The sequence below is a fragment of the Flavobacterium bizetiae genome, from assembly GCF_024271895.1.
GTDB lineage: Bacteria > Bacteroidota > Bacteroidia > Flavobacteriales > Flavobacteriaceae > Flavobacterium > Flavobacterium bizetiae.
On the sequence record NZ_CP091861.1, the window covers coordinates 2,137,298 to 2,194,968 of the forward strand.

At 34.3% G+C, this 57,671-nt stretch carries 52 protein-coding genes (2 of these 52 running past the window's edge); 22 read left to right on the plus strand and 30 right to left on the minus strand.

The window, feature by feature from the left end:
• The 4 genes from L0669_RS09435 to L0669_RS09450 form a co-directional block, all read right to left on the minus strand.
• On the minus strand, window positions 1–1,498 hold the beginning of the coding sequence (locus L0669_RS09435) for a M4 family metallopeptidase (protein ID WP_263763002.1). The gene continues 4,646 nt to the left of window position 1, outside the view; the window shows 1,498 of its 6,144 coding nt (coding positions 1–1,498); its start codon is at window positions 1,496–1,498; the stop codon falls past the left edge of the window.
• Window positions 1,499–1,905: 407 nt separating this feature from the next.
• Window positions 1,906–3,513, minus strand: coding sequence for a tetratricopeptide repeat protein (locus tag L0669_RS09440; RefSeq protein ID WP_263763003.1), 1,608 nt, complete (start codon window positions 3,511–3,513; stop codon window positions 1,906–1,908).
• Between the two features lie 287 nt (window positions 3,514–3,800).
• Window positions 3,801–4,514 carry an AAA family ATPase gene (locus L0669_RS09445; protein ID WP_263763004.1) on the minus strand — a complete coding sequence of 238 codons (714 nt, stop codon included), beginning with the start codon at window positions 4,512–4,514 and terminating at the stop codon, window positions 3,801–3,803.
• 30 nt (window positions 4,515–4,544) lie between these two features.
• Window positions 4,545–5,276, minus strand: a complete 732-nt coding sequence (locus L0669_RS09450) for a YggS family pyridoxal phosphate-dependent enzyme (protein WP_263763005.1) — start codon at window positions 5,274–5,276, stop codon at window positions 4,545–4,547.
• Between the two features lie 256 nt (window positions 5,277–5,532).
• Between L0669_RS09450 and L0669_RS09455 the strand changes: the two genes are divergently transcribed.
• Window positions 5,533–5,796 (plus strand): DUF2024 family protein, encoded by a 264-nt coding sequence (locus tag L0669_RS09455; protein WP_263763007.1) that lies wholly within the window; start codon window positions 5,533–5,535, stop codon window positions 5,794–5,796.
• A 64-nt stretch (window positions 5,797–5,860) separates the two neighbouring features.
• Here the strand turns inward: L0669_RS09455 and pdxR are convergent, their stop codons facing one another.
• Window positions 5,861–7,273, minus strand: a complete 1,413-nt coding sequence (pdxR, locus tag L0669_RS09460; RefSeq protein WP_263763009.1) for a MocR-like pyridoxine biosynthesis transcription factor PdxR — start codon at window positions 7,271–7,273, stop codon at window positions 5,861–5,863.
• A 96-nt stretch (window positions 7,274–7,369) separates the two neighbouring features.
• Between pdxR and L0669_RS09465 the strand changes: the two genes are divergently transcribed.
• Window positions 7,370–7,831, plus strand: coding sequence for a cupin domain-containing protein (locus L0669_RS09465; protein ID WP_263763011.1), 462 nt, complete (start codon window positions 7,370–7,372; stop codon window positions 7,829–7,831).
• Between the two features lie 18 nt (window positions 7,832–7,849).
• Window positions 7,850–8,731 carry a dihydrodipicolinate synthase family protein gene (locus tag L0669_RS09470; protein WP_263763013.1) on the plus strand — a complete coding sequence of 294 codons (882 nt, stop codon included), beginning with the start codon at window positions 7,850–7,852 and terminating at the stop codon, window positions 8,729–8,731.
• A 339-nt stretch (window positions 8,732–9,070) separates the two neighbouring features.
• Here the strand turns inward: L0669_RS09470 and L0669_RS09475 are convergent, their stop codons facing one another.
• The 8 genes from L0669_RS09475 to L0669_RS09510 form a co-directional block, all read right to left on the minus strand.
• Window positions 9,071–11,275 (minus strand): TonB-dependent receptor, encoded by a 2,205-nt coding sequence (locus L0669_RS09475; RefSeq protein ID WP_263763014.1) that lies wholly within the window; start codon window positions 11,273–11,275, stop codon window positions 9,071–9,073.
• A gap of 129 nt (window positions 11,276–11,404) precedes the next feature.
• Window positions 11,405–12,166 carry a hypothetical protein gene (locus L0669_RS09480; protein ID WP_263763016.1) on the minus strand — a complete coding sequence of 254 codons (762 nt, stop codon included), beginning with the start codon at window positions 12,164–12,166 and terminating at the stop codon, window positions 11,405–11,407.
• 277 nt (window positions 12,167–12,443) lie between these two features.
• Complete coding sequence (locus tag L0669_RS09485) at window positions 12,444–12,878, minus strand: hypothetical protein (protein ID WP_263763017.1); 435 nt, start codon at window positions 12,876–12,878, stop codon at window positions 12,444–12,446.
• 443 nt (window positions 12,879–13,321) lie between these two features.
• On the minus strand, window positions 13,322–14,053 hold the full coding sequence (locus L0669_RS09490) for a hypothetical protein (protein WP_263763019.1): 732 nt from the start codon (window positions 14,051–14,053) through the stop codon (window positions 13,322–13,324).
• 17 nt (window positions 14,054–14,070) lie between these two features.
• Window positions 14,071–14,220: a hypothetical protein gene (locus tag L0669_RS09495; protein ID WP_263763021.1), complete on the minus strand. Its 150-nt coding sequence runs from the start codon at window positions 14,218–14,220 to the stop codon at window positions 14,071–14,073.
• A 12-nt stretch (window positions 14,221–14,232) separates the two neighbouring features.
• The gene (locus tag L0669_RS09500) at window positions 14,233–14,943 is read right to left on the minus strand and encodes an SAM-dependent methyltransferase (protein WP_425250478.1); all 711 of its coding nucleotides are present in this window, start codon (window positions 14,941–14,943) and stop codon (window positions 14,233–14,235) included.
• Window position 14,944: 1 nt separating this feature from the next.
• The gene (locus L0669_RS09505; RefSeq protein ID WP_263763025.1) at window positions 14,945–15,409 is read right to left on the minus strand and encodes an Mpo1 family 2-hydroxy fatty acid dioxygenase; all 465 of its coding nucleotides are present in this window, start codon (window positions 15,407–15,409) and stop codon (window positions 14,945–14,947) included.
• A 1,326-nt stretch (window positions 15,410–16,735) separates the two neighbouring features.
• Window positions 16,736–17,977 (minus strand): TMEM143 family protein, encoded by a 1,242-nt coding sequence (locus tag L0669_RS09510; protein ID WP_263763027.1) that lies wholly within the window; start codon window positions 17,975–17,977, stop codon window positions 16,736–16,738.
• Window positions 17,978–18,240: 263 nt separating this feature from the next.
• On the opposite strand from L0669_RS09510, the gene L0669_RS09515 reads away from it, so the two are divergent.
• The 4 genes from L0669_RS09515 to L0669_RS09530 all read left to right on the plus strand — a co-directional run bounded on the left by L0669_RS09515 (window position 18,241) and on the right by L0669_RS09530 (window position 22,320).
• Window positions 18,241–18,660, plus strand: coding sequence for a DoxX family protein (locus tag L0669_RS09515; RefSeq protein WP_263763029.1), 420 nt, complete (start codon window positions 18,241–18,243; stop codon window positions 18,658–18,660).
• Between the two features lie 521 nt (window positions 18,661–19,181).
• Entirely contained in the window at window positions 19,182–19,787 is a 606-nt protein-coding gene (locus L0669_RS09520; protein ID WP_263763031.1) for a YkgJ family cysteine cluster protein, read from the plus strand.
• A 657-nt stretch (window positions 19,788–20,444) separates the two neighbouring features.
• The gene (locus tag L0669_RS09525) at window positions 20,445–21,986 is read left to right on the plus strand and encodes an arylsulfatase (protein ID WP_263763033.1); all 1,542 of its coding nucleotides are present in this window, start codon (window positions 20,445–20,447) and stop codon (window positions 21,984–21,986) included.
• A 94-nt stretch (window positions 21,987–22,080) separates the two neighbouring features.
• Entirely contained in the window at window positions 22,081–22,320 is a 240-nt protein-coding gene (locus L0669_RS09530) for a hypothetical protein (RefSeq protein ID WP_263763035.1), read from the plus strand.
• Here the strand turns inward: L0669_RS09530 and L0669_RS09535 are convergent, their stop codons facing one another.
• Together L0669_RS09535 and L0669_RS09540 are read right to left on the minus strand one after the other, a co-directional pair.
• Entirely contained in the window at window positions 22,321–22,995 is a 675-nt protein-coding gene (locus L0669_RS09535) for a hypothetical protein (RefSeq protein WP_263763037.1), read from the minus strand.
• A gap of 188 nt (window positions 22,996–23,183) precedes the next feature.
• Window positions 23,184–23,396, minus strand: coding sequence for a hypothetical protein (locus tag L0669_RS09540; protein WP_263763039.1), 213 nt, complete (start codon window positions 23,394–23,396; stop codon window positions 23,184–23,186).
• 91 nt (window positions 23,397–23,487) lie between these two features.
• Here L0669_RS09540 and L0669_RS09545 point away from each other — a divergent pair, with 91 nt between their 5' ends.
• Window positions 23,488–24,186, plus strand: a complete 699-nt coding sequence (locus L0669_RS09545; protein ID WP_263763041.1) for a S24 family peptidase — start codon at window positions 23,488–23,490, stop codon at window positions 24,184–24,186.
• Between the two features lie 299 nt (window positions 24,187–24,485).
• Here the strand turns inward: L0669_RS09545 and L0669_RS09550 are convergent, their stop codons facing one another.
• The 5 genes from L0669_RS09550 to L0669_RS09570 all read right to left on the minus strand — a co-directional run bounded on the left by L0669_RS09550 (window position 24,486) and on the right by L0669_RS09570 (window position 28,591).
• Window positions 24,486–24,953, minus strand: a complete 468-nt coding sequence (locus L0669_RS09550; RefSeq protein WP_263763043.1) for a hypothetical protein — start codon at window positions 24,951–24,953, stop codon at window positions 24,486–24,488.
• Between the two features lie 600 nt (window positions 24,954–25,553).
• Complete coding sequence (locus L0669_RS09555; protein ID WP_173972053.1) at window positions 25,554–25,913, minus strand: hypothetical protein; 360 nt, start codon at window positions 25,911–25,913, stop codon at window positions 25,554–25,556.
• A 197-nt stretch (window positions 25,914–26,110) separates the two neighbouring features.
• Window positions 26,111–26,704, minus strand: coding sequence for a hypothetical protein (locus L0669_RS09560; RefSeq protein WP_263763045.1), 594 nt, complete (start codon window positions 26,702–26,704; stop codon window positions 26,111–26,113).
• A 205-nt stretch (window positions 26,705–26,909) separates the two neighbouring features.
• Window positions 26,910–27,620, minus strand: coding sequence for a LytR/AlgR family response regulator transcription factor (locus tag L0669_RS09565; RefSeq protein ID WP_263763047.1), 711 nt, complete (start codon window positions 27,618–27,620; stop codon window positions 26,910–26,912).
• Window positions 27,590–28,591: a sensor histidine kinase gene (locus tag L0669_RS09570; protein WP_263763049.1), complete on the minus strand. Its 1,002-nt coding sequence runs from the start codon at window positions 28,589–28,591 to the stop codon at window positions 27,590–27,592. The genes L0669_RS09565 and L0669_RS09570 overlap by 31 nt, the downstream gene beginning before the upstream one ends.
• 186 nt (window positions 28,592–28,777) lie before the next feature.
• Between L0669_RS09570 and L0669_RS09575 the strand changes: the two genes are divergently transcribed.
• The 5 genes from L0669_RS09575 (at window position 28,778) to L0669_RS09595 (ending at window position 34,180) form a co-directional block, all read left to right on the plus strand.
• A complete protein-coding gene (locus L0669_RS09575) occupies window positions 28,778–29,758 on the plus strand; it encodes a DUF6268 family outer membrane beta-barrel protein (protein ID WP_263763051.1) in 981 nt (326 codons plus the stop codon).
• Between the two features lie 56 nt (window positions 29,759–29,814).
• Entirely contained in the window at window positions 29,815–30,027 is a 213-nt protein-coding gene (locus tag L0669_RS09580; RefSeq protein WP_065452198.1) for a hypothetical protein, read from the plus strand.
• A gap of 288 nt (window positions 30,028–30,315) precedes the next feature.
• Window positions 30,316–31,845, plus strand: a complete 1,530-nt coding sequence (locus L0669_RS09585) for a SulP family inorganic anion transporter (RefSeq protein ID WP_263763053.1) — start codon at window positions 30,316–30,318, stop codon at window positions 31,843–31,845.
• Window positions 31,846–32,339: 494 nt separating this feature from the next.
• Window positions 32,340–33,248, plus strand: coding sequence for a helix-turn-helix domain-containing protein (locus tag L0669_RS09590; protein WP_263763055.1), 909 nt, complete (start codon window positions 32,340–32,342; stop codon window positions 33,246–33,248).
• 92 nt (window positions 33,249–33,340) lie between these two features.
• Window positions 33,341–34,180 carry an oxidoreductase gene (locus L0669_RS09595; RefSeq protein WP_263763057.1) on the plus strand — a complete coding sequence of 280 codons (840 nt, stop codon included), beginning with the start codon at window positions 33,341–33,343 and terminating at the stop codon, window positions 34,178–34,180.
• Between the two features lie 259 nt (window positions 34,181–34,439).
• Here L0669_RS09595 and L0669_RS09600 read toward each other — a convergent pair whose 3' ends face one another.
• From L0669_RS09600 to miaB, 9 genes are all read right to left on the minus strand, one after another.
• A complete protein-coding gene (locus L0669_RS09600; protein ID WP_263763059.1) occupies window positions 34,440–35,642 on the minus strand; it encodes an alkaline phosphatase family protein in 1,203 nt (400 codons plus the stop codon).
• Between the two features lie 331 nt (window positions 35,643–35,973).
• Window positions 35,974–37,602, minus strand: a complete 1,629-nt coding sequence (groL, locus tag L0669_RS09605; protein WP_056204939.1) for a chaperonin GroEL — start codon at window positions 37,600–37,602, stop codon at window positions 35,974–35,976.
• Between the two features lie 131 nt (window positions 37,603–37,733).
• Window positions 37,734–38,009 carry a co-chaperone GroES gene (locus L0669_RS09610; RefSeq protein WP_012023920.1) on the minus strand — a complete coding sequence of 92 codons (276 nt, stop codon included), beginning with the start codon at window positions 38,007–38,009 and terminating at the stop codon, window positions 37,734–37,736.
• A gap of 149 nt (window positions 38,010–38,158) precedes the next feature.
• On the minus strand, window positions 38,159–38,500 hold the full coding sequence (gene secG / locus L0669_RS09615) for a preprotein translocase subunit SecG (RefSeq protein ID WP_065452204.1): 342 nt from the start codon (window positions 38,498–38,500) through the stop codon (window positions 38,159–38,161).
• A 3-nt stretch (window positions 38,501–38,503) separates the two neighbouring features.
• On the minus strand, window positions 38,504–40,147 hold the full coding sequence (locus L0669_RS09620; protein WP_263763061.1) for a tetratricopeptide repeat protein: 1,644 nt from the start codon (window positions 40,145–40,147) through the stop codon (window positions 38,504–38,506).
• A gap of 90 nt (window positions 40,148–40,237) precedes the next feature.
• Window positions 40,238–40,741: an LptE family protein gene (locus L0669_RS09625; RefSeq protein ID WP_173972042.1), complete on the minus strand. Its 504-nt coding sequence runs from the start codon at window positions 40,739–40,741 to the stop codon at window positions 40,238–40,240.
• A gap of 84 nt (window positions 40,742–40,825) precedes the next feature.
• The gene (locus L0669_RS09630) at window positions 40,826–42,079 is read right to left on the minus strand and encodes a sigma-54 interaction domain-containing protein (protein WP_173972041.1); all 1,254 of its coding nucleotides are present in this window, start codon (window positions 42,077–42,079) and stop codon (window positions 40,826–40,828) included.
• A 59-nt stretch (window positions 42,080–42,138) separates the two neighbouring features.
• Window positions 42,139–42,510, minus strand: a complete 372-nt coding sequence (locus L0669_RS09635; protein ID WP_263763062.1) for a GxxExxY protein — start codon at window positions 42,508–42,510, stop codon at window positions 42,139–42,141.
• A gap of 85 nt (window positions 42,511–42,595) precedes the next feature.
• Complete coding sequence (gene miaB, locus L0669_RS09640) at window positions 42,596–44,041, minus strand: tRNA (N6-isopentenyl adenosine(37)-C2)-methylthiotransferase MiaB (RefSeq protein ID WP_263763064.1); 1,446 nt, start codon at window positions 44,039–44,041, stop codon at window positions 42,596–42,598.
• 640 nt (window positions 44,042–44,681) lie between these two features.
• Between miaB and topA the strand changes: the two genes are divergently transcribed.
• From topA to L0669_RS09680, 8 genes are all read left to right on the plus strand, one after another.
• On the plus strand, window positions 44,682–47,216 hold the full coding sequence (gene topA / locus L0669_RS09645; protein ID WP_263763067.1) for a type I DNA topoisomerase: 2,535 nt from the start codon (window positions 44,682–44,684) through the stop codon (window positions 47,214–47,216).
• Between the two features lie 3 nt (window positions 47,217–47,219).
• A complete protein-coding gene (locus tag L0669_RS09650) occupies window positions 47,220–48,371 on the plus strand; it encodes a formimidoylglutamase (protein ID WP_263763069.1) in 1,152 nt (383 codons plus the stop codon).
• A gap of 263 nt (window positions 48,372–48,634) precedes the next feature.
• The gene (gene porK / locus L0669_RS09655; protein WP_173972037.1) at window positions 48,635–50,035 is read left to right on the plus strand and encodes a T9SS ring complex lipoprotein PorK/GldK; all 1,401 of its coding nucleotides are present in this window, start codon (window positions 48,635–48,637) and stop codon (window positions 50,033–50,035) included.
• Window positions 50,036–50,101: 66 nt separating this feature from the next.
• Window positions 50,102–50,737: a type IX secretion system motor protein PorL/GldL gene (porL, locus tag L0669_RS09660; RefSeq protein WP_263763071.1), complete on the plus strand. Its 636-nt coding sequence runs from the start codon at window positions 50,102–50,104 to the stop codon at window positions 50,735–50,737.
• Window positions 50,738–50,789: 52 nt separating this feature from the next.
• The gene (porM, locus tag L0669_RS09665; RefSeq protein WP_263763073.1) at window positions 50,790–52,331 is read left to right on the plus strand and encodes a type IX secretion system motor protein PorM/GldM; all 1,542 of its coding nucleotides are present in this window, start codon (window positions 50,790–50,792) and stop codon (window positions 52,329–52,331) included.
• Between the two features lie 45 nt (window positions 52,332–52,376).
• The gene (gene porN / locus L0669_RS09670) at window positions 52,377–53,366 is read left to right on the plus strand and encodes a type IX secretion system ring subunit PorN/GldN (RefSeq protein WP_173972034.1); all 990 of its coding nucleotides are present in this window, start codon (window positions 52,377–52,379) and stop codon (window positions 53,364–53,366) included.
• 306 nt (window positions 53,367–53,672) lie between these two features.
• A complete protein-coding gene (porN, locus tag L0669_RS09675; protein WP_263763075.1) occupies window positions 53,673–54,662 on the plus strand; it encodes a type IX secretion system ring subunit PorN/GldN in 990 nt (329 codons plus the stop codon).
• Window positions 54,663–54,737: 75 nt separating this feature from the next.
• Window positions 54,738–55,811: an NAD(P)/FAD-dependent oxidoreductase gene (locus L0669_RS09680; RefSeq protein ID WP_263763077.1), complete on the plus strand. Its 1,074-nt coding sequence runs from the start codon at window positions 54,738–54,740 to the stop codon at window positions 55,809–55,811.
• Here L0669_RS09680 and L0669_RS09685 read toward each other — a convergent pair.
• Window positions 55,792–56,175, minus strand: a complete 384-nt coding sequence (locus tag L0669_RS09685) for a DUF983 domain-containing protein (RefSeq protein WP_194618622.1) — start codon at window positions 56,173–56,175, stop codon at window positions 55,792–55,794. The two genes, L0669_RS09680 and L0669_RS09685, sit on opposite strands and share 20 nt — an antisense overlap.
• 75 nt (window positions 56,176–56,250) lie before the next feature.
• Here L0669_RS09685 and L0669_RS09690 point away from each other — a divergent pair, with 75 nt between their 5' ends.
• Window positions 56,251–57,671, plus strand: partial view of an ABC-F family ATP-binding cassette domain-containing protein gene (locus L0669_RS09690; RefSeq protein ID WP_173972014.1) — the 5' portion only. The gene runs 493 nt beyond the window's last position; only the first 1,421 of its 1,914 coding nucleotides appear in the window; its start codon is at window positions 56,251–56,253; its stop codon lies off the right edge, out of view.

Consider the following 57,671-nt stretch of genomic DNA (forward strand, 5'->3'; position numbering starts at 1 on the left):
TCCAGATGTCTTCTTTTTTGTCTTTTCCAACATAAAATTCAACAGAAACACCAAAAATATCACTAAAAGACTCGTTTAAAGCCCCTGATTCACCTTTATAAATTAAACCTGCGGTGAAACGAGTTACACCATGAGTTAATTCGTGGGCTGTAATTCCTAAACCTACATAAGGACTATCGTAACCATCTCCAAATTGTGCCCATCCACCAGTCCATGAAGCATTTTCAACATTAGTGCCTAAATGCGCAAGACCAATAATCGTCATTCCTTTATCGTCGATACTGTTTCGATTAAATTTTTCGCCATAATATTCGATTGTCTTTTGCATACCCCAATGAATGTCTAAAGCGACCTCATCATTATTTTTGTTATGCAATTCGTTCCAGATATTATCTTCATCAATAAATTCTGTGATTACCTCATCCGAAGCATTATCGGCATGATTCATATTCCAGGTCACCATTGGTACCTTGTATTTTCCTTGTAAGCCTTCTAATCGATATCCGTCAGCGTATTGTTTGGTGTTAAATTCTACTTCTCCGGAATATCTTGATTTACCTCTGCCCAGACTTTGGCCTGTAATAGTAGCATCTCTGCTTAAATCTAATGTTAGAATTGTTTTTCCTGAGTTGGCATCTACATATATGGTATGGCTTGATTGCGGATTGGTCGCATAAATATCAAATTTCCAGGCCAGATAGTATTCTTTTAATTCAGAAGAAAAATTAGGACCAACATAAACCAACTCCCCCTGTGGTTTAGCGCTAATATCGCTACTAACTAAGGCGCCTAATTTTTTACTCTCCCAAATATATTGCTTTGCATTTATGGTTTTAAGTGCATTTTCTAAAGCTGTCGACGCATTTATTTTATAATTACTGCTTACAGCTAATTTTTTGGCTGTAGAACCAAATGCATCAATCTTAGTTTTATTTTCTCTGACTTTATAAATTGCCCCTTCTACAGGAACAGCATTATGCATTTGCTGATAAGTGGCCAATGTTCTGCCATGATTATCAGAAATTGATTTTAATTGCATTTTATCAGATGCAGATAAATCAAAATCGGTTTTTTTAACTTCGAAAATATTCTTTGCTGTCAGGTTGGAAGATTTGGCAAAAGATCGAACTTTTGTACTCACCGAATCCTGCGCATTTGTTTTTTCGATCGTATTGGTTGTATTTTGTCCCGATAATTTAAGACTTTCTTGTACCTGTTTTTGAACTGCTTCGCTTTCTGCTGCAGAAAGTTCTTTGCCTCCTACCTTTTTTTCTTCTTGCTGCGTAAAGAGATTAGCCTCATGGTCATGACCGTAATTAGGATCACGCGTTTTCGTCGAACTTTGTTCTTTTGTCTGGCTCACGACTGAAGGTCCTATTGCGGTTTTTAGATCCTCTTTTGGTTTATTTTGCAAAGGAGACTGAGCCATTCCTACGGAACAGGCAAAGAGACCTAACAAAACAAACAAATACTTGGTTTTGAAGTAAATTTGGTTCATTTTTTTCAATTTAAATTAATATTACAGTTTGCTTAGTTAAATAATCATTATGCCTTTAAGGTTCATAACAAACCATAGAAGCAGTTTCAGGAAATCAATTTTGTGATTGATCTCTAGGTTTTTCTTTTGTTATTTTTTCAAGAATCTTTAAAAGGGTTTTCTTTTTTGTTTTTGCTTCTTCTAAAAGTTGTTCTAAACTTTTGGCAGGGGCATTTTTTTTCCTGGCATTCATTCGGGTTTATTTACATCGATTGGGTAAATGTAGAATGGAGCCATCTGTTTTTGAAAAAAAGGACTATTACAAAAACACTCTCAGGTGAAAAAGTATCACCCAAAAAACACTCATAATGATATAAGTTGAACTAAATCAGTTGATTGATTTTAATTTAAATTGCTGTTAATGCAGACTAAATGGTATTCAGATAAGTGGAAAGATTTACCTTTTCGTTGGTTAAATCAAATTTTTTACGAAGTCTGGTTCGGGCATTTTCAATAGATTTAAAGGATTGCCCGGTAATTTGAGAGATTTCTTTTGTAGTTAAATCCAGATATAGCAGTGCGCATAATCTGCGATCCTTTGGAGTAAGAGAAGGATAGTCGACCGTTAATTTATCAAAGAAAGATTTATGAACCTGCTCAAAGCTTATTTCAAATTCTTTCCAGATATCGGTATTCAGATTTTTTTCAAGACGCTTTAGCACTATATCAATAGCTTGCTGCATCTCTTTATTAACTGTTTTGAGTTTAATTTGTTTAAGATCGGTCAGGATTTCATTAATACTATCTGTGCGATGTATTTCTGCCATTGCTTTTCCTATAAGAACCTTTTTTTTGGCTTCAAGACTTTCGTTTAAAGCCTGCATGCTCGATTTTAATTTCTCTTGTTCGAGTTGATTTTTAATATTCCTGTTTCGGTATTTTATCAATAAAATAATTAGAATTAATATCCCAACAACGAGTATTAATCCAACGACAAAATACTTGAATAGTTTTTTTTGTTCGATAAGGGTTTTTATCTGGGTACGAACTTTATAATCCTGTTCCAGCTTTATTCTTTCAATATTTACTGCTTTTTCTTCGACATGAATACTATCGTTGATCGCATTGTATTTTTGAAAATAGTAAACGGCATTTTTATAATCTTCTTTGCTAACATATACCTGATAGAGTATTTTGTTCAGGTTTAAACCTGAGTAGGTATAGAGATTTTCTTTGCGTAATTCTAATGCCTTTTTTGCATTTACAATTACATCATCGTACTTTTTTTCTTTCAGCTTGTACTCAGAAAACGATTCGTAGACAAAGGCTTTTCCTAAATTATCAACCTGATTGTTTAATAAAGAAAACGCTTCATCAAAATAATGATCAGCATTTGTTTTGTCTTTTTTTAAAGCATAGGCTCTTGCTAAATTGGTACAAACGTTAGCCTTTAAAGCATTGTCTTTTATGACCTTATTTATCGAATAAGCTTTTTGGTAGTAATATAACGAAGAGTCTAAATTTTTATTCAGATATAAAGTACCTATATTGTTTAAGATCTTTACGAGCTTAACCGAATCATTTTTAGATTGTTGGTAGCGATATACATTCAGGAAATATTTTAATGCTTTTTCTTTATTATTTCCTACGGCATAAATAATAGCGAGGTTGTTTTCTAGTTTGGCTATTTCTTCAAGGTTTTCGTTGTTTTTATAAATATCATAGGCTTTCAAATAATATTGTAAAGCGATATCCAAAACGTCTTTTGAGGCATACATTTTACCTGTCGTAATGTAAACATTGGCCAAAGTTACCTCTGATTCTTTTGCTTTTTTTGCTTCAGTTTCGGCTAATTCGATGTATTTTAATGCTCTGTCCCAATCTGTTTTTTGCAGGTCTAAAGCAATTTTTTGACACAATTCGACTTTTTTCTGATGATCGTTGATGCTATTCAGACTATCAATCATTTCCTTCGTTGACTGAGAATAACTGGTAAAAGAAAGGATAAGAAAAAAAATGGAAAATAATCGTGCCATTGTGTTTAAAAAATATAAAGAAGAATTTCAAAATTAAACAAAATAAAAAGGATCAGAATACTGTAAAACGACAAATTTTGGTTTGTGTTGTTTTCTTCTGAATATTATTGAATAAAAACAAAATAGAATGAAAATGGAAAGATGGAACTCAATTTTTAAATATGAGGGAGTTACTATAATAAATTGTTTTTTAGTTTTTTATTGAAAAATCAAGACTTCAAATTAGGCAAAAAAAAAGTCTGCACAATCAATTGATCGTGCAGACTTATAATTTATATATTCGATTTTTACAACAACTTCTGTACTTCCAGCTCTGCAATAATTTGCTTTTTCATGGTAGTATTTACATAATCTTTAGCCTCAGCATAAGAAATTGTATACTTACGTGGAATGTCTTGTAAATGATCAGGAAAGGCAGTTAGTAACTTATCATAATAAAGATCTAATTCGTTTTCATTAGGCATTTCGAATTGTAAGCGCAATTGAAATCTTCTCAATAAAGCAGTATCAATGGTATGATAATGATTGGTCGCACAAATAAGTAAACTATTTGTTGGAAAATAATCAATCAACTGAATGATCGTATTAACAAGACGTCTCATTTCGCCTACGTCTTTATCATCGCTATCACGGCTTTTTCCAATCTGATCAAATTCATCTAAAAACAATACCGATTTTTCTCTGATCGCTTTATCGAATATCGCTTTTACATTTTTTGATGTTTCACCAATTCGCGCATTAATTAAAGTACTCAAATTGATGATCACGATATTTTTGTTCAAAGCAGTTGCAATAGCTTTTGCCGTTGTAGTTTTACCGCAGCCCGAATGTCCGTAAAGTAATATTTTGTTATCTACTTTAAGATTGTACTTCTTTAATTCTTCAAGATATTGATGCTCTTTGATAGTTTGGGTTAAAGCAGCTTTATTTTCTTCACTAAAAAGTAAATCGTTCAAAGCTATTTTTTCGGTATCGTTTACGGTAAGTTCGTATAGATTCATTTCAATTTTTATTTGATGCAAAATTAAAGTTTATTCGACAATATTTTCATTCCAGATCTCTTTTCCTAAAAAGCGGTTTCCAAAGATCGAAGTTCCAATTCTCACCATATTAGATCCTTCGGCAATAGCCAGTTCCAAATCCTGAGACATTCCCATAGAGAGTTTTAATTCACTTATTCCGTCTATTTTTGCATTATAAATTTCATCCCTGATTTCTCTTAATAATCTTAAAGAAGGCTGCATTTTTTCTTTGTCGACATCTAGTAAACCAATCGTCATCAAACCTTTTATTTTTAAGGTTTTGTATTTCTTGATTTTATGAATAAAAGAAACTACCTCATGAGGCGGAAGTCCAAATTTACTTTCTTCAAACGAAGTATTTACTTGTACAAAAACGTCCAGGTTTCTGTTTTCTTTTTGCAATTGTTTGTCCAGTTCCTCGGCAAGATTTAACCTGTCTAAAGACTGAATGCACGTAACATATTTGAGCACATCTTTTATTTTATTGGTTTGAAGATGACCAATAAAATGACGTTCTATATTTAAGCCTTTCAGGTCAGAATCTTTATCCCGCAATTCCTGCATTTTGTTTTCTCCCATCAAAGTTTCTCCGGCATCAATCGCGATTTTGATTTTGTCTGCAGGAACAGTTTTGGTAGCCAATAACAATTGTACCTCTGATGCATTTCTGCCCGAAAGTTTACATGCAGTTTCGATTCTGTTATGAACCTCTTTTAAGTTCGAAATTATCATCTCTTTCATGATGCAAAATTATAAGTTGTCCGGTTTATAATTCTGATCCAGTTTTAAGGTTTTAAAATAGTCCAGTTTCTTTTTTATGGAATAGCAACCAGACCAGTAATTGGGAATAAATCAAAAAACTGGATTATACTCCTTCTGAATAACCGGAGTAATTTTGTTCTATTAAAAAGATCAAAATATGAAACACATAGAAGCTATGTTTCTACGTGTTTAAAATAATTACAATTGGCATTAAAAAAACTAAAAAGAACAATTTATGAAAGTAGCAGTATGGGATACTTATGTAACCCGAAAAGACGGAAAAATTATGCATTTTGACATTCTGGTAGACGAAAATACAAACGATGAAAATGAAATTTTTGAATTTGGAAAAAGTTATCTAAAAACAGTTTCGCAGGAAGGTCAGCCCTTAACTTCAAAAGAATGTAGATTTTGTCATATTGATAAAGCGCCTGCAGAAGTAGAAAACCAAATTAGAGAAAATGGTTTTTCTATTATCGAAATGGAAAACTGTAATTAATGATTGTACCAAAATAGAATTGGAAAGTTTACAGACTGAAAGTGTTTTGCTTTCAGTCTTTTTTTTACAGATATTCTGAGAGAGCAATAATTCCTTCCTCCATTTGTTGTTCTGTCAGCGACGCATAACCTAATCTAAATCCTGATGCCGAATTTGTAAAACTAAAATTTTCAGGGTTCATAATTTTAATGCCTTTGCCTAGTAATTGCTGACAAACAAATGCGATGTCAATTTCAGATTTCGGAACAATCCAAAAAGCCAAACCTCCTTCCGGTTTAGCAAATGTAATTTTATCTTTTAAGTATTGATTACAGAGACTTTCAAAATAATCCCGTTTTGCTTTATAAATAAGATTCGTTTTTTTTAAATGTCTTTTAATGATTCCCTCATTAATAAGATGCAATACGGCTTCCTCCATGATATTATCGCCCTGAACATCGATTATCTTTCTATGTTCGCCTACTTTTTCGATATTTTCTACCGTACTGACCAAATAGCCAATACGCAATGCAGGAGCCACAATCTTACTTAAAGTACCAATGTAAATAAAGTTTTGAGTACTTTCATAACTCGAAATTGGTAAAATAGGGCGCTGGCCAAAATGAAATTCATGATCATAATCGTCCTCAATAATTGTAAATCCGTATTGATTAGAAAGTTCAATAAGCTTTAATCTTTTTTTAAGGCTCATTGTTACCGTGGTCGGAAATTGATGATGTGGTGTAACGTATATCGCTTTTATAGTCTTGTACTTTTTTAAGTATGCTTCGACTTCATCCAGATTTAAACCATCGCTGGAAATATTTACAGGAAGCAAAGTTGCACCGGCGCTTTCAAACGCTTTCCATGCAGGTTTATATCCCGGATTTTCGATCATAACATAATCTCCTTTCGAGAATAAAGAATGCGCTGCAAGATACATCGCCATCTGGCTGCCTCGCGTAATACAAATTTGATCCGGAGAAATATTCATTCCTCTTTTAAAATTAAGCATTTGGGCGATTGCTTTTCTAAATTCAGTGTTACCAAATTCATTACTGTAACCCATGATTTGCCAGCGCGATTTTCTGTTGAAAATTTCTCTGTAAGCGCGCGCCAGATCAGTCATAGGAGCAAGGCGGCTGTCCGGAAGGCCATCGTCAAAAACGAGATGAGACCTGATTTCCTCTTGTTTGGTATTTATTTTCTGTTTTTGTTTTTTTTCAGCAGTAGTTTCGGGTAATATGTCCGCAACAAAAGTTCCTTTTCTGTCCATTGTAATCAGCCAGCCTTCGGCGATCAGTACATCAAGGGCTTCAATTACCGTATTGCGGTTTACATGAAGTAAACCCGCTAATTGTCTGCTTCCGGGCAAAGCATTTCCACTTGTTAATGTACCAGATTTTATGGCATTGATAATGGCATCGGCAATTTGTAGGTACAATGCCGTATTCGATTTTTTGTCTAACTGAATTTCTAATTGCCAAGGTCGCAACATCTGGACTATCTGTTTATGTTAAAACTGTGCTATATCTCCAGACCAAAGTTAAGATAATTTTGTGAAGCAATAATGCAGGAACTTAAATTAAATACCATGGAAACAACAGAAAAAAAATTCTCATCAAAAGATTTTCACCAAACCTTTGCCCGACCAAGCTTTGTAATGCCGGAGAAATTAATTCACAGAAATGTTGAAAATGCCGGAGAACACAATCAATTTTCGACCGAAAGAAAACATCCGGTTTTCTTTGTCGATTTGCCAAGCAAAAATGTAAGCATGACCATTGGCGGATTATTACCGGGACAATTAACCAACCGACACAGACATACGTACGAAACATTATTGTATGTCATTGAAGGTTCAGGATATACCGAAATTGAAGATCAAAAAGTAGAATGGAAAGCGGGCGATGCGGTTTATATTCCTGCATGGACCTGGCACAGACATCAAAACTTAAGCGATTCTGAAAACGCCAAATATATCGCCACAGAAAATGCGCCACAATTGCAAAATTTAGGAGTAGCACTAAGAGAAGAAGAAGGAAGAGATTTATAAAAAAAACAGCAGAAAGAAATGAAAAACGCTCCATTTAAAGGCATCATTGCGTATCCCATTACGCCTTTTGATGCCAACGAAAAAGTCGATATTTTACTTTATAAACAATTAGTAGAAAGATTAATAGTGTCGGGTTCTCACGGTATTGCTCCTTTAGGCAGTACAGGAGTAATGCCTTACCTGAAGGATCAGGAAAAAGAAGCAATTACAGAAGCCACCATAGAACAGGTAAAAGGCAGAGCACCTATTTTAGTGGGAGTGTCAAACCTTACCACCGAAAGAACGATCTACCATGCTAAATTTGCCGAAAAAGCAGGAGCTACAGCGGTAATGATTATCCCGATGAGCTATTGGAAATTGAGCGATGATGAAATTGTAAAACACTACGATGCAGTTGCCAAACAAATTTCGATCCCAATTATGGCGTACAATAATCCGGCTACGGCAGGAGTAGATATGTCGCCAAAATTGTTAAAGAGAATTCTCGAAATCTCTAATGTCACTATGATCAAGGAAAGTACAGGAGATGTTCAGCGAATGCATTATCTCAAGAAAGAATTAGGAGATTCGGTAGCATTTTATAACGGTTCTAATCCGTTGGCGCTTTCGGCTTTTGCGGCAGGAGCGACAGGTTGGTGCACTGCAGCGCCTAATTTAATTCCGGAACTCAACATCGCTTTATACAATGCTATTCAGAATAATGATCTTCAGGAGGCTCAAAAAATATTCTACAAGCAAATCGATTTGTTGCGTTTTATAGTCGAAAAAGGATTGCCAAGAGCCATTAAATCAGGATTGCAGCTTCAGGGAATAGAAGGCGGGCATTTAAGAAAACCTTTGCAGCCGCTTACAGAAAATGAGATAACGGAACTAGATCGCATTCTGAAGTTGGTTAAGTAATTAAAATAAATATTGGATTAAAAAGCATAGTTTGATTACTATGCTTTTTTGTTTGAGATTCAGAGTATAATCTTAAGTTAGGCGTAATTCAACAGAAATGACAAAACCTTTGCGATCTTTCGCTTTAGCGAAAGATTTTTTTGATATAACATTATTGATTTTTTCTACCAATATTTAACTCCTAAAGGAGTAGCCTATTACAAAGATTTTGATCTGTGAAGTAAAATTAAAGATCAGCATATTTAATTTAAAAGAATATCTCGTAGAGATTAAATATTGGTAGAAAAAAATAAAGGCAAGGCAGAATTTGTCCCGTAGGGACTAAATAAAACACCTTGATTACCAGCTATATTTCAGAATTAATCGTGCATTAAAAGGAGTTCCGGCAGTAAAATGTATTTCGTCTACAGGTTCCGTTTCATTGGCTAATCTTGTTTCGGTTAAGAATTGGGTTTCTTTCCATTTAGTATCAAAAATATTATCGATGTTAATACCAATCGAAACTTTCTTAATCTGATAATTTACAGAGAAATCAGTAATGCAATACCCTTTTGCAACTACAGAGTTATCTTCATTAGCAGGACGATCGCCTAAAAAACGGGTTCTTAGACTTCCTGAGAATCCTTTTAAATTCTTCACCGAAAGTCCGCTTGTTAACGTATGAACAGGCGCAAGAGGCAAATAATCCTGTCCTTTTGGTTCATCTATAGAACGGGCGTGTGTGTAGGTATAATCAGTATTCCAGAATAACCAATTGGTAAATTGATATCTTAAACCAAAATCAAAACCTTTACGGGCAGTTTTTCCGCTTGGTTCTACAACGGCTTCATCTCCTACATATACAAATTCCTGTGCCAGATATAAATACCAAAGTGCCGAATTGATGATCATTCTCGGAAATGGTTTCCAGTTAATTCCCAAATCTCCTCCATAAGTTTCAGGAAGGATTTTTTGACCTTTTTGAGCGACAACCACACGGGCATCATTACTATGAAACCCTTTTCCTAATTTTAAAAAATATTGTAAAGTGTTATCCTGAGTATATAAAAAGTTCAGTTTAGGGCTTACAATTGCTTTTGTCTGAGTTTGATTGCTATACGTTGGTGCCAATTGATCTTCGTAACCAAATTTAAAATAGTCTAAACGCAATCCCGTATTGATAAGCCATTTTCCTGTTGTAAAATCAGCACTGGCATAAGAGAAAAGATTGGTCTGGTTTACATCTCCAAGACTTAAATACTCTAAAACAGTTTTGCGGTTTACGGTATGCGATAATTCAAGACCTTTGTTGTTGTCATTTCGTAATCCTGCCCCAATTTTAAAACTCCATTGATCATCGATTTTACGATCGTATTCAGACTGGAAACCTACAATTGTTCTATTATCTCTTTGTCTGATCTGATCTCCGTTTACAGGATCATTCAGGAAAAAAGTAAAATTCGAGAACAATTCAAAATCGTATTTGCTTATGTAAGCCGTGTTTTTAATTTGAGAATAATCATCAATTTTCGAATCGTATTGAAGGTTGATATTAGATCTTGAAGTATTTCCTCCTTCATTAGAATCAATGGCACCGAAATGGGAAATCATACCGCTATTTACCGCACGATCCGGAATTTGTCCGCTCGCATCCCATTGACTTTTAAAATGCGATACAGAAATGGCAAGCTGATCTCCGTTATTAATTTTAGCAGAATATTTTCCAAATAAATTAATACGGTTAAAGTTTTGCGGAGCATCAAAATAACCATCTGTCATCATGTATTCTCCGGCAAAATAAGCCGATTGATTTTCAGTATTTAATAAATTGAATAAAGCAACAGTTCTGTAGGTATCAAACTGTCCCAATTCAAAAGATACGGAGCTGTTTTTTAAGGCTTTTTTAGTGTTGAAAGCAATATAACCCGCAGTAGTAAAATCGCCTTTATCTGCAAAGTAAGCACCTTTGTCAAAATCGATATTGTCAACAGTTTCCGGAATCACAAAATGCAGATCGGCATATCCCTGACCATGGCCATGAGAAACCATGTTTACGGGCATTCCGTCTACAGATACGCTAATATTTGTTCCGTGGTCACAGTCAAATCCTCTTAGGAAAATTTGTTCTGCTTTTCCTCCTCCGGCATGCTGGCCAATAAAAAGCCCTGGAACTTTACGCATTAAATCCTGCGAATTAGAGATAGGCTGAATTTCTAAATCTATTTTAGAAATCGTATTAAGGTATTTCAGGTTATTGGTAATCTTGACCTCTTCAAGTAAAAAGGGTTTTTCTTCGAGAGAAATTGTAAGTAAATCGTTGGTCAGGATTTTAATATTTTCAGTAATAAAACCTTGTTTAGTGATTTGTAAACTGTCTTCGGGTTTACTGTTTTCGATAGTAAATTTTCCGTTACTATCGCTGTGAGCATGTGTTTTCGAAAAAAGATTGTGAATTAAAACCTCTTCGAGAGGCTTTCCGTTGGTATCTGTAATAACGCCCTTTACAGACTGTGCATTTACGGAAAAGGATAAAATAAAAATTCCAAGAACAAATAATAATCTCATGAGAACGGGGGGCTAAACTTTTACTAGTATTTTTAAAAATGCAAAAGTAACCTAACAAGCAGAGAATTTAAAATAAAATTTGTTAAATGTAAGAAAAAGTTTATTTTTAATTTAATGGTTTAAAAGTCTTTATTCTTCTAATATTTTTTCAGTATCAATTTTGTTCTTTTCCTGATAAAGCATTTCGCCCGTTATACCGCTATCTCCCAATGTACGACCTTTTATTAACCAGGCAATCCCAAAAGCAAAAAGAGACAATGCCTCGAGAACCAAAGTAGAATACTCAAACCGATCTAATTTCTCTGATATTGGCACCAAAACAACAAATAGTATGATGGCATAACCACAAGTTCTGTAAATATTATTTTCGTTTAAGATGCTTTTGGGACTTCTGGTCTCGTTTTTTTGCCCTATCGTAAAAACATTTATGGCCAGTAAAGCCATTATCAGGAATAAAAGAGCAGCAAAACCATAATGAAGCCAGCGGAGCCATTCCTGAGTAGACGGAATTAGTGTGTAAATTCTGGTTTCTATTTTATTTTCTTCAGGAATGGGAGTAGTGGGAAAGAAGGCAACGCCCAAAGCCATGATTCCGGCAATATTGGTGAGTAAATTATCATTTTTCCAGATCGAAGCATTTCCATGACCTTTATACCGAATTAAAAATAAACCAACAGCACACAAAGTTCCGGTAAAAAACTCTCTAAGATGCGTATAATAATAATGACTGATAGAATGCTGAACGGGAGTTTGAAAATAAGAAATGAATGAAAGCCCAACCAAAAGTATAGGAAGACTTATACCCAGATATCCAATAGCACGTCTGATTCTTCTGTAGGTGAAAACGTCATAACTCTCAATTTTAATTTCATCGTTTATATCTATTTTCATATCGCCAGTGTATTGGTTTGATAATGATAAAGTTAATGTAAAATTTTAAAGAAATTAAATATGTTTTTTTGTTTTGATTGTTATGATAAAGCATTTTTTCAGGAGCTAATCCCGCTATCCGTTTCAATCTTTTGTGGCGAACACCGCCACAAAAGGATTTCCACTTCTATCGGGGCTAGGGCACTCGTTTTCATAACAAGATTGCGCAAAAAAACATTCTAAACATTGTCAGACTGAGCGAAGTCGAAGTCTCTCGTTACGAAGATTTTTACTTTTATCAAGGATATTTTTTGATTGTTGTTTTTCTTTTTACAAATACAATTGTATCCGTATTTCTCGGATTATCCCATCCTATATTATTCTTAAAATTCACTTCTTCCAATATAATCATTATCGAGTCATTAAGTTTTCTCAGATAAAGTTCTTTATATTTTATTTGGTTAGTTGATCCTCCAAATTGATTTGTAGAATCGAGTGCTTTAAAATTAAAAGGAACATTTTCTTTGTGTGTACTAGTAAAATAGATTGTAAAATTCAGGTCTTTCTCTACAGTGTTTTTATCACTATAATAGTCAATATCCGAAATTGCGGAATCAATTTTTAGTGTTGAATTGTCTAGCAAAGTTTTATTATCCTGAGTAGGTAAATAAGTGTAGGTTTTAGTATGCGTAAGATACTTATCATATGCGTCTCGCGGAAAATAATTGATCAAGATATAAACTAAAGAAACAAAATACAGGAACACAATTAATACTTTATATCTTTTTAAAAATGGCTCTTTAGTGTTTTTGTAAAAATATTTTAAAATAAAAAATGCCTGAATTAGAAATAGAATTAAGAAAAATAAAACGTAAAAAACTTTCTCGATTAAGTCATTTTTTCGACTGAAACTTACAATGTAAAAGTGCAAATTAAAGCCAATTATATATACGCCAATTAATGTCCCAAATAGCGATAAATTTGATTTTAGCACTTTTGAGAAACTAATAACATTCCATTTTCTGGCAATAGTTATTGCTAGAATAGAAATAGCTACTGATATAATAAAGAGAATTGTAATTTCGAGAAATAAACTTAGTTTGGTCTCGATATGGGGTTCACCGTATAACAATTTGAATTATTATTTAGTTGTTGATTTTTTTCTTTTCGTAATTCCTACTCAGTCAAAGGATTATAATTTTTATATCGTGTATAAACTTCCAGATTCTTTACAATTTCGTTTTTTACCGTTTTGCGTTTTCCTTTTTTATCGATAATATAAATTTCTCTGTTATCATTATCTAGCGAAACTCCGGCAAACTCTCTTAAGCTATCTTTTTCTATTTTTAGAAATACGGTCGAACTTCCGCCGTAAACCAGCCAGGCATCTACACAATTTAAAAGTTCGTTATATTGTAGATTAGGATAATTATCGGAGTTTTTCATTAAAACAAATTCCTTTTTGGAGGGATTAAAAATGAGCAATTTTCTAATTTCGTTGGCGCCTCTTGCCGCAACCGAAGATTTAAAGGTAAGATCATTGAATCCGTCGTTATTGAAATCGTTTAGTTCAGGTTCGCAATTGGTTACGCCATCTTTTAGATACTCTAAATTTTGTTGAGTAATCCATTTGTTGTTTCTTTTTTCAAACAGATTAATTTCGACATACGTGCTGTCATCCGTTCTAAATTGGTTGACGGTTAATTTAAATTTTCCTTTCGTTCCAACCTGAGTACTATCTGTAAAAGCTTCTTCTAAAATAGTTTTTGTGGTATCTGTTTTAGTTTCAGGTTTGATGATCTCTTTTTTTGTGATGACTTTTTTAGGCAGAGATACGCTTTGTTCTTTGCTTTTTTGGGAGCAGCTTATTATCGAAAATAATAAAACGAGAAGTATCGATTTTGTCATGTTATAAAGGTAGCTGATTATTGTTTTATTCCTAAGGCAGTTCTATAAAACTCGTAGCCCTTTTCGCTTCGATTAGGCAGGTATTTTTCACGATATTCAGTTGCACCTAAATCTTCGATGAGCTTGATATTAAATTGATTTAGATAATTCGATAATTCATTCGGCATAAAACCAAAAGTCTAGTGTTCTTCAAGTTTATCAAGATCTGTAAGAAGTTTTTCGCCGCCTACAAATGATTTTGGATTTTCTATTATTTCTTTGTGTACATATGTGAAGATAATGTGACTGTTTTGGGCAAATTTTGAAATAAAAGAAAAAGTATTCTGAATAGCTTCTTTGGTTAAATAATTGGTAACCCCTTCCCAAATTATGGCAGTAGGTTTGGTAAAATCTAAATTATGCTGCGCTGCTAATTGCTCAAGATCCTGTTTATTAAAATCAATTTGAAGAAAACTAACATTTTCCGGAACTTTACCAATCCTTTTTTTATAAGTTTCGATTTTATAATTTGAAGTGTTGGGATGATCAATTTCTATAACCGGAATTGATTTTAAGAAATCAAGTCTTAGTGCCCTTGTGTCAAAACCTGCTCCCAGAATTATTACTTGTTGTACACCATCTAAAACAGCAGTTTGCAGCAATTCATCAATATATTTCGTTCTGGCAAGTCCTGAAGAAAAAGCGCCCGGAATCTTTTTTTGTATCGTATTCTGAATGTATTTTCTAATTGAAGGATACTTAGACATGCGGGTAGCGAATCTTAATTTTGGATCCAGAAAATGTATTGCATAAGGATCTGAAAATAAGCGATCTTTTTTATTTAGTTTTGTTTCCAAGGCTCTAAATAGTGCCATATATTGGGCAGTTCGGCTAGTTTTATCTGCTTTCATGTTACTTCTTAGAAAACAAATTTTCTACAACCCATGCAGGACCAATCATCAGGAACTGAAGATCTTTTAAGAAAGAGGGTTTTTTGCCTTCGATATTATGACCGTAAAATTGCCCGATCCAGGCGATGACAAAAACGCCAATAGAGAAAATCCATAACGGAACAAATTGACCGATATAATAATTTACAATCAGACAAATCGCTGAGAAAATCGCAATTTTAATGGCCATTGCCACGGATAACCTGATATAAAAAATGAGCACAAAAATCAGGACTACAACGGCCCAGTTTTCGATAATAGGTGCATTTAATTGTAGCGTATTGGCAATAAAACCACTTGGGATGCTCATTAATAATCCTACGATAGAAAAGAAAATTGCAGGAACACATACATAATGTATCGCTTTGTTTTTTGGGTTTTGATGACTTACGGCATATTCATCAAACCATTGTTCTAATGTTCTCATTGTTTTGGTTTTGAGGTTAGTTGCGTAAATCTAATCAAATTTCTTTTTCGTTGATCGATTTATGAATTTGACTTAAAATTAATTGAAAAAATTATATGGAAATGGGGTTTAAATTGTACGCGGATGAGACGGATTCGCTATGCGAAAACGCGGATTTATACGGATTTTTGCATACTATATTTGAATGACAAACTGGGGGGTAATACTGATGAGGTGCTTAAGTATTAGTGATAAAATTAATATTTATCAAAAAATAAAGAGCAAACATAATCCAAGCTAAAAATGGAATTAATCCTAATAGAATCCACAGGAATTTATATTTGATATTTAAATTGAGATCTTTTTTAAGAAGGCAAATTAAGAAGATAAAGGATGAAATTAAAGCTGTAAAATGAAAAATATAGCAGGAAATCCAGCCAAAATGATAAATCCATCTGAGATGTTCTATATATCTAAATTGTTGTGTAAACCTGGCAACCAGAAAGCCTGATACGAATATTGTTGTTATAAAAATTGAAAAAGTTTTTACATTATTCATTTTTGCTTGATATTGTAACCATTTGATAAAGATAGAAAAACTATAAAATGTAAAAACAGAAATATACACAATCTTGTTATCCCGAGGAACGAGGGATCTTCACAAGAAACTAACATAAAGTATATGTAGATTGTCGAGCTACTAACGGAGATCCCTCGTTCCTCGGGATGACAAAAATGCGTTGCCCCATGTTAAACATGATCTTGTCGTATTAATTGTCAGGCTGAGCGGAGTCGAAGCCCTCGTTCTAATTGGATCGCCCTTCGACTTCGCTCAGGGTGACAATCTTATAGTTGATTTATATCGCATGCTTTACGTTCAATATAACCCCAAAGTATTTGCCATTCTGACGCAGGAAGGATCACCCAAGAAGCTCGACAAAGATTGCGGAATTACTAGTGTGATCCCTCGTTCCTCGGGATGACAAAAATGCGTTGACCCATGTTGAACATGATTTTGTCGTATTAATTGTCAGGCTGAGCGGAGTCGAAGCCCTCATTTTAATTGGATTGCCCTTCGACTTCGTTCAGGGTGACAATCTTATAGTTGATTTGTGTCGCATGCTTTACGTTCAATATAACCCCAAAGTATTTGTCATCCTGACACAGGAAGGATCACACAAGAAGCTCGACAAAGATTGCGGAATTACTAGTGTGATCCCTCGTTCCTCGGGATGACAAGATTGCGGGAATTTCTCATGAAAACAATTGCCTAGCCCTGATAGAAGCGGTATCCTTTTATGGTGGGGTTCACCATAAAAGATACAAGTGGATAGCAGGAAACAGCTCCTAAATATTTACAGTTGTATTGGCATAATCAAAAACATTATCCCATAATTCATCAATGGTTACGAGGGCTTTGTTTAGCGAAATAACTTCCCATTTTCCGTTGGTTTCTATCCCAAAGCCAATGTTTTTTAGTTTGGTTAAAGCGTCTTTTACATTAAAATCAAGATCGGTGTTGAGCTTTGTCCTGAACCAGGATTCTATTTGGTCATCGAGTTCTTGTGCGGTTAGGGGTTTTTCACTTTGGTGTAAAAAAGTATAGGCCAAAATGGTTTCTTTAAGTACTTCTTCTTCGGATGAATTTAGGAGCGAGTAAAAGGCGCCGCTGTTGTTTCCGAGGTTCTTAAAATAAAGACTGTCTGAAAGTATTTTAGAATATTTGATTTTCTTGTTGACAAAATTGCTGTATTGACGAAAAAGGTACAACGACAAAACACCAAGGGCAATTAGGCCTTGATTTAGAGAGGCTTTGCTGTTTAATAAATCGATAGTTTCGCCAGACTGATACGCGGCATACATACCTATCAGAGCCGGAATTACGGTGGTACTCAACAACGAGATTCCACCGCCAATACCGGGAACCCAAAAGAATAATTTGTCTCGTGTTGACATTCTTGGTATGGCATTAGGAAAAATGGTTTCGAGATCGTTTTTAGGTACACGCTTAAAGATTTTTAAGGCAATTGTTCCCGGATCAATTGGCATTTTGCCCAGTTTGACTTTGTTTTCGCTCAGGTATTCTTTTTCGTTATAGTTGAGGTAAATCAGGACGCGATCATAGTATTCGATGTCGATTTCTTTTTTCCAGAAAATATATTTCTTTACTTTTTCTTTTGCCTGATGATGCCCGCGAACGTACAATTCGTAATCTTTGAAAGCATTAAAATCTATAGAAAGATTCAGGCCAATTAAGTCTGAATCCTCAAATGCTTTGTCGAGAGTTTCCTGATCGACACGGCGATAATTGCCCTGATCTAAAACTTTTAGAAGGGTTTCTTTAAAGACAGCAAAATCGCTTTTGCCCAAAAATGCCTGACGTTCTTTGAGACTTAAATCCGGATCGAATAAGGCATAATTTTGCTTTAAGTTTCGGTTCAGATTAAAGGCTTCGTAATGAAAATAGTGTTCGATGATATCAAATAATTTTTTGAAATCTTCGACCTTTTTTTGATCATCAGAGAAAGTGGCAATTTGTTGTTCGAGTAAGAATTCCTTGTTAAAGGGAATGTAATGTTCTCGCTTCATACATTTTTGGGGCTTAAATTTAGTGGTATTTCTAAAACGCAAAAATACCATTGGAAATTTGATTTCTGAACTGATTTTGTATTAAAGTTTAGTTATTTTCTTTTAAAGCTCAGAGCGTGTAATAACATGGAGATCAAACAACATTTCCGGTAGAATTTTGCAAATAACGTACTACATATTATCGTAAATTTGAAAGAATGTGACTTAAAATAAAACTCACTTTTAAACTGAAAATTAAAACTTTACGATAATTGATACCCGATATGGAAAATATACATACCTCTAAAACTCAAAATTTTGTTCGAATTCTTTTAGGAATTTTTATGATCACGGCGGCCATTGGTCATTTCACTTTTCAGCGGGACGATTTTCAGGCGCAGGTTCCTAATTGGGTGCCGCTTGATAAAGATCTTGTAGTCATACTCTCCGGAATCGTAGAAATCGCATTGGGATTGAGCATGATTTTTTTAACCCGATACAAAGTTCAGGTGGGCATCGCGCTGGCCGTATTTTATGTTTTGGTTTTTCCGGGCAATATTGCTCAATATCTTAATGGAACCAGCGCTTTTGGCCTTGATACTGATAATGCCCGTTTAATGCGATTGTTTTTTCAGCCCGTTTTGATTTTCCTGACGCTGTGGTCTACTGGAGCGATTGGTTTTTTTAAGAGACTAAGGGACTAAGTTGCTGAGTTGTTTTTAGGAAAGGGACAAAGGAGCAAAGGTTCAAAGAAACAAAGTTTGAAATTTAAGACTTTTGTGAAAGTCTAAATTTCTTCTTTAAACATTGCCCGTGGTTCAACCACGGGAACACAATACGAGCGTGATAATTAATAATATCGTACCCCGTGGTTGAAACCACGGGCAATGTCTAACAAAGTTTATTAAACGTACAACACTTTAAAATTTGTAATTTACGACTTCGTCTTTGCGAGGAACGAAGCAATCTCATTAAGCACGTTCTTTTTTTAGTGTGGTTGCTTCGTTCCTCGCAATGACTCTGCGTGTGCGCTAACTTTGTCAAAGTTTTAAACTTTGACAAAGTTTACTAAGTATAACACTTTGGACTTTGGAATTTATTTTTTAGAATTTGATATCTACTCCAGTTTGGAATTTGGAATTTTTTAATTGGAATTTATTTTTTCCCAATACTATCATCATTATAGCCAGAGCCATTTCTATTAGTCTACCTTACCAAAAAAAGGATGGCGATAGAAGATAAGGTTAGGCAGGTTGAAGCATTATTTGATCGTCTTGAAATTGAAATTACTGCTTTTCAGTCAGAGACGCATTTGTTTTGCAATGCGGGCTGTGGTAAATGCTGTACTACGCCCAATATCGATGCCTCGCCTTTAGAATTTTTACCGTGGGCATTTCATTTGTTTTTGAATGGCAAAGCCGAGGAAACCTTAAAACTCCTGAACCAGACTTATACTCATAATTGCCTCATATACCGTCCGCTTTCTGTTTTAGAACACAAAGGAAGCTGCAGTAATTATCGTTATCGCGGACTAATTTGCCGACTTTTTGGCTATGCTGCCAATACAGACAAATACGGAAAACTACGCCTCGCAACCTGCAAAATCATCAAAGAACAACAACAAGAAAATTTCATCGCAGCCGAAGAGGCTATTAACAACGGTAAATACGTCCCTGTTTTTACCGATTATTATATGCGACTGGCCCAAATAGACCTTAGAATGGGTGTTATTTTAGTTCCCATAAACGAGGCGCTCAAAATTGCTATCGAAGAAGTGTTGCATTACTACGCCTACAGGCCACTTCCGGACGGACTTGGAAATATTGCTTAATTTTTTTTGAGGTTCTGAGTGGCTAAGGTTCTGAGGGACTTAGGTTTTAAAGCTTTAAAACTATAAAAATTATTTTTTTTAGGAGCTAATCCCGCACCCGAGCCTGAAAGTGCGAACTGGCGAAGCAATTCGTTGCAATCTTTTGTGCCTCCCGATAGCTATCGGGACGGGCACAAAAGGATTTCCACTTCTATCGTGGCTAGGGCAGTCGTTTTCATAAGTTGTCATTTAGAGGAGCGACTATATTATACTCTTTACAGGTTTCAGGAACTTTGTCAAAGTTTAAAACTTTGACAAAGTTGGCTAGCTGAGTAAGATTTGGAATTTCCCTTTAGTTTGGAATTTAGATTTTTTTATTTTGAAATTTAAGAAACCACAATCATTATAATTCATTGCGATAAACCCGACAGGTTTTTAAAACCTGTCGGGTTTAGAATATACACCATCTTTTGCGATATCCCACTATCACTGTGCTTGTTATCGTTGCATAATTAAAGCTCGTTTCATTTTATAACTTGGAACAGAGTTTACTCCTAAAAATTCATTTTTATGCTTTTGACCTTATAATTTTATACTACTTTATTTCTCATTGAATTATGATAATTAAAGAAGAGTAGCAGATGTAAAAAAGGGTTTAATAATTTAATTATTTAAAAGATGAAAATTAAGTTCAAATTTGTCAAGGCATCTTTACTTTGTGTATTTATAGCCTCAGTATCTACCGTGAATGCGCAAAAAAAGCCCAACATTTTAATTATTTTTGGGGATGATGTAGGAGTTACCAATGTTAGTGCCTATAGCCGCGGATTAATGGGATTTACCACTCCCAATATCGACAAAATAGGTAATGAAGGAGCTGTATTTGTACAGTACTATGCGCAGCAAAGCTGTACTGCAGGTCGTGCAGCACTTATTACAGGACAATCGCCTTATCGTACAGGATTAACAAAAGTAGGATTGCCCGGTTCTCCGGTAGGCTTACAAAAAGAAGATCCTACGATTGCAGAGTTCCTGAAACCTTTAGGGTATATGTGCGGTCAGTTTGGTAAAAATCACCTGGGCGATCAGGATAAGTATTTACCAACAGCGCACGGATTTGATGAGTTTTTTGGTAATCTGTATCATTTAAATGCAGAAGAAGAACCAGAGAATCCGGATTATCCAAAAGGCGAAGAATTTAAAAAAGCATTTGGCCCTCGTGGCGTACTAAAAGCTACAGCGGGAGGAAAAGTGGAAGATACAGGACCTCTTACCAAAAAAAGAATGGAAACTGTTGATGAAGAATTTTTGGCAGCAGCCAAAGATTTTATTACAAAATCAGCGAAAGCGGGCAAACCTTCTTTTACCTGGTTTAATAGTACCCGAATGCACGTTTTTACACATCTTAAACCTTCTTCTTTAGGCAAAACAGGTTTAGGAACTCAGGCTGACGGAATGGTAGAACATGATGCCATGGTAGGCGAACTTTTAAAACTCTTAGACGATCTTAAAATTGCCGACAATACCATCGTTATTTGGTCTACAGATAATGGTGCCATGAAAAACCAATGGCCTGACGGAGGTTCTTCGCCGTTTCGATCAGAAAAAGATACCAACTGGGAGGGAGCTTATCGCGCTCCGGCAGTAGTGCGCTGGCCGGGAGTGATAAAGCCCGGAAGCAATTTAACCGGATTATTTTCGGCAGAAGATTGGTTGCCAACATTGGTTGCAGCAGCCGGGGGAGATCAAAACCTGGTTCAGAGTGCGCAGAATGGAGTACAGGAAGGCGGTAAAAACTTTAAAGTACATCTTGACGGATACAATCAGTTATCTTATCTAAAAGGTCAAACGGGCAGTAACCGCCATGACTTTGTTTATTTTGATGATGATGGTAATCTTGTAGCGTATCGTGATGATCGTTTTAAATATATTTTTGAGGCACAATATGCAAAAGGAATGGAGATATGGCGGAATCCTATGGTAAAATTAAGAGCTCCTTTGACAATAGATTTATTGGCAGATCCTTTTGAGTATGCTGTAGATGGTTCTATTGGTTATGAAAAATGGTTGATAGACCGTGCATTTTTGATTTTGCCTGCTGTTGCAAAAGTCTCAAACTACCTTGAAACGTATCGTAAATTTCCACCACGTCAGGCTCCGGCAACATTTTCTATAGATGATGTAATTGCTAAATTGCCTAAACCTCAAATAGAACGATAGTTTTTACTTGGATTATAGCATATAAAATACTGTCAATTTTTAGATTGGCAGTGTTTTTTTATGACCATGATTATTTAATTTAAAAAATCATTTTATGTCCCTCCCAAACGAATTGTACAATGCAAAATTTGCTGAATATATAGATTCTATAAAAATCATGTATTTGGTAGACGACAGGTTTAAAATGATTTGTGATGATTATTGCATTAGTAAAATAAATGCCGAAAAATTCAGGCAGAAAATAGAGCGGGACTTTCAGCATCAGCTCAAACACGAAAACTTATCTAAAGAGTTAGAAGAGGAGATATTAATTTATATCATGAAAAATATATAATTAGATTTTGTCATCAATCTCTACCAGATAGGACTCAAGCAATTGTTGCGTTTCGGGATCGAGTTTCCATAAGGCACGTCTGTTGTTTTTAGGGCCAAGACGTCTGAAATTTTTAGGATCTAACTTAAAAGGAAGTGCTTTATATAAGTAGGTAATTAGCAGAAAAACCTTTTTCTCGTCTGCAGAATAGGGTAGAATCATATAGAGATTAACAAACAATTTACCGTAATCGATAATATAGGTTATTTGCGCGTTCTCGGTTATTGTGGTGCCGTAATGATAAAATTGAATCATGGTAAAATGCAATATCGGCAGTACATTATTTTGATGTATGTTGATAAACTCTAAAATGTCGAAAATGTTTTTAGAGGCACTTTCCCAGCGTATAGAACTCTTAAAGTATTCGTCTCCAGAGTTCTCCCATTTATGAATGGGTAAACCTAAGAAAGTATTGAGTTTTGAAACCGTTTGCTGTGCAAGCTCCAGTTCATGCTCATATTCTTTGTTGTAGAAAATTTCAACCTGTATATTTCCTGATTGGTATCCTTCAAACCCTTTTTCGAAAGCATTGATCACTTTTGAAAGGCCACGGCTTAGGTTTTTATCTTTTACGTAATGCCCGTGCGAATTTGATTTTGGACGTGTATAAACAAAAAATGATGCATTTGTATTCATTTTTCAGGATTAAAAAATTGGGTTGACTAAAACGAAAAATTAAAAAAATCACCGCAAGCAGCGTAGAGATTGAGGAAGCACTTAGCGTGCTTTTATTGCGGTGAATAAGTAATTAAAAATATATAAATCAAATAGTAACTTTTATAGCTTTTTTTCTGTTTTTCTATAATTGTTGTTCAGTTCATTTTTTAGGGTTTGTTATTAAAAATCAAAAGCATGGCTTTTAGTTTTTTTTCTAATTCTTTGTAATCCGCCTTTATGGCATCGGCTGTAAGACTGTTAGATTTAGGGCTTAAACACTGACGAATGTAAAATGACGTATACCCGTATTTCTCAACCAAAGCCTTAATCAGGCTAGGATCGTAAGTATATTTTGTATTTTTTTTCGTACGTTTGTCCATTGCTTAATTTGTTTCTTATTACAAAACAAATATAGTAGGATATTTCTTAATTAACTAATAAATGTAAGATTTTTTCTAAATTTAACACTTTATGGCAGAAAATACTATACAAAGAATTAAACACTTTATTGATTATAAAGGCGTTAAAGTAAGCGCATTAGAAAAGGAAGTAGGCATGTCTAATGGTTCTTTTGCCAGTCAACTAAAAAATAATAAAACGATAGGACTTGATAAGTTAGAAAATATCTTAAAAAAGTACCCTGATGTTAATATAGAATGGCTTTTGACCGGAGTGGGAAATATGCTGAAATTCGATGTTTTAGAAGAAAAACATTCTCCGCTCTATAAGAAGACAGACAAAAATGCTAAAAACCAGCATATTCCGCTTTACGATATTCAATCGACTTCAGGAATTATTGATTTGTTTGGCAACAACGACCATCAAAAACCTGTAGATTATATTACCATTCCTAAAATTTCTGAGTGCGACGGTGCTTTATACGTTATCGGCGATAGCATGTATCCATTGCTAAAAAGTGGCGATATTGTAGTATATAAAAATGTATACCATCACGAGAAAAATATTATTTGGGGCGAGATGTATCTTGTTTACGTAAACAATGATGGCAATGAATTCTTTTTTACCCGTTTTTTAAAACAATCCCAGCAGGAATCATTTGTGCAATTGGTGGCGCAAAATCCGGATCATCAAACGATAGAATTTCCTCTAAGCAGTATCAAAGCCCTGGCTTTGGTAAAAGCTTCGATTAGGGTCAATGCTCAGTTTTAAGTTGTTGAGGTACTGTGTTTCTTGAAAAATTTATTAAAAAAGAAATATAAAAAAAGTGGGACTTTTAATCGTTGGCGTCGATTAGAAATCCCACTTTATGGTTCCAAAAAAAAAGTGACAACATTTAATATTTTCCTTGACGGTAAATGGCAAATCTTGAGTAAAAATTATTTACCGCAATTTTACCACTAAAATAGAATTGTAACAATAGGTATTTATACCTGTTTTTTTTATTTGTTTTGCTTGCTTAGGTTTGCCACAAAGGCACAAAGAAGCTAAGTTTTTTCTTTGGTTTTGTATTAATTGAGTTCTGATGTTTTTAGCTCGATTATTTTTGCAAAGTATTGTATCAGGTATTTTCGTTCTACGGCAAACAAAGCGTTTTCGTCTTCGGTTTTTAAGTATAAATCGGCGATGCTTTCAGCGTCCATTTTGTTATTTAGGTATTGATGTTCGCCATATTTTATTAGGTTGTCTAGAAAAACTTCGCGCATTTTACCTTTTTTGAGGGTTGCTTCGTCGCCTTCTTTTATTTTTTCCATTTCAGATTCCGTTAAATCTATAGTAAGATATGTATAGTCTACAGGAACTTTTGCCAGCATTTCTTTGTCTACTTTTCCGGAGCCGTAGCAATAGGCGCAGGGGGCAGGCGTCCATTTTAGTTCCTTATTCAGGCGTCGAATGTCCTCCCAGTCCACAAAAGCTTTCCCCTGGCATCTGGGACATTCTATACTTGATTTTCTAAATAGGAAATTAAAAATGGTCATTTTTTCTATAATTATTTAGCGATTAGTGGCATCGCGAATATAATTATTTATGTAAGAAAAATTGGTTCACCAAAGCATTTTTTTTAAGGAAACGATTTATGAGTCCTGAGAATTAAAGGATTTCTATACGTAAAACACGATTGCCGATTTTTAGAATCGAAGTTTTTGGGTTTGTATTTTTGTTGTTATTAGCCCGAATTGCAAATATGCATTATGGAACTTTTTGAAATTAAGCTTCCGCCCTTACAGGGCTTAAAATTACAATCGTTTTTCATTCATTCATTCATTCATAGTGCTTCGCACCATGCTATTGCTAATGCTCTTTCAGAGCAACAGGTTTTGAATATTTATAATGGTAAACGTGAGTATGCAAAACTTTTAAAAATAGGCTGAAAGCCCTAAAAGCAATAGCGTGGTGCAACGCACTACGAATTAAATCAAGATTGGAAATTGCCCTGAAAGGTCAAAAGAAAATTGATAATAAAGATGCAAAGAATCATTTTTTCATTCCTAGTGCTTAGCACCATGCTATTACTAATGCTCTTTCAGAGCAAGTTTTGAACATTTGTAATGGCAAATCTGCGCTATAGTTATGCATAGCTATTTTGACTTTTTTTTCATCAAATAATAAAAAACATTTTGCCCTCCCTCGACTAAAATATTCGATTGTACAAATTCATATCCGTAACCAGCCATAAAATTTAAAGCATCGATAATCGAATTAAATACTAAAACTTCTCCGTTTTTATCTTTCAAACGCGCTGTATCATTATTACTCGACATCAATTTTGTTCTTTGCCCAATGTCTATCGAAATCTTAACTTTAGAAGACATATATACTGAACTTCCAATAATCTGAAGATATTCTACATCCAGATTCTGAATAGGGATTCCGTTTATCGTTTGTGCAAAACCCGCAAAGCTGAATAATAACGTAAGGGTAAGTAGTAGTTTTTTCATGTGATACTTGAGGTTATCGGTTAGTGGTTTAGTTAGATAATTGCAATGTGAGATTTGCAATTTTTTAGTTTAGAGCTTTGGTACAGTCTCTTTTAAGCGATATCAAGATTTATACCATAAAATGAAAAAAGCTGCAAGTTTTGGGCTTGCAGCTTTTTTTTTAGTTTTGGTGTTGTAGAGTAAGTTATTAAGATAATTTAATCCTTATCATCTTTTTCCTTTGGCTTAATCAGTTCAGCAATTGGGGATAATTTTAATTCTTTTATTATTCCGGAAATTGATTGAATTTTCTTTTCGCGAAAATCTCTTGCGCTTGTTGTGATCTCTCTAATTTCAGTTATTATTCCTACTATTGCTGTTATAAGTTCAGCTGATAGGGTTCCGCCATCTTTATAGCTTCGTATTAAAAGCGCTTGCAGTTGACCATCAATTTGTTCTAGTAATACTTGATATTGCGAGAATTTTTCTGGTACTGGTTTTTGATTTTTTAAATATTTGTTAAGACTACGATAAAGCTTTAGTTTGTTTTTATCTATTAAATCTGCACTCAATTGATTAATTAATTGATCAGTTAGTAATTTTAAAAGAGTATAATCTGAATTGAATTTAAATGCTTTGTCTGGTTCTTTAATATACCTCTCGTCCTTTATTAAAATTGTCATTTTAGCTTCGGATATTGTTTTAACGTATGTTAAATGTGCAACCAATCCAAGTTTTTTTCCGTCTGGAATTTCTTGACCAATTGAATTTAAGCTAATTAATAGCAGCAATAAAAGTAATTTTGTTTTCATATTTTAAGATTTTAGGGTTAAGCATTATAAAGAATAAGTTTATTTAATTGTTAGTCAGTTATTTAAATTTTTATTTTAACTTTTTAAAACAAGATTACTACTATTTAATAAAATACCATCACGTATTTATACGGTTTTTTAGTACAAAAAAATCCTCAACTAATTTAAGTTGAGGATTTTGTGAATTTTATTAAACAAAAAAAGACTACTTTAGAAAACCATCAAGAAGAATTTGATATTTCCTCCCAACAGGAATAATTTCACCATTAAACATCGTAAGAGTTTTAAAAGTTACGGCTTTAATTTTAGCCACATTTACAATAAAAGAGCGATGCACCTGAACAAAATTAGTACTGTCAATTTCTGCGGCAATGCTTGAGAGCGAACCGTAAATAATCATGGGCGATTTTAGTTTGGTGCTGTACAATTTCATGTAGTTGCCCAGACTTTCGATATAAATAATATCGGTTAGTAGTGTTTCAGTCATTTGTCCGTTTACGCGGTGCGAAAGGACTTTAGTATCTGTAGTAGTTTCCTTTTTTGTGGTAGCGCCAGAGAAATAAATCTTGGCTTTTTCGATGGCTTTAGAGAATTTTTCGAACGAAATGGGTTTGAGTAAATAATCTATAGCATCGTTTTGGTACGCCGAAAGAGCAAAGTCAGAATAGGCTGTGGTGACAATTGTAAGCGGTCTTTTGGGTTGTAATTCCATCAATTCGACACCTGAAATTACGGGCATATTAATATCCAGAAAAATAATATCGTAGGTGTTTTCGTTGAGCATTTTTACAGCTTCCATACCACTAAAAGCACTTCCGGAATGTTCCAGATCGTCAAATTTAGAGATGTGCGATGCGAGCGCTTTATGTGCCGGCGATTCATCGTCTATGATAAGACAGCGGTAGGTAAGTGCCATATTTTTAATTTTACTATAAAGATATTCTTTTCTTTCTTGCAGTTGAGTTCGTGTCGTAAACCGTAAACTTCAAGACGTCTTTTTAGATTTTCGATTCCAATTCCCGTGCTCGAAAGTCGTGATCCCGATTCGAGATAATTGTTTTTTAAAGTAAAAGACAATTGGTTGCATTTTACCTTTAAATCTACATTTATAAAAGGTTTTGGAGTTTCGGCCGAGAATTTAACGGCATTTTCAACCAATGGTAAAAAGAACAAAGGCGGAATATCGATACTGTCGTAATCACCTTCAAAATGCTGGGTAACTTCAAGGCGTTCGTTCTGAAAAGTATAATACTCGATGTATTTTTTTATAAAGGCAATTTCTTCTTCCAGAAAAACATAATCTTTTTTGGTGGCTTCAATCTGATAACGCAACATGTCTGAAAGATTCAGGATTCGGTCCGGCAATTTATCAGGATCAGACAGTGATTCTCCGTATAAATTATTCATCGCATTCAGTAAAAAATGCGGATTGAGTTGTTGTTTCAAAAACGAAAGTTCTGATTTGAAATTCATAATATCCTTATCGGCATCCATGATTTTTTTAGTGATGACAACATGTATAAAATAGAAAAACATTCCGTTGATGATCAGCGATAATATTTGAAGCGTTTTGAAATTTCCCAAACCAACGAGTGGAAAAAACCAATTCATGAAAAAGTAAAACGAAGTCCAGTAAAGGGCAAAAAGTATAAAAAATACTTTAAGTCTTTTTTTAAATAAAAAGGGCCTAATAATAAAAACGTTAAAGATCGTTACCCAGATAATACAAGGTAAATATCCAACGGCTATTTTGCTCATGATATAACCCCAATCGTGACCGTCTAGTTTTATTTCGTCATAAACGCAGGCCAGAATAACCAAAATTATAAAGGTGTTTACGATGAGGTTTCTAAGAAAAAAGTTCTGATAAATTTTAAGAATCTTCATAACGGCAAAAATAGGCTAATATTATAGTTTGTAACGCTTTGTAATGTATAAATTATACAAACGCCATTCGTATAAATGATACGCCATTGGTATAAAAATGCTGTTATAATAGAGGCCTCGCCATTACTTTTGCCCCGGGTTTTAATCCTTTTTTCAATAAACGAAACTTTAATTTTATACCAATTTATGAAAACAAAAATCATTTGTGTTTTATTCATTTGTGCATCGATACGAACTATAGCTCAGGAAAAAGAAGCGCCTATGCAAACGGTGGTAAAAGCGGTAACAGATAAATTTCCGACTACGCGAATTTTAGACGTGCAATACGAACAATTGGGACCCACAAATTTTGATTCGAAACTTTTTGGAGATCGTTATGAAAGAGGCCGAATCGACCAGCACGACAGATTAAAAGTAGCCATCAATGTGCCATTTTTTGCTACAGCATCAAAACGTTTTGTGGTAACAGGATCTTTGCGTTACAAATACGAAACCTATGATTTTGGTAATGTTTATAATTATGCTACAGGTTCGAATTACACAAAAGAAAAAGAAGAGTTTCATTATTTTGCAGGAGCTGTGAGCGCGACTTACATGACAAAGCTTTTTAATAAGCCTGTTATTTACAACGCAACCGCCACTGTCGACGGAAATCAGGATAATGTACAACGTGTAAAAGGATTTGTAACCGCCAATATTGTGATTAAAAGAACCGCTAATACTACGATTACCGTTGGAGCTTTGGCCATGCTCGATCCGTCGTCTATCATTCCTGTTACGCCACTTTTTACGCTGAATCACAAATTCGAAGATTCAAAATGGGATTTGGATTTCATTCTTCCTCAGCGTTTATTGTTCAGAAGACAGTTGTTAGAAAATGGAAGAATTTCCTTCGGAACGGAACTAAATTCTGAAAGTTTTTATTTAAATTTAAATGCTTCAAATTTAAAAGGAATTTACGAGTTAAATCAGTTAGAATTAAAGTCTGGTATTACCTATGAATACCGCATTGCGCCTCAAATAATTGGTTTCTTAAAAGGAGGTGTTAATAATGTTTTGAGTACTCGTGTAACAGAAAGGGGTGAACGAACGTCTAAGTATATTTATGATCATAAAGAAGATGCTCAGGGCTATTTTAGATTCGGAATCTCTTACAATCCTTTTTAATCAGAATTAGTTCTATAGTTCATTTATTATTTTTTATAGTATTAAAATAAATAATTATGGTTGTTGAAGTTTTTAAAACAAATGTTCAAAAAGAAGCAGATACCAATTATATCATTGCCGTAATCCTGACGCAGTTTCCTGATTATAAAATTAATTTTGATCTCGAAGATTGCGATAAAATATTACGTGTCGAAGGGGTAGATCTGGAGCCAAATAATATCATAGACTATGTAAATTGTCTGGGATATACATGTGTGAAATTAGAATAGTTTATTTTTTTAATTTCGCTGATGAAGCACATTAATAGTGATTTTATTTTTATTAATGTAATGATTAAAAACAGGTATAAATACGCAGCTTTATATATCATTTTATAAATAATTTTGTACGATAATTTCTTTTGAAAATAGTTATGACAAGTTTTATTCTTTCTCTTTTGGCTTTACTTGTAAAGCAGTTAAGTTAACTGTTTTAATTCTTTTATTCTTTTTGTGACGCTTTTTCAGATTTGAAAAGGTTAATGCTCTTTTGGTCATTATTTTCTACATTTGTGGCCTATGAAAAAAGCGCTCCATCTCTTTGACTTTACTCAAAAAGTAAATTACAAAAACGAAATTTTAGCCGGTTTAACAGTGGCCATGACGATGATACCCGAATCGTTGTCGTTTGCTATTTTGGCTGGGTTTCCACCTTTGGTTGGTTTATATGCTGCTTTTATAGCCGGATTGGTTACTGCTATTTTTGGCGGAAGACCCGGCATGATTTCGGGCGGGGCAGGGGCAACCGTTATTGTTTTAATTGTCTTAATGAAATCGCACGGTATAGAATATGTTTTTGCAGCCGTCGCGCTTGGTGGTGTAGTGCAAATTTGCATCGGACTTTTTAAACTCGGAAAATTTATCAGGCTGGTTCCTCAACCCGTTATGTTTGGTTTTGTAAACGGTTTGGCGGTTGTGATTTTTATGTCGCAACTCGAGCAATTTAAAACAGTCGTAAACGGACAAGTTTCCTGGCTGCAGGGAACTCCTTTGTATATTATGCTGGGTTTAGTGGCTTTAACAATTGGAATCGTTTTACTTTTTCCAAAATTAACCAAAGCAGTTCCGGCGTCATTAGTCGCGATAATGGTAGTTTTTGCTATTGTTTTAATTTTTAATATCGAAACCAAAACGGTCGAAGATATTGCTTCGGTTCAAGGCGGATTTCCTCCGTTTCATATCCCTGATATTCCGCTTTCTTTTGAAACTTTCAAAGTTATATTTCCCTATTCTGTAATTGTTGCCGCCGTTGGTTTAACCGAAGGTTTGCTTACGCTGAATTTGGTCGATGAGATTACTGGAACACGAGGAAACAGCAATCGTGAATGTATTGCGCAAGGAAGTTCGAATATCTTAAATGGTTTCTTTTTTGGGATGGGAGGCTGCCCAATGATTGCCCAAACTTTAGTGAATCTTTCAGCAGGTTCCAGAGCTCGACTTTCGGGGATTATTGCTGCTTTAACCATTTTATTAATCATCCTTTTTGGAGCGCCTGTAATTGGTAAATTGCCAATGGCAGCTTTGGTTGGTGTTATGATGATGGTGGCGATTACGACGTTTGAATGGGCGAGTTTCAGAATCATTAACAAAATGCCCAAACACGATATTTTTGTTGGAATTCTGGTGGCTTTAATTACAATTGTATTGCATAATCTGGCATTAGCCGTTTTGATTGGGGTTATTATTTCAGCTCTTGTTTTTGCCTGGGAAAGTGCTAAACGTATTCGTGCAAAACATTTTATTGATGATGCAGGAGTAAAACACTACGAAATTTTCGGGCCGCTTTTTTTTGGTTCTATAGCCGCTTTTTTTGAAAAATTTGATGTTGCCAATGATCCTGATCACGTGATTATCGATTTTAAAGAAAGCCGTGTCGCTGATATGTCTGCAATTGAAGCACTGAATAATTTGACTAAGAAATACAATCAATTAAATAAAACAATCGAGCTACAGCATCTAAGTCCGGATTGTATCAAATTGCTTAAAAATGCCGAAGCAGTTATAAAAGTTAATGTAATTGAAGATCCTACTTATAAAGTGGTGTCTTAGAAATTAGAGAATGTGTCAATTAGAGAATGTGCCAATTTGATAATTAGATAATTTGGAATTGGGATTTACATTAAATAACACGCCAATTTTCTGTAGAGATGTACTGCAATGCTTCTACGTTGGATATTGAGATTATGTTAAAACTAATTACACGATAAACCCGACAGGTTTTTAAAACCTGTCGGGTTTGTTGTTTTGTTGATAAAAGGAAAAACATTGGTTCATTTAATTTTTAGTTTGTCAGGCTGAGCGTAGTCGAAGCCCACGTGTTAATTGGAGCGCCCTTCGACTCCGCTCAGGGTGACATGCTGTTGATTGTCTAATTGACAAATTATCTCATTAGTAATTCTATAAAGTTTGTCAGGCTGAGCGAAGTCGAAGCCCTCGTTATAATTGTAGCTCCCTAAAACACCGCGCAGGGTGACATGCTGTTCATTATCTAATTGACAAATTTTCTAATTATCTCATTTGTTTGATTTTCGTAACTTTGCCAAATGAAACTACAAGAAACACTCGAAGATTTTTATACGGTAAAAATAAAAGGAATGCCCGAGAATCTTAAAAAAGAAATCGGACATTTTAATGTTTTTAAACTCGACGATTATGTTGGGAGTACTTGTAATCCTTTGCCTTATACGCGAAAAGACTTTTATAAAATAAGTCTGATCGTGGGTAAGAACAAAGTGCATTATGCTGATAAAGTGGTTACTATTGATGACCAGGCTTTATTTTTTGCCAATCCTCAAATTCCGTACAGTTGGGAACATATTGATGAAAATCAAACCGGATTTTTCTGCATTTTTACAGATACTTTTTTCAGTCAGTTTGGGAATTTAAAAGAATATCCATTGTTTCAGCCTGGCGGAAATCCTGTTGTTCCGGTTTCAAAAGAACTTGCAGAAGATTTAAAGAACGTTTATTTAAAAATGTTTGATGAAATCAATTCAGATTATGCTTTTAAATATGATGTGATTCGGAATTTAGTTTTTGAGATTATTCATCTTGCACTAAAAACGCAAACTGTAACTGCTTCATTATATAGTAAGTCGAATGCGACGATACGAATTTCATCTTTGTTTCTGGAATTGCTGGAACGCCAATTTCCGATTGAATCTCTTTCTCACCAAATTAATTTTAGATCGCCATCAGAATTTGCTAATCAGTTGAATGTTCATGTCAATCATCTTAATAAAGCTTTAAAAGAAACTACCGGAAAAACTACTTCGCAGATTATATCCGAAAGAATTGTTCAGGAAGCCATGATTCTGCTCAAACAAACCAATTGGAATATTAACGAAATTGCCTGGTGTTTAGGTTTTGAAGAATTGTCTCATTTTATTAATTTCTTCAAGAAAAATACTCAGGTTTCACCAAAAAACTATCGCGTAACCGAAATTGTTTGATTTTCGTAACTTCTTGTTTGATTCCTTTAATTTTTTAGATGCACTTCGCCAATACCTTTGTCCTGTAATTAAATCTAAAAAAATTAAAAATCATGGAAAATAACAAAGTTTGGTTTATCACAGGTGCTTCAAAAGGACTTGGATTAGAATTGGCTAAAAAATTATTATCAGAAGGGTATAAAGTAGCGGCAACATCAAGAAGTGAAGAAGCTTTGATTAAAGTATTTGGAGATGTATCTGAAAATTTCCTTCCTTTAGAAATGGATTTGGTAGATGAAAAAAGCGTTAAAAATGCGATTGAAGTAGCAGTAAGTCATTTTAAAACTATAGATGTTTTAGTAAATAATGCAGGTTATGGTTTATTAGGAGCACTAGAAGAATTGACTGATGCAGAATCGAGAAAAAATTATGAGGTAAATGTTTTCGGATTATTAAATGTAATCAGAAATACAGTACCGTACATGCGTGCAAAACAATCAGGACATATCTTTAATATCTCGTCTGTTGGTGGTTATCACGGTGGTTTTGCAGGTTGGGGAATCTATTGTTCTACAAAATTTGCTGTAGCGGGTTTAACAGAGTCGTTATCTGCCGAAGTAAAAGAATTCGGAATCAATGCTACGATAGTATATCCGGGTTATTTTAGAACCGATTTCTTAAAAGACAGTTCGTTATTACTACCACAAAATCCAATTGCAGATTATAAAGCTGTAAGACAATCTGAAAGCGCACACAAAGGCGATATCAATCAAAATCAGCCGGGAGATCCTGTAAAATTAGCAGAAGCTTTAATAAAAGCAAGTAAGAACCAAAATCCACCTTTGCATTTGTTTTTAGGAGAAGATGCTTATAATATGGCGAATCAAAAAATAGAAAGTGTTCAGAAGGATTTAGAAAACTGGAAAGCAGTTTCTGTTTCGACTGGGCTTTAATTAGAAAATGTGCCAATTTGATAATTAGAAAATGATATTTGCAGCGATTATTATTGTAGAGACGCACTGCAGTGCGTCTACGTTATTGATTTGCTACAATTGGTATACGTGCTAATTATTCTAAAAAATAAACCCGACAGGTTTTTAAAACCTGTCGGGTTTGTTGTGTTTATAAGTTTGTCAGGCTGAGCGAAGTCGAAGCCCACGTGCCAATTGCAACGTCCTTCGACTTCGCTCAGGATGACACTCAATTCATTATCTAGTTAACCAGCATTGATTTTACATCGCTCAGTTTCCCGTCAACGTGGTCAATTTGCAATCCTAAAATATGAGCAATTAAAGGATAAACCGAAACATTCTGAAATGTTTTTACTTCTTTGTCCACTTTAAAAGCCGGGCCTTTTGCATAGAAAATCGCGTGCATATCTTTTTCTTCATTATCGTAGCCATGTGTTCCGCCTTTTATATTTTGGTTTTTGTCTTTTGCTAAGCTATATCCTTTTTTGGCTTCAATCACAAAATCATGAACTCTTGGATTGGTTCCGTAATGCAATCTTTTAGGAACTTCAGTTGATTTCCAAAACTTGATGTGCGGGACTTTTTTTAAAGCTTTTACAATAGAATCCTGACAACCCGGTTTTGCCTGAAGACTCATAATAGGATTAATTACATCTTTATAACCTAACCATTCCGGTTTTAGATAATCGAGAACAACTACTTTTTTATCATTGCTGATATCGGCCATTCCGTGATCTGAAACAATAATTAAATTGATTTGTTTTCCAATGGCTAACTGATCTAATTTTCTGGACAATTCTCCCATAATAGAATCCATTTTGATCACCATTTTTTTGTTTTCAGGAGAAAGCGGACCAAAATTGTGTCCCGTATGATCGGGTTCATCAAAATATAAAGTCACCAAATGCGGACGTTGTTTTTCAGGAAGCTGTAACCATTTTAAAACCGTATCGATTCTGGCTCCGTATGGAATTTTATTATCGTAATTTTTAAAATAGCTTGGATTTCTTTTGTCAATATCAGAACCCGGCCAGAAAAAAGAAGCAGCCTTTACGCCTTGTTGTTCGGCAACATTCCAAATGGGATTTCCGCCATAAAATCTGGAATCATTTTTTGCTTTGCTTGAAAGTGAAAAAGATTCGTTTAAAGCTGAGTCGTAAAAAACGTTGTTTATAATTCCGTGATGATCAGGATAAAGTCCCGTTACAATCGAATAATGATTTGGGAAAGTTTTACTTGGATAAGAAGGTTTCATTGACTTAGCATGAACGCCTTCTTTTGCAATTTGCTTTAAATTAGGAAGGTTAAACTGTTTTTGAAAATCCCAACGAAAACCGTCCATAGAAACTAAAACGACATAAGCATCTTTATTGGATTGAGAATAGGAAATAGAGGTAAGAAGTAAAAATGTAAAAAACAATAGGTGAGTTGTAAATTTTCTCATTTTGCAATTTTAATAGAAATGCAAAGGTAGAGATAACAGATTTTTTGAAGAAAAAGAGAATGTTAAATAAAAAGGATAGCCACGAATTTCACGAATTATCACGAATGATTTTTGCGAAAAGAGTTTGTCACAGATTAAAAGGATTAAATAGATTAATCTGTGAAAACCTTTTTAGTTTGCGACTAAAAATATATTCGTAAAGATTAGAAAAAAGAATTCGTGAAAATTCGTGAAATTCGTGGCGAAAAAATCTTTTTAATCCGTACAATCTGTGGCAAAAAAAAACGCCAGATCAAATCTGGCGTTTATAAGTAAGAACTTAAAGAATGAATTACATCATTCCTGGCATACCGCCACCCATTGGCATTCCGCCAGCGCTTTCTTCTTTAATATCAATTAATGCACATTCTGTAGTAAGGATCATTCCGGCAACAGATGCAGCATTTTCTAATGCAACACGAGTTACTTTTTTAGGATCGATAATTCCAGCTGTAAGCATATCTACATATTCGTCAGTTTTTGCATTGTATCCAAAATCACCTGAACCTTCAGAAACTTTTGCTACTACTACAGAACCTTCAAGACCTGCATTTTCAACAATAGTTCTTAATGGAGATTCAACCGCACGAGATACAATCTGAATTCCTGTTGCTTCGTCAGCGTTATCTGCTTTAAGATCAGCTAATGCAGCTTTTGCTCTTAATAAAGCAACACCACCACCAGCAACAATTCCTTCTTCAACAGCAGCACGAGTAGCGTGTAAAGCATCATCAACTCTGTCTTTTTTCTCTTTCATTTCAACTTCAGAAGCAGCACCAACATAAAGAACAGCAACACCACCAGCTAATTTAGCCAAACGCTCTTGCAATTTTTCTTTATCATAATCAGATGTAGTAGTCTCCATCTGACCTTTAATTTGGTTTACTCTGTTTTTGATAATGTCAGCTTCACCAGCACCACTTACAATAGTAGTGTTGTCTTTATCGATAGAAACTCTTTTTGCAGTTCCTAACATTTCGATAGTTGTATTTTCAAGAGTATAACCTCTTTCTTCAGAAATTACAGTTCCACCAGTTAAGATTGCGATATCTTCTAACATTGCTTTTCTTCTGTCTCCAAAACCTGGAGCTTTTACAGCAGCAATTTTAAGAGCCCCTCTTAATTTGTTTACTACAAGAGTTGAAAGAGCTTCTCCGTCAACATCTTCAGCAATAATTAATAATGGTTTTCCTGATTGAGCAACTGGCTCTAAAACTGGAAGTAATTCTTTTAAAGAAGATACTTTTTTGTCGTATAATAAGATGTATGGAGAGTCTAATTCAACTTCCATTTTCTCTGGGTTTGTTACGAAATAAGGAGAAAGATATCCTCTGTCAAACTGCATACCTTCAACAACATCCACGAAAGTGTCTGTTCCTTTAGCTTCTTCAACAGTAATAACACCTTCTTTACCTACTTTAGCAAAAGCAGTAGCGATTAATTCACCAATAACTTCGTCATTATTTGCAGAGATAGAAGCAATTTGTTTAATTTTATCAGAATCGCTTCCAACAACTTTAGCTTGTTTTGCAAGGTCAGCAACGATAGCTTCAACAGCTTTATCGATACCACGTTTCAAGTCCATTGGATTGGCACCTGCAGCAACGTTTTTAAGACCTTCTTTTACGATTGCCTGCGCTAAAACTGTAGCAGTTGTAGTTCCGTCACCCGCTAAATCATTAGTTTTAGAAGCAACTTCTTTAACCATTTGCGCGCCCATATTTTCTAATGGGTCTTTTAATTCGATTTCTTTTGCAACAGAAACACCATCTTTAGTAACAGTTGGTCCACCAAAAGATTTTCCAATAATTACATTACGACCTTTTGGTCCAAGAGTTACTTTTACAGCATTTGCTAATGCATCAACACCACGTTTTAATCCGTCACGTGCTTCAATATCAAATTTTATATCTTTTGCCATTTTTTATTTGCTTTAGGCAGTAGGCTTTAAGCTTTATGCTTTCTACTGCTGAATTAAGTTTGTTTAATGTTTGATTTGTTTTAGGTTATTTAGTCTTAATTTCTAATACTAAAAACTTAATACATATTTTTTTAGATAATTGCTAAGATGTCATCTTCGCGCATAATCAAATAATCAGTTCCTTCAAGTTTTAATTCTGTTCCTGCATATTTACCATAAAGTACAGTGTCGCCAACTTTTACAGTCATAGTATGGTCTTTAGAACCATTTCCTACAGCTACAACAGTTCCTTTTTGTGGTTTTTCTTTGGCAGTATCAGGAATAAAAATACCTGAGGCAGTTTTTGTTTCAGCTGCAACAGGCTCAATAAGTACGCGATCTGAAAGCGGTTTAATGTTTAAGGCCATGATTTTATATTTTATAATTATTATAAGTTATACGTTTTATATGCTCTATTGGATTTCAGAAATTATGCCACGTTGGTAAAACTGACATTATTTCCTAAAAAAAATGCCAGCTTTGACAGGCTGGCATTTTATATTTATTTCAAAAATTATTATTTTGCTGCAGGAGTTGCCGGAGCAGGTGTTTGTTGAGCTGGAGCAGCAGGTGTGCTAGCAGCAGGAACTTCAGATTTGTCAATAATTTTAGAGTCAGTATCACTTAATGATCCTGTAAAACTTAAACTTGAAAGCAAGATTAGAGCAATCAAAATAGTAGCTAATGTCCAGGTACTTTTATCTAAAAAGTCAGTCGTTTTTTGTACTCCACCTAACATTTGAGTTCCGCTAATTGTAGACGATAATCCGCCTCCTTTAGGGTTTTGAACCATGATTACTACGATCAATAGAAAACAAACTATTGTGATTAAAACTAAAAAAATTGAAAATGTGCTCATTGCTTAATTATTATTGTTATTTTGTTGTAAAATCTTTATATCCGAAATGCGGTCTGCAAAGAAACTAATTTTTTCTGGATATTTCAAAATTAATATTTCATATGCTTGTATTGCTTTTGTATATTTTTTTTGTTCCAGATATACTCTTGCCAAAGTCTCTGTCATTAAGTAGGTATTTTCCTCTTTATTAACATCAATTTGTACCGCAGGAGTTATGGGTGTTTGTTTTATAGGAGAAATTTTCGGGTTGGTTTCGATGAATTTATCAATCAATTCAGCCTTTTTCTTTTTCTCTTCATCAATTATATCTGCTTCAACTTTTGGTTCAGCAGTTTTTTTGATTTCTTTTAATTCCTGAGGACCTTCTTCTGTTCTGTCAATTGGTTCTGTTTTTGCTAACTGAAGCCATTCCTGAAATGAATGCTTTTCATTAACAGAGAAATCAAGAGGTTTTCCTATTTCAAGGTTTTCCTCTGCAATTTTTATATTTTCCTGAATTTCAGTTTCTTTTGGTTCCTCAGTTATTTTTGGTTCTTCAAAAACTACTGTGTTGGCTTCTTTAATAGAATTTAAGATCGATTGTTCGATAGGATCAACTCTTACTTCCGGAATTTTCGGTTCTACTACTTCTTCCTCTTCTTCTACTATTTCTTCAAAAAAGGTTTTGGTAGGTTCTTTAGTCGTAGTTAAAATTGGTTGCTCAGCAATTTGCTCCTCTTTTGGTTCTTCGATTTTAGGTGCTTCTTCAAAAGTTATATTGGCAACTTCTTTAATAGATTCTAATATAGACTGCTCAACAACCGGATCAAGAGGTTTCTCTTCAATTTCTCCTTCAGGACTGGTTGGCGCTACTGCTACAAAAGTGTCTAAAATAGATTGTTCTGTAATCGGTTCAATTGGATTTTCTTCAATTTTTGCAGGTTCTTCAAAAGTGGCTGGTGCTACTTCTTTAAAAGTATCTAAAATAGATTGCTCTGTAATTGTTGGAGTAATTGGCTCTATTTTAACCTCTTCGGTTTTAACCGGTTCAGTAACTGGAGCTAATTCTTCAAAAGTAGTGGTTGTTACTTCTTTAAAAGAATTTAAAATTGATTCTTCGTCAATTATTTCGATTGGTTTTTCCTCAATTTTTGCAGATTCTTCAAAAGTAGTTGATGTTACTTCTTTAAAAGAATCCAGAATCGTTTGCTCATCAATTATTTCAATTGGTTTTTCTTCGATTTTTTCTGGCTCTGTAAAAGTAGCGGTTGTTGCTCCTTTTATTGAATTTAAAATCGATTGTTCAATTGGATCAATGCGAACTTCAGTCGCTTTTTTGATTTCTTCAAAAGATACAATCTCACTGTCAAATACTTTAATTTCTAAAAGATCTCTTAGTTTTTGATCGTAAAAATCATTCTGAATAGAGGTAAAAGTTTCAGAAGTGATAAAATCAAATAAAACAGCGCGGTCAGTAGTATGAGCGGCCGTAACTTTTAATGCATAATTATACTTAAAGCTATTTTGATTGTAAAGTCCTTTTAATCGCAATGCTCTCGCACTTTGAAAATACGGAAATTCATTCAAAACACTTCCTAATGCGTCCGCTTGCTTTTCTGTGATAGCATCGGGTTTGTTCATTAAGTAGGTATAATCAGTTACATTCATGTTTTTTTGTTTAATCGTTTTTTTGTTTAACTGTTTAATCGTTTAAAAGAATCGATTAAACAATTAACCGATTTCAACAAATAAACATTTTTACCATTTTGCTAATGAATCATTAAAGATATCCTGCGTGATTCTTTCAAAAATAGTTTGAAGCGCTGTATTTAAAACAGCTCCTGTTGGTAATCCTGTTCCCGGGAAATCATAATAAAACTCAAATGGTTTCTCGAAATCATCTGTTTCTTTATTTTTATTGGTAAACCTTACATTGATACGAATCGTTAAACGGTTTTGCGCAGCTTGCTGGTCAGCAGTTGCTGTCATTGGCGTTGTTCTGTAATCTACAATTTCTCCTTCGTAAACTAAATCGCCACTATTACTTACTAAGTTTAGATTGGTTTGATTTTGAATTAAATCCTGCAAAGCCAATGTAAATTGTCTGTCAATTCCCGGTTCGATCAAATCAGCATTATTCTGAAAGAAGTTAACCTGAAACGTTTTGGCGTCGATTTTTCCTGTTCCTGTAAAGTTATAAACAGAGCAGCCGCTTAACATAAAGAGACTCATTAAGGCTAATAAAGAATATATTTTTTTCATAGTAGTACTCGTCGTAAATTCCAATATTTTTCAAATATAGTAATTTGGAATTTGGAATTTATTTTTTGAAATTTTCTATTTTATTTATAAATCGAATTGTTTGATTTTTCTATACAAAGTACGTTCAGAGATGCCTAATTCATCAGCGGCAGCTTTTCGTTTTCCTTTATTTTTTTCTAATGATTTTTTGATCATTTCGATTTCTTTTTGTTCTAAACGCAAAACCTCTTCTTCTTCAATGGTTTCAGCAAACAAATAGTTGTCGTCCTGCATTTGGTAATTGTCTTCACGCGTTGCAGGCGTCATAACAGCGGTTCTAGGTTCCTCTTCAAAATCTATTTCGCTTTCGTTTTCCTGAGAACCATATATTTTCTGAATCAAATTAGGATTGATGTCCTGTACTTTAGTACCGTTTTTCATCAATTCTAAAGTAAGTTTTTTTAGATCATTAAGATCACTTTTCATATCAAAAAGCACTTTGTACAGAATGTCTCTTTCAGTACTAAAATCACTTTCTTTTTTCTTATCGCTAATTACAGATGGTAAATTAGTGCCTTCAGTAGGCAAATACGATTGTAAAGTTGCTAACGAAATATCACGATTGGTTTCTAAAACAGAAATTTGTTCGGCTACATTTCGCAGCTGGCGAATGTTTCCGTTCCATCTGAATTTTTGTAAAAGTTGCACCGCATCATCGTCTAATTTCAACGGAGGCATTTTGTATTTGTGTGCAAAATCAGCAACAAATTTTCTGAATAACAAATGAATGTCTTCATTTCTTTCACGCAATGGCGGCAAAGTAATTTCGACAGTTGTTAAACGATAGTACAAATCCTCACGAAACTTTCCTTTTTCAATAGCATTGAATAAGTTTACGTTTGTTGCTGCTACGATTCTAACATTTGTTTTCTGAACCTGAGACGAACCTACTTTTATAAATTCACCGTTTTCAAGTACACGAAGCAAACGAACCTGAGTTGTAAGCGGTAATTCACCAACTTCATCAAGAAAAATAGTTCCGCCATCGGCTACTTCAAAATAACCTTCACGTGTACTTGTAGCACCTGTAAAAGCACCTTTTTCGTGTCCAAAAAGCTCACTGTCGATAGTTCCTTCCGGAATTGCACCACAGTTTACCGCAATATATTTACCATGCTTTCTGTGCGAAAGCGAATGTATTATTCTTGGAATGTTTTCTTTACCAACACCACTTTCCCCAGTTACCATTACCGATATATCAGTAGGAGCAACCTGAATCGCTTTTTCGATGGCACGATTTAATTTCGGATCATTTCCAATAATTTCAAATCGCTGTTTTATTGCTTGAACTGTTTCCATTTATGTTTTTTATCTTTTGCCACGAATTACACAAATTTTCACAAATTTTTTAAATCGGGCTAATGAATAACTCTTTTATGTTGTAGTGACTTTTTATTAAAGTTAACAATAATTCCTAGATCACTATCAGCTAGTCTTAAATAATTAATTGTTTGAGCCGTATGTTCATCTATAATGTCTTTTGATGCTTTTACTTCTAAAATAATTTCATCATAAATAACAAAATCAGCATAAAACTTATGTGCTAAAACAATGTCTTTGTATTTAATGCTATATTCTTTTTCACGTTGAAACGGAATATTGTGTTTTTTAAATTCATATTCTAAAGCATCTTTGTAAACAATTTCAAGCAGACCTCCGCCAAGAATTCTATGAATTTCCATGCAAATGCCAACTATTTTAAAATACTCTTCTTTTCTATATAATTCCATGTTTGTGTTTTTATACAAACATATTGAATTATTAAATAAAGTAAGAAAATTAGTGTGAATTAGTGAAATTCGTGGCAAAAAAACTTTAATTCATGCTACTCAATCCAACCGCTTCACCCTTCAAAGTTCCACTAGTACAACTTGTAATTTTTACGTTTACAAAATCCCCAATCTTATAATTCTCTTTAGGGAAAACTACCGTAATACTTTGAGAGTTTCTCCCTGAAAATTCCTCGGTCGATTTTTTAGACACTTTTTCTACTAAAACTTCAACAACTTGTCCAACAAATTCTTCGCTTCTAAACCAAGCGTGTTTTTGTTGTAAATCGACAATTTCCTGTAATCTTCTCGCTTTAGTTTCTTCCGGAACATCATCTTCCATTTTTCTTCCAGCTAAAGTTCCCGGACGCTCAGAATACGAATACATATAACCAAAATTATATTTTACATATTCCATTAAGCTCATGGTATCTTGATGATCTTGCTCTGTTTCTGTTGGGAAACCGGCAATCATATCTTGCGAAATCGAAGCATTCGGAATAATAGCATTAATTTTATCAATCAAAGCCATATATTCTTCACGAGTATGCAAACGATTCATTTCTTTTAGAATTCTGTTACTTCCAGACTGAACCGGTAAGTGAATGTGTTTACAAATATTTGGATATTTGGCAATAACATGCAAGATACTTTCGTGCATATCCTGCGGATTAGAAGTCGAAAATCGAATACGCATTTTAGGAAAACCAACAGCAACCATTTCAAGCAATTGATCAAAATCGACCGCTGTAGCTTTTTGCATTTCAGTAGCATTTACGAAATCTTTTTTCAAACCGCCGCCGTACCAAAGGTAACTATCAACGTTTTGACCTAAAAGCGTAATTTCTTTAAAGCCTTTATCCCATAAATCCTGAATCTCCTTCATAATACTTTGAGGCTCACGACTACGCTCACGACCACGAGTAAAAGGGACAACGCAAAAAGTACACATATTATCGCAACCACGAGTAATCGAAACCAGCGCCGTAATTCCGTTACTCATCAAACGAACCGGTGAAATATCTCCGTAAGTTTCCTCTTTTGACAAAACCACATTAATAGCATCACGACCATCTTCAACTTCCGCCAATAAATTAGGCAAATCTTTGTAAGCATCAGGTCCCACAACAAGATCAACTATCTTTTCTTCCTCTAGAAACTGACTTTTCAAACGCTCAGCCATACAGCCCAAAACGCCCACTTTCATCTTTGGGTTAGTACGTTTTACCGCATTATATTTTTCAAGACGTTTACGAATAGTTTGTTCCGCCTTGTCTCGAATCGAGCAGGTGTTTACCAGGACTAAATCAGCGTCTTCAAGGGTTTGTGTAGTATTATATCCGTTTATTGATAAAATGGAAGCTACGACTTCACTGTCCGAAAAATTCATCGCACAACCGTAACTTTCTATAAAAAGTTTTTTCGTATTCTCAGGTTTATTCTCCAAAACAAGACTTTCGCCCTGTTTGCTTTCTTCAATAATCTTTTCCATTGTATAAATTCAAAGTGCAAAGATAACGCAAATGTGATCAATATGACAAGATGGCAGAGAAAAGATTTTAGATTTTAGAGTAAAGATTATTGGAATTTTAGATTTTAGAGTTCAGATTTTAGATTGTTGGAACCAACAAAGAATAAGGGAATCTAAAATCTAAAATAATAATAGCCACAGATTAAAAAGATTGGATTGATTCTCAAAGCTTTGCGAACTTCGCCTGAAATATTCAGCTCAATCTAACTTTGTGAACTTTGCGTAAAACTTTGCGAACTCTGCGGTTAAATTTTTAGTATTTGTTTTTTAAGTAGCTATTCCGGCTTTCCACTACAAGTCCTTATAAAAACCGCAAAGTTTCTAATGTTTTAAAAAGAGCTTCCGTTGGTCGCTTTTTTAAAACAAGAAACTTTTGCAGTTTTTACTCCGGGCTTTTCGCTGCAATCCGGGCTATTAATCCGGCGTAAAAAAGAACATTTAGAGGCTATAAACCTTTAAAAATTATACCTATATATATTATAGGTAGGAATACAGATAAATCTTCATTTTAAAGAAACATAATATTAAAATAACTCAAAAATCAATTCGCAAGGCTGATATTTAAAAAAAATAGATACTTTTGTTGCAGAAAAATAGAGCAATGGCAAAGAATTTAGTAATAGTGGAGTCACCTGCAAAGGCGAAAACAATCGAGAAATTTCTGGGAAGTGATTTTCAAGTAGAGTCAAGTTACGGACATATAGCAGATTTACCATCAAAGGAAATAGGAGTAGATGTAGAGAATGGTTTTAAACCCAAATACGAAGTTTCTCCGGATAAGAAAGCCTTGGTAAGCAAATTGAAAACACTATCTAAGAATGCCGAAATGGTTTGGCTGGCGAGCGATGAGGACCGCGAGGGTGAGGCTATTTCATGGCACCTGGCGGAAGAATTAAAACTAGATACTAAAAAAACAAAGCGAATTGTTTTTCACGAGATTACAAAAACTGCGATTCTTAAAGCAATCGAGAATCCTAGAGAAATAGATTATAATTTAGTAAACGCACAACAAGCACGTCGTGTATTAGACCGTTTAGTAGGTTACGAATTATCTCCTGTTTTATGGAGAAAAATTAAAGGAGGATTATCTGCTGGTCGTGTGCAATCAGTTTCAGTACGCTTAATTGTTGAGAGAGAACGCGAAATCCAAAACTTTAATGCAGTTGCGAGTTATTCTATCGTAGCAGAATTTGTTAATGAAGCCGGAAAAACTTTCAAAGCCAAATTACCAAAGAACTTCAATACAAAAAAAGAAGCCGAAGATTTTTTAAATCAAAACATCGGATCACAATATAAGGTAGCCGATTTAGAAACTAAACCTACCAAAAAATCACCAACAGCACCATTTACAACTTCTACCTTGCAACAAGAAGCAGCTAGAAAATTGTATTTACCGGTTGGTATTACCATGCAGCTTGCACAACGTTTATACGAGGCCGGACTTATCACTTATATGAGAACCGATAGTGTAAACCTTTCTAAAGATGCGATGGATGCCGCTGAAGCTGAAATCATAAAATCATACGGAAAAGAATTCTCGAAACCGAGAGTTTTTGCAAACAAAAGCAAAGGAGCACAAGAAGCGCACGAAGCAATTCGTCCGACTGATATGTCACGTCACACCGTAAATATCGATCGGGATCAGGCACGTTTATATGATTTGATCTGGAAAAGAACATTGGCTTCTCAAATGAGCGATGCGCAATTAGAAAGAACAAACGTAAAAATCGAAGCAAACAATCACAGCGAAATTTTTACAGCTTCTGGAGAAGTTTTACTTTTTGAAGGTTTCCTAAAAGTTTATTTAGAAGGTCATGATGACGACGAGGAAGAACAAGAAGGAATGTTGCCTGCTTTAAAAGTAAACGAAAAATTAGTTAACAATTATATCACAGCAACCGAAAGATATTCAAGACCGCCGGCTCGTTATACAGAGGCTTCTTTGGTAAAAAAATTAGAAGAACTAGGAATCGGACGTCCGTCTACTTACGCTCCAACTATTTCAACTATCATCAACAGAAACTATGTAGAAAAAGGAACTCTTGAAGGTCAGGAACGTAATTATACCCAACTTACTTTGCAAGCCAATAAGGTAGGAGAGAAGTTGCTAAAAGAAAATACAGGTTCAGATAAAGGAAAATTAGTTCCAACAGATATTGGTACAATCGTTACTGATTTCTTAGTGAAGAATTTCGGAAACATTCTGGATTATAATTTTACTGCAAAAGTAGAACAAGATTTTGATGAGATTGCCGAAGGAAATATAGACTGGGCAATCATGATGCAGGAATTCTACAATAAATTTCACCCAAATGTAAAAGAGGTTGAAGCAAATGCAGAACGCGAAAGCGGAGAAAGAATCCTTGGTAAAGATGCTGACGGAAGACAAGTTTCTGTTCGTTTGGGAAAATTTGGACCAATGGCTCAAATTGGAGAAGCAGATGACGAAGATAAAAAATTCGCCAGTTTAATGGCCGATCAAAATATCGGAAACATTACACTTGAGGAAGCTTTGAATTTATTTTTATTGCCTAAAAATTTAGGAGAATATAAAGGAGAAGAAGTGGAAGTAAGTAATGGTCGTTATGGTCCTTATGTACGTCACGGAAGTGTTTTTATTTCTTTGCCAAAAGGAGAAGATCCGTTAAGCCTTTCAAAAGAAAGAGCACAGGGATTAATTGATGAAAAAGCAATTGCCGATGCTCCTATTGCAGTTTACAAAGGTGAGGGTGTTCAAAAAGGTGTGGGACGTTTTGGTCCTTTCATCAAATGGAACGGAATTTTCATTAACGTAAGTAAAAAATACAATTTCGATAATTTATCACAACAGGAAATCGAAGAGTTGATTGAGGATAAATTACAGAAAAATATAGATAAAGTACTTCACAATTGGGAAGACGAAGGAATTTTGGTTGAAAAAGCGCGTTGGGGTCGTTCGGTTATTACAAAAGGTAAAATCAAAATTGAACTAAGTAAAGATGTTGATGCAACAAAATTAACATTGGCTCAGGTTCAGGAAATGATTGCCGCTAAAATACCTGCAAAAAAGACACCGGCAAAAAAGGCTACAACAGCAAAAAAAGCAACAACCGCTAAGAAAGCTCCAGCTAAAAAAACAGCTGCTAAAAAGAAATAATAAATGGAATTTGATTTTCTAGAACCAGTTAATGAAGGAATTTTAAAATTCATTAGTTCGTTGTCTTCGCAAGAATTGGGTAGCAAGATTGTTTTGCATACTCAGGATCAGTTTCCTGATATTAGTAAAATTACAATTGCAATAGTAGGTGTTCTGGAAGACCGCCGAAATAGTAATGTAATTAACGAAGTCAACTTAAATGCAGTTCGTAAAAAACTGTATAATATGTTTCCTGGTAATTGGGATGCTTCAATTGCAGACCTGGGAGATATCCTTCCGGGTGACTCTGTAGAGGATACTTACTTTGCTCTAAAAAAAGTAACTTCTACCTTAATAAAGAATAAAGTGATTCCTATAGTTATAGGAGGTTCGCAGGATTTGACCTATGCATTATATCGCGCTTACGACGATTTAGAGCAAATGGTAAACATGGTTGCTGTAGATAATAAGTTTGATTTTGGTAAAGAAAACGAAACCGTTTCGGCTAATTCTTACCTGACTAAAATTATTATCGATGAGCCTAATAATCTTTTTAACTACTGTAATATAGGATATCAAACCTATTATAACTCTCAGGAAGAAATCGATTTGATCGAAAAATTATTCTTTGATGCGTATCGTTTGGGAGAAATTTCAAATAAGATTGCATTGGCAGAGCCGGTTTTTCGCGATGCAGATTTAGTAAGTATCGATCTTAATTCAGTAAAGTCATCAGCGTCAGCGAATATGGTTTCTTTTGAACCAAATGGATTCAACGGAAAAGAAATTTGTTCATTGGCCAGATACGCCGGAATTAGTGATAAAGTTTCTTGTTTTGGAGTTTTTAATCATAATAGTACAGCTCCTGAAGCAGGTATTATTGCACAAATAGTTTGGTATTTTATAGAAGGATATCATTATCGATCAAAAGAATATCCGTTTGGTAGTCGGGCAACGTATTTAAAATATATTGTTCCGCTTGAAGATGAAGAATTGGTCTTTTATAAAAGTGATAAAACAGACCGTTGGTGGATCGAAATTCCGTTCGAATCAAACGGGCACAATAAATTGAAAAGAAATACGTTATTACCGTGTTCGTACGACGAATATTTGAGTGCTTGTAATCAGGAATTGCCTGAAAGATGGTGGAAAGCGCAACGAAAAAATGCTTTATAAATTAAAATTTTAACGAAAATTGTAGTTTTTTTTAGGTTTGAAAAAAATGTTAAAATATATTGGCAAGAAAATAAATACAAAGTATAAAATTTAACGTTTTACGTCGATTTTTTCTGTTAGTTTATCGATGAAATATTTTTTTTTTATTTTATTTAACATTATTTTTGAACGGTAAAATAAATTTCGCAACTAGTATTGTTTTTTAGATAAATAATAAATACGTTTACGGACTTATAATAATGAATAGATAATCCCAAATTTATATGAAGAAGTTTATTGCATTTGCAGCAATGTTAACACTGGTAATTGGCTGTGGTAAGTCAGGAGACAAAGGTGAGTTAGTTGGTGTTACAGGAGGGAAATGGCATCCTGAAAAGCCTTATGGAATGACGTTAGTTCCGGGTGGATCTTTTATTATGGGTAAATCAGATGCTGATTTAGCTAATGTTGAAGATGCTCCTACTAAAACAGTAACCGTTCGTTCATTTTATATGGATGAAACAGAGATTACTAACAGCGAGTACCGTCAATTTGTAGAATGGGTAAAAGATTCTACAATGAGAGTTCGTTTAGCAATCTTAGCTGATGAAACCGGACAAAAATCTACCGGAGACAAAGGTAAAAAAGGTGGAAGTATTGCAGATTATGCATTTAATGATTCAGAGCCGGACAAAATGACGGCATATGATAAATACATGTATGATAATTACTATAGTGTAGGAACAAAAGATGATCCTTATGCTGGTAGAAAATTAAATAAAAAAGTTAAGTTAATTAAAGATACTAAAGCTTATCCGGATGAGTATTATGCTGAAGTAATGGACTCTATGTATTTGCCAATTGAAGAATCATACAATGGTTTAAGAACAATTGATGTAAATAAATTGAAGTTCCGTTATTCTTGGATGGATATTCAGGCAGCTGCAAAAGCCAAAGTTGGAAAAAGAAAAGATTTCGTTAAAACAGAACAAGTAAGTGTTTATCCTGATACAACAGTTTGGATTAAAGATTTTGCTTACTCTTATAATGAGCCAATGCACAATGATTATTTCTGGCACAAAGCTTACGGAGATTATCCTGTAGTTGGTGTAACATGGAAACAAGCTAAAGCATTTTGTGCTTGGAGAACTTTAAACAAAAACAGCTATATCAAATCTAAGAAAAAAGGACGTGATTTAGTAAATGCATTCAGATTGCCTACAGAGGCAGAATGGGAGTATGCTGCAAGAGGAGGTCTGGAATCTGCTACTTACCCTTGGGGAGGTCCTTATACTAAAAGTGACAGAGGTTGTTTCTTAGCAAACTTTAAACCAAGTAGAGGAGATTATGCTGCTGATGAAGCTTTGTATACAGTTGAAGCAAAATCATATGAAGTAAACGGTTACGGATTGTACAACATGGCAGGAAACGTTTCAGAGTGGACAGATTCAGCTTATAATCCAAATGCTTACGAATATGTTTCAACAATGAATCCTAACGTAATTGACGGAAACAATCAAAGAAAAGTGGTTCGTGGAGGTTCTTGGAAAGATGTTGCTTATTTCCTACAGGTAAGTACTCGTGACCACGAATATGCAGATTCAGCAAGAAGTTATATTGGTTTCAGAACTGTACAAGATTACATGGGAACTCAAACAACAGGAAGCGGAAAAAGAAGTAAATAATAATTAAATTCAAATTCAAATAACCAAATCAAATCTATTTTAAATTAAAACCTAAAAAAAAGTATTATGGCATTATTAAGTAAAAAAACAATGAATTTCGCTTATGGTATGGGAGCGGCAGTAGTAATCATCGGTGCACTTTTTAAATTGCAACACTGGCAAGGTGCTAGTATCATGTTGATTATTGGTCTTGGTGTGGAAGCGTTTATTTTTGCATTGTCTGCTTTTGATCCTGTTGATGATGAATTAGACTGGACTCTTGTTTACCCGGAATTAGCTAATGGTCAGGCTAGAAAAAAATCGGATAAAGTTGAAACTCCTGTTGATGCTCAGGGATTATTGTCACAAAAATTAGATGTAATGTTGAAAGAAGCTAAAATTGACGGTGAGTTAATGGCAAGCTTAGGAAACAGCATCAAAAACTTCGAAGGAGCTGCAAAAGCAATTTCTCCAACAGTAGATTCTATTGCAGGACAAAAGAAATATGCTGAAGAAATGTCTATGGCTGCTGCACAAATGGAATCATTAAACAGCTTATATAAAGTACAATTAGAAAGTGCTTCAAGAAATGCACAAGCAAATAGCGAAATCGCTGAAAATGCTTCTAAATTAAAAGAACAAATGCAATCTATGACTGCAAACATTGCTTCATTAAACAGTGTTTACGGTGGTATGCTTTCTGCAATGAGTAACAAAGGATAATTAGTTTTTGACTATTATATTAAATTTATTAATAAAGAACTAATTAGAAAAAATGGCAGGAGGAAAATTAACCCCTAGACAGAAGATGGTGAACCTGATGTATCTGGTTTTCATCGCAATGTTAGCAATGAATATGTCAAAAGAAGTTTTATCTGCTTTTGGCTTAATGAATGAAAAATTCGAAAGCGCAAATAAATCATCAGAAGAAAGTAATGCTTCAATGCTTACTTCTTTAGACCAAAAAGCTGCTGAAGCAAAAGGAGAGTTCGTTAAAGCTTCTGAAACAGCACACAAAGTAGAAGGAATTACTAAAGATTTTTACGCTTACATTGGTACTTTAAAAACAGATGTTGTTAAAGGATTTGAAGTAGATAAAGAGACAGGTAAATTGCCTTACGAAGCTATGGATAAAGGAGACAATATCGATAGTTGGTTTAAAGGAGAAGGATACAGTGCTAAAGGAACTGAGATTATCTCTAAAATCGAAAAATACAAAGCTGATATTAAAGCAGCTTTAGGAACTGACAAGAAATATTCTGCAATTGTTTCGGAAATTGAGAAAAAATTTGATGTTTCTGACGTTAAAAATAAAGATGGAGTAAAAGATAAATATTTATCTTACCACTTTAAAGGATTTCCTGCTGTAGCATCAGTTGCAAAACTTTCAGCTTGGCAAAATGATGTTAAAAAAGCAGAATCTGATGTATACAGTGCTGCATTAGGAAAAGCGGCTGTAGCTGCTGCTTCTTACAGTAACTATCAAGCAATTGTTGTTTTAGATAAAAATGCTTATTTCCAAGGAGAAAAAGTAACTGGTAAAGTAGTTTTAGGTCGTTATGACGAAAATACAAAACCAACTTCTTTCCAAGGTCCTGGACAAATCGTAAACGGACAAGCTGTTATTTCATTAACTGCAGGTGGAGTAGGTGAGCAAACTATTAATGGACAATTTACATTCTTAGAAGACGGAAAAAATATTCCACTTAAATTTGCTGGAAATTACGTTGTAGTTCCAAGACCAAACTCTGCTACTATTTCTGCTGATAAAATGAATGTTGTTTATAGAGGAGTTGTTAACCCAATCTCTGTATCATTCGCAGGTGTTGCTGACAACAAAGTTGTTGCAAGTGCGCCAGGATTATCTTCAGCTGGTAAACCAGGTAAATATAACATGAGCCCGGGTTCTGGTAATGAAGCTACAATTTCTGTGACAGGTACATTACCAAACGGCGATAAAGTTTCAGATAAGAAAACATTTAGAATTAAAGGTATTCCTGGACCAACTGGTACAATTAGAGGTGAGCAAGGTGTTGTTAAAGGACCTAAATCTAACTTAGAAGTTGCTACTATTGGAGCTAAATTAAACGACTTTGATTTTGAAGTTGGTTTAGATGTTGTTGGATTTAATATGAAAATTGCTGGACAACCTACTGTTGTTGTTACTGGTAACAGATTAAATGCACAATGTAAACAAGTACTTTCAAGAGCTGGAAAAGGAGATCAGGTTACTATTTCTGAAATTAAAACTAAACTTGTTGGGGCTGGTAGTTACTTATTGCCAAGAACTGCTCCGGTAATTTTTGAAATACTATAATAAAAGTAGGTAAACCTACATTCAATATTTTATAATAATACCACGATGAAAGTAAGAAATTTTTTAATAGCTATTGTTTCTATCGCTGGAGGTTTTTCTTCTTATGCGCAATCTAATTTGCTAAATGCGAAAACACCTGCTCAGATAGGACTTAAAACTCCTGCGCAACTTATCTCAGATAACGATAAACCTTTGGCTTATGGTTATGTAGATGATAGAGACATCTTGATGGGAAAAACGACTTGGGAGATCATTGATTTAAATGAAAAAATCAATTTTCCAATGTACTTTCCGGTAGATACGGCTAATATTGGTTCTGATAGACGTTCTCTTTACGACGTTTTGACGAAAGCTGTTAAAAACGGCAAAATAACTGAAGTATATAGCGACAGTTATTTCAATACTAAAAAATCTTTGAAAGACATTCAAGGTGCATTATCTCGTATTGATACAACAGATGCTGGTAGAGAGTTAATTAACCAATACCCTGATGACTACAAATCACGTGTTGTGAAGAAAAAAGTAGTAACGGGTACTGGTAAAAAGAAAGTTGTTTCTTATGTTGAGGAAACAGTTGGTCCGACTAGATCTGTACCGGCTGAATATATCCTTAAACAAGACTTAACAGCAGCAGATGTTACACAATATAAAATTAAAGGATACTGGTATTTTGACAAACGTCAGAGTGAACTGAAATATCGTTTATTAGGAATTTGTCCTGTAACTCCGGATGTTTATACAATGAATAGTGACGAGAAAGATTATATCGAGTTATTTTGGGTTTTCTTCCCTAATGCCAGAGAAGCATTGCACGAAGCAAAAGCATTTAACGACAGTAACTCTGCTCTTCCAATTTCATTCGATCAAATCTTAAATTCAAGACGTTTTAATGCAGTTGTTTATAAAGAAGAAAACTTGTACGGAGATCGTGAGATCAAAGATTACATGAAAGATAACGCACAAAACCAATTGTTAGAATCTGAAAGAGTAAAAGAGAAGATTCGTAACTTCGAACAAGATATGTGGAACTACTAAGTATCTAAAATACATTATAAGAAAAGCTCTTATTGCCTGGCAATAAGAGCTTTTTTATTTGGTTGAAGTCTGTAAAGTAATTTGTAGAATTATTCATTTTAAAAAATGTAATAAAGTATGAAGTGTTATGGTTATGTATTTGATATTAAGTTGCTTATTTTTGGTTTATGCTGTTCTCTTTTTATTAAGTGTATCATTATTAAAAGCTGGTTTTTTATGTTTGAATATTAAAATTTCAGTTAATTGTAGGAAAATAACAATAAAATAGAAAATATTGCGTTAGCTTTGTTACAAAAAAGTGTTATGATGAGAGGGAAAATTTTTTTAATGTGGATTGTCTTTATTACAGGAGGATTTGTTTCAAATGCACAATCTAATTTACTTAATGCAAAAACGGCTGACCAAATTGGGCTAAAGAGTGCGGCACAAAGAATTTCGGATAACGATAAACCTTTGTCTTATGGCTATGTAGATGACAGAGATGTTTTGATGGGAAAAACGGTATGGGAAATTATTGATTTGAATGAAAAAATCAATTTTCCGTTATATTTTCCGGTAGACACTGCTAATATTGGTTCAGACAGGCGTTCGCTTTATGACGTTTTAACCAGAGGTATAAGAAGTGGAAAAATAACTGAAGTATACAGCGACAGCTATTTTAATACCAAAAAATCATTAAAAGATATTCAGGGAGCATTATCCCGAGTTGATACAACAGATGCCGGTAGAGAATTAATTAATCAATATCCGGACGACTATAGAACCCGTGTTGTAAAGAAAAAAGTGGTAACTGGTACTGGTAAAAAGAAATCTGTTACTTATGTAGATGAAACAGTTGGTCCAACAAGATCGGTACCGGCAGAATACATCTTAAAACAAGACTTAACCGCAGCAGATGTTACACAATATAAAATTAAAGGATACTGGTATTTTGACAAACGTCAGAGTGAATTAAAATATCGTTTACTAGGAATTTGTCCTGTAACTCCGGATGTTTATACCATGAATAGTGATGAGAAAGACTATATTGAGTTATTTTGGGTTTTCTTCCCTAATGCACGGGAAGTATTACACGAAGGGAAAGCTTTTAACGATAAGAATTCCGCAACTCCAATTTCATTTGATCAAATCTTGAATTCAAGACGTTTTAATGCTATTATTTATAAAGAAGAAAACATGTACGGAGATCGTGAGATTAAAGATTACATGAAAGATAATGCACAAAATCAGTTATTAGAATCTGAAAGAGTAAAAGAGAAGATTCGTAATTTCGAAGAAGATATGTGGAACTACTAAGTCCCTAAATTACATTAAAACAAAAACTCTTAGTACCTTTGTATTAAGAGTTTTTTTATTTTTTATCCTTTACACATGTTAGACTATTTAATTGTCGGATCCGGATTGGCCGGAATTTCTTTTGCAGAAGAAGCCCTTAAAAACAATAAATCTATTATGATAGTAGATAATATGTCTCAGGTATCTTCTAGAGTAGCGGGAGGTTTTTATAATCCGGTTATTTTAAAGAGATTTAGCGAAGTTTGGAACGCTCAGGAACAATTAGTTCTAATGAATGATTTCTACAATCACATTGAAGCCAAATTACAAACCAAGTTTAATTATAAACTTCCCATACTTAGAAAGTTTTTCTCTATAGAAGAACAAAACAATTGGTTTGCAGCTTCAGATAAAATAAATCTGGCGCCTTTTTTATCTACAAAAATTATTTCTAAAAAATATAGGGGCATTGATTCTCCTTATGATTATGGCGAAGTTCTGCATACGGGTTATGTAGATACCATGTTGCTTTTAGATACCTATAGAGAATATCTGGAAGAGAATGATTTGCTTTTAAATCAGTTTTTTGATTATGCTTATATTGAGTTTTTCGATTATGGAATTCAGTATAAAAACATTCAGGCACGTAATATTGTTTTTGCAGAAGGTTTTGGATTGCATAAAAATCCCTTCTTTAATTATCTTCCTCTGGATGGTACTAAAGGAGAAATGTTTGTAATAAAAGCTCCTGATTTAGACCTGGATGTTATTATGAATACAAGTGTTTTTATCTTGCCTATGGGCAATGATTTGTTTAAAGTTGGTGCTACATACAACTGGGAAGATAAAACCGATTTACCTACCGAGGCAGGAAAACAAGAATTAATAGACCGAATAAAAGAAATTATCGATTGCGACTTCGAGATTGTAGAACATTACGGCGGAGTTCGCCCTACGGTAAAAGACCGAAGACCATTGATAGGAACCCACGAAGAATTTAAATCACTTCATGTTCTTAACGGATTAGGAACAAGAGGAGTTATGTTGGGGCCATCAATGGCAAAGGTTTTATATGATTATATCGAAAATGAAATTCCTTTAACTCGCGAAATTGATATTAAAAGATTTCATAAAAGATATTTAAAAAGTCTTACTTCTGACCGGCCTTAGGATCGTAAGAAACGAACATATTAATGTATAGATTTCTTGAAAGTCGTAAAACAAACGGAAACAATACGATTAAAGTAATAACGATTGCAATAAACGACTCTTCGATTGTAGCTTTAAAAAATACAAACGATACAATAAAAGCAGCAATTCCTACGGCAACATTCAATCCGTAACTTACATACATTGCGCCATAAAAAAACGAAGGTTCAATTTGATATTTAAATCCACAATGGCTACAATGATCGTTCATTTTTAGAACTTTAGTCAAGTGAAGCGGATTTTTGTCTGAATACATGCTTTCTTTTTGGCATTTTGGACAACTTCCTGTTAAAATACTATTTAGTTTCGATCCTTTTTTTAACATTTGCAAAAAATTAAAATTACCCATTGATTTGGGAGTGTAAATTTACACAATCAATTAGTTATAAAATAACATTACATGCTTAATATACACAATTTATCGGTTTCTTTTGGTGGTACTTATTTATTCGAAGAGGTAACTTTTCGTTTAGGTGCCGGAGACCGGGTTGGACTTGTCGGGAAAAATGGTGCCGGAAAATCGACTATGCTTAAAATGCTGGCAAGAGATTTCGCTCCAGATTCCGGAGTTATTTCTCAGGAAAAAGATATCCGAATGGGTTTTTTACGTCAGGATATTGATTTCGAACAAGGAAGAACGGTATTAGAAGAAGCTTATGAAGCCTTTACTGAAATCAAAATTGTAGAGAAAAAATTAGAAGAAATCAATCATCAATTGGTTACCAGAACCGATTATGAAAGTGAAGAATACGGCCAAATCATCGAAGATTTATCTGATTATACACATCGTTTTGACCTTCTTGGAGGTTACAATTATGTAGGTGATACGGAGAAAATTCTTTTAGGACTTGGTTTCAAAAGAGAAGTATTTAACAACCAAACCGAAACATTTTCAGGAGGTTGGAGAATGCGTATCGAGTTAGCAAAACTATTATTACAGTCAAATGATGTTTTATTGCTGGATGAGCCTACCAACCACTTAGATATCGAAAGTATCATTTGGTTAGAGAGTTTCTTACGCAGTTATCCCGGAGTTGTTGTAATTGTTTCGCACGATAAAATGTTCCTTGATAATGTTACAAACCGTACAATCGAAATCTCTTTAGGAAAAGCATACGACTTTAATAAACCATATTCTCAATATTTAGAATTACGTCATGAAATTCGTGAAAAGCAATTGGCAACTCAAAAAAACCAGGCTAAAAAAATTGAGGAAACAGAAAAATTAATCGAAAAGTTCCGTGCAAAAGCATCAAAAGCTTCGATGGCGCAATCGTTAATTAAAAAATTAGATAAAGTAGAAAGAATCGAAGTTGATGAAGATGACAATTCGGTAATGAATATTTCGTTTCCGGTTTCAAAAGAACCTGGAAAAGTTGTAGTTGAAGCTGAACATGTTACAAAGGCTTACGGAGATAAAGTGATTTTAAAAGATATCGATTTGTTAGTAGAACGCGGAAGCAAAATTGCTTTTGTGGGTCAAAACGGACAAGGAAAATCGACTTTTATTAAAGCCATTGTAAACGAATTCGAATATCAGGGAAACATCAAATTAGGACACAACGTACAATTGGGTTATTTTGCTCAAAATCAGGCAGAATATCTTGATGGAGAAATCACCTTGTTGCAAACTATGGAAGATGCTGCAACAGACACCAACCGTTCTAAAGTTCGTGATATGTTGGGATCGTTTTTATTCCGTGGCGACGATGTAGAGAAAAAAGTAAAAGTACTTTCAGGAGGCGAGCGTAACCGTTTGGCACTTTGTAAATTACTATTGCAGCCAATCAATGTTTTGTTGATGGATGAGCCTACGAATCA

What these genes read in the sequence shown, in the direction of transcription:
- topA (WP_263763067.1), top strand. Translation starts at nt 44,682, where the DNA reads ATGGCAAAGAATTTAGTAATAGTGGAGTCACCTGCAAAGGCGAAAACA.
- L0669_RS09510 (WP_263763027.1), bottom strand. Translation starts at nt 17,977, where the DNA reads ATGAAGCGAGAACATTACATTCCCTTTAACAAGGAATTCTTACTCGAA.
- L0669_RS09445 (WP_263763004.1), bottom strand. Translation starts at nt 4,514, where the DNA reads ATGAATCTATACGAACTTACCGTAAACGATACCGAAAAAATAGCTTTG.
- L0669_RS09685 (WP_194618622.1), bottom strand. Translation starts at nt 56,175, where the DNA reads ATGTTAAAAAAAGGATCGAAACTAAATAGTATTTTAACAGGAAGTTGT.
- L0669_RS09565 (WP_263763047.1), bottom strand. Translation starts at nt 27,620, where the DNA reads ATGGCACTTACCTACCGCTGTCTTATCATAGACGATGAATCGCCGGCA.
- L0669_RS09585 (WP_263763053.1), top strand. Translation starts at nt 30,316, where the DNA reads ATGAAAAAAGCGCTCCATCTCTTTGACTTTACTCAAAAAGTAAATTAC.
- L0669_RS09505 (WP_263763025.1), bottom strand. Translation starts at nt 15,409, where the DNA reads ATGAGAACATTAGAACAATGGTTTGATGAATATGCCGTAAGTCATCAA.
- L0669_RS09635 (WP_263763062.1), bottom strand. Translation starts at nt 42,510, where the DNA reads ATGGAATTATATAGAAAAGAAGAGTATTTTAAAATAGTTGGCATTTGC.
- porN (WP_263763075.1), top strand. Translation starts at nt 53,673, where the DNA reads ATGAGAGGGAAAATTTTTTTAATGTGGATTGTCTTTATTACAGGAGGA.
- L0669_RS09465 (WP_263763011.1), top strand. Translation starts at nt 7,370, where the DNA reads ATGGAAACAACAGAAAAAAAATTCTCATCAAAAGATTTTCACCAAACC.
- L0669_RS09610 (WP_012023920.1), bottom strand. Translation starts at nt 38,009, where the DNA reads ATGGCCTTAAACATTAAACCGCTTTCAGATCGCGTACTTATTGAGCCT.
- L0669_RS09500 (WP_425250478.1), bottom strand. Translation starts at nt 14,943, where the DNA reads ATGAAAGCAGATAAAACTAGCCGAACTGCCCAATATATGGCACTATTT.
- L0669_RS09545 (WP_263763041.1), top strand. Translation starts at nt 23,488, where the DNA reads ATGGCAGAAAATACTATACAAAGAATTAAACACTTTATTGATTATAAA.
- miaB (WP_263763064.1), bottom strand. Translation starts at nt 44,041, where the DNA reads ATGGAAAAGATTATTGAAGAAAGCAAACAGGGCGAAAGTCTTGTTTTG.
- L0669_RS09480 (WP_263763016.1), bottom strand. Translation starts at nt 12,166, where the DNA reads ATGAAAATAGATATAAACGATGAAATTAAAATTGAGAGTTATGACGTT.
- L0669_RS09520 (WP_263763031.1), top strand. Translation starts at nt 19,182, where the DNA reads ATGGCGATAGAAGATAAGGTTAGGCAGGTTGAAGCATTATTTGATCGT.
- porN (WP_173972034.1), top strand. Translation starts at nt 52,377, where the DNA reads ATGAAAGTAAGAAATTTTTTAATAGCTATTGTTTCTATCGCTGGAGGT.
- L0669_RS09515 (WP_263763029.1), top strand. Translation starts at nt 18,241, where the DNA reads ATGGAAAATATACATACCTCTAAAACTCAAAATTTTGTTCGAATTCTT.
- porM (WP_263763073.1), top strand. Translation starts at nt 50,790, where the DNA reads ATGGCAGGAGGAAAATTAACCCCTAGACAGAAGATGGTGAACCTGATG.
- L0669_RS09590 (WP_263763055.1), top strand. Translation starts at nt 32,340, where the DNA reads ATGAAACTACAAGAAACACTCGAAGATTTTTATACGGTAAAAATAAAA.
- L0669_RS09450 (WP_263763005.1), bottom strand. Translation starts at nt 5,276, where the DNA reads ATGAAAGAGATGATAATTTCGAACTTAAAAGAGGTTCATAACAGAATC.
- porL (WP_263763071.1), top strand. Translation starts at nt 50,102, where the DNA reads ATGGCATTATTAAGTAAAAAAACAATGAATTTCGCTTATGGTATGGGA.
- L0669_RS09595 (WP_263763057.1), top strand. Translation starts at nt 33,341, where the DNA reads ATGGAAAATAACAAAGTTTGGTTTATCACAGGTGCTTCAAAAGGACTT.
- L0669_RS09560 (WP_263763045.1), bottom strand. Translation starts at nt 26,704, where the DNA reads ATGAAAACAAAATTACTTTTATTGCTGCTATTAATTAGCTTAAATTCA.
- L0669_RS09680 (WP_263763077.1), top strand. Translation starts at nt 54,738, where the DNA reads ATGTTAGACTATTTAATTGTCGGATCCGGATTGGCCGGAATTTCTTTT.
- L0669_RS09580 (WP_065452198.1), top strand. Translation starts at nt 29,815, where the DNA reads ATGGTTGTTGAAGTTTTTAAAACAAATGTTCAAAAAGAAGCAGATACC.
- L0669_RS09555 (WP_173972053.1), bottom strand. Translation starts at nt 25,913, where the DNA reads ATGAAAAAACTACTACTTACCCTTACGTTATTATTCAGCTTTGCGGGT.
- L0669_RS09455 (WP_263763007.1), top strand. Translation starts at nt 5,533, where the DNA reads ATGAAAGTAGCAGTATGGGATACTTATGTAACCCGAAAAGACGGAAAA.
- porK (WP_173972037.1), top strand. Translation starts at nt 48,635, where the DNA reads ATGAAGAAGTTTATTGCATTTGCAGCAATGTTAACACTGGTAATTGGC.
- L0669_RS09630 (WP_173972041.1), bottom strand. Translation starts at nt 42,079, where the DNA reads ATGGAAACAGTTCAAGCAATAAAACAGCGATTTGAAATTATTGGAAAT.
- groL (WP_056204939.1), bottom strand. Translation starts at nt 37,602, where the DNA reads ATGGCAAAAGATATAAAATTTGATATTGAAGCACGTGACGGATTAAAA.
- pdxR (WP_263763009.1), bottom strand. Translation starts at nt 7,273, where the DNA reads ATGTTGCGACCTTGGCAATTAGAAATTCAGTTAGACAAAAAATCGAAT.
- L0669_RS09550 (WP_263763043.1), bottom strand. Translation starts at nt 24,953, where the DNA reads ATGACCATTTTTAATTTCCTATTTAGAAAATCAAGTATAGAATGTCCC.
- L0669_RS09540 (WP_263763039.1), bottom strand. Translation starts at nt 23,396, where the DNA reads ATGGACAAACGTACGAAAAAAAATACAAAATATACTTACGATCCTAGC.
- secG (WP_065452204.1), bottom strand. Translation starts at nt 38,500, where the DNA reads ATGAGCACATTTTCAATTTTTTTAGTTTTAATCACAATAGTTTGTTTT.
- L0669_RS09495 (WP_263763021.1), bottom strand. Translation starts at nt 14,220, where the DNA reads ATGCCGAATGAATTATCGAATTATCTAAATCAATTTAATATCAAGCTC.
- L0669_RS09530 (WP_263763035.1), top strand. Translation starts at nt 22,081, where the DNA reads ATGTCCCTCCCAAACGAATTGTACAATGCAAAATTTGCTGAATATATA.
- L0669_RS09535 (WP_263763037.1), bottom strand. Translation starts at nt 22,995, where the DNA reads ATGAATACAAATGCATCATTTTTTGTTTATACACGTCCAAAATCAAAT.
- L0669_RS09600 (WP_263763059.1), bottom strand. Translation starts at nt 35,642, where the DNA reads ATGAGAAAATTTACAACTCACCTATTGTTTTTTACATTTTTACTTCTT.
- L0669_RS09440 (WP_263763003.1), bottom strand. Translation starts at nt 3,513, where the DNA reads ATGGCACGATTATTTTCCATTTTTTTTCTTATCCTTTCTTTTACCAGT.
- L0669_RS09475 (WP_263763014.1), bottom strand. Translation starts at nt 11,275, where the DNA reads ATGAGATTATTATTTGTTCTTGGAATTTTTATTTTATCCTTTTCCGTA.
- L0669_RS09525 (WP_263763033.1), top strand. Translation starts at nt 20,445, where the DNA reads ATGAAAATTAAGTTCAAATTTGTCAAGGCATCTTTACTTTGTGTATTT.
- L0669_RS09470 (WP_263763013.1), top strand. Translation starts at nt 7,850, where the DNA reads ATGAAAAACGCTCCATTTAAAGGCATCATTGCGTATCCCATTACGCCT.
- L0669_RS09575 (WP_263763051.1), top strand. Translation starts at nt 28,778, where the DNA reads ATGAAAACAAAAATCATTTGTGTTTTATTCATTTGTGCATCGATACGA.
- L0669_RS09625 (WP_173972042.1), bottom strand. Translation starts at nt 40,741, where the DNA reads ATGAAAAAAATATATTCTTTATTAGCCTTAATGAGTCTCTTTATGTTA.
- L0669_RS09650 (WP_263763069.1), top strand. Translation starts at nt 47,220, where the DNA reads ATGGAATTTGATTTTCTAGAACCAGTTAATGAAGGAATTTTAAAATTC.
- L0669_RS09570 (WP_263763049.1), bottom strand. Translation starts at nt 28,591, where the DNA reads ATGAAGATTCTTAAAATTTATCAGAACTTTTTTCTTAGAAACCTCATC.
- L0669_RS09620 (WP_263763061.1), bottom strand. Translation starts at nt 40,147, where the DNA reads ATGAATGTAACTGATTATACCTACTTAATGAACAAACCCGATGCTATC.
- L0669_RS09490 (WP_263763019.1), bottom strand. Translation starts at nt 14,053, where the DNA reads ATGACAAAATCGATACTTCTCGTTTTATTATTTTCGATAATAAGCTGC.